Raw genomic sequence first — 53,917 nt, 5'->3', positions numbered from 1 at the left:
GCTCCCGGCCGGTGACGTAGCTGATCGAGCAGTCCTCGGCACCGGGGACGGCGCGCACCGCCGTGGTGGCCATGACCTGCAGGGTGGCCTCGACGTCGCCGTGCTCCTCCCGCATCGCCCGGGCGACCTGGGCCATGGTCTCGGCCAGGTTGCCCGCGGCACCGCGGCCCTCCCCGCCGCCGCCGGACGCCGGGGCCGCGGCCTGGTCGTCGTCGCTCTCCCGGGACCGCCCCGCCCGCCTCGGCTCCCCCCTCATCGGGCCACCGTAGCCGTGCGCGCGGTGCGCTCAGTCCCCGCGCAGCGCCTCGGCCGCGGCCGAGCGCAGGCGGACGGCGAGCGCGGCCTCGGCGCGCTGGTCGGTGCCCGCCACGACCACCCGCGGCCCCCCGGCGGCCAGCGCGCCGGGGAGCTGCCCGGGCCCGGACAGCCGCTGCGCGGGCCAGCCGAGCGCCTCCGCGACGGCGACCAGGTCCCGGCCGTGCGGCGTGCCGAACACCCGCCGGTAGCCGGCCTCGTGGCGCGGCTCCCCCGGTTCCAGCTGGGCGAAGATCCCGCCGCCGTCGTTGTCGGGGACGACGACGGTGAGGTCCGGCCGCGGCTCCCCCTCGCCGACCAGCAGCCCCTGCAGGTCGTGCAGCAGGGTGAGGTCGCCGAGCAGCGCGAACGCCGGACCGCCGTGCACGCGGGCCGCGCCGACCGCCGTGGACACCGTGCCGTCGATGCCGGCGACGCCGCGGTTGGCGAGCACCGTCAGGTCGGGGCGCGGGGCGGCCAGCCGGTCCACGTCGCGCACCGGCGTCGAGGACCCGAGCACCAGCAGCGCCCCGGCGGGCAGGCCGGCGACCAGGTCCCGGGCGATCCGCCCGGCGGTGAGCCCGGGTGCGGCGTCGAGCAGGCCGTCCACCACCGCCCCCACCCGGTCGGCGGCGGTGCACCAGGCCGCCCGCCAGGACGGGTCGGCCGGGGCGCCGGGCGCCGGCAGGGCGCCGACGCGGGTCGTCGACCGGCCGGCGTCGGGCCAGCGCGGGCTGGCGGCGACCGTCTCCACCCGGACGGCGGGGTCGGCCAGCAGCGCCGCGACGGGCCGCGACAGGGTCGGCCGCCCGACCACCAGCACCCGCTCGGGCCGGTGCGCGGCCACCCAGTCCGGCACCCCGAGCAGCAGCGCGCCGCCGCGCGCCGACCCGCCCCACGCCCCGCTGGAGGGCTCGGCGACGACCGGCCAGCCCTGGGCCCGCGCGAGCTCGCCCGCCGCCCGGCCCAGCCCCGGCGGGCCGTCGCCGACGACGACGAGGGTGCGGGCCGGGCCGGTGCCGGCCGCGCGGTCCGGCGCCGCGGCGGCCCCCTCGGTCCACGGCGCCCCGCCGGGCCGCCCGGACCACGGCCCGTCCGGGCGGCCGTCGGCGTCGTCGTCGGGCAGCAGCGGCTCGCGCAGCGGCAGGTTCAGGTGCACCGGGCCCGGGTCGCCGGAGAGCGCGCCGCGGGCGACGAGCAGGGCCTTGGCGACCAGCGAGCGCCAGTACCGGTTCTGCGCCTCCTCGCGGCCGGCCTCGGGCACGCCGACGTCGACCGCCGCCCGCACCGCGCCGCCGTAGAGGCCGGGCTGGGCGATCGTCTGGTTGGCGCCGGTGTCCCGCAGCTCCGGGGGCCGGTCGGCGGTCAGCGCGAGCAGCGGCACCCCGGCGGCGTCGGCCTCCAGCACGGCGGCGTGCAGGTGCGCGGTCGCCGTCCCGGAGGTGGTGAGCACCGGCACCGGGCGCCCGGAGGCCCTGGCCAGGCCGAGGGCGAGGAAGGCCGCCGTCCGCTCGTCGATGCGGACGTGCAGGGTCAGCCGGCCGGCCCGTTCCGCGGCGGCCAGCGCCAGCGCGACCGGGGCGGACCGGGAGCCCGGGGCCACCACGGCGTCGGTGACCCCGCCGCGGAGCAGCTCGTCGACGAGCACCCGCGCCAGCGCCGTGGAGGGGTTCACCCGCGCACCGCGGCCAGCCGGGCCCGCCAGCGCGCCTCGACGTCCGGCCCGGCGGCCACGGCCGCCAGCCGGTCGGGCGTCACGGCCCGCACCGGCAGCGCGCCGTCCACCGGCAGCAGCGGGTCGCCGGTGACGTCCCCGTCGAGCAGGGCGACGGTGGCCAGGCCGCAGGCGAACGGCAGCTCGGGCAGCGCGGCGGCCAGCGCCACCCCGGCGGCGATGCCGACCGAGCTCTCCAGCGCCGACGACACCACGCACGGCAGGCCGTGCGCCTGCGCCACCTCCAGCGCCGCCCGGACGCCGCCGAGCGGCTGCACCTTGAGGACGACGACGTCGCAGGCCTCGCGCAGGTCCACCCGCAGCGGGTCGGCCGCGCGGCGCACCACCTCGTCCGCGGCGATCCGGACGTCGACCCGCCGGCGCAGCGCGGCGAGCTCCGCCAGCGACGCGCACGGCTGCTCGGCGTACTCCAGGCCCACCCGGTCCAGCTCGCGGAGGCGCGCGACCGCGGTGTCGACGTCCCAGGCGGCGTTCGCGTCGACCCGGACAGCACCGTCCGGCCCGAGCGCGTCGCGCACCGCCTCGACCCGGGCGAGGTCGTCGGCGGGCGTCTGGCCGGGCTCGGCCACCTTGACCTTCGCCGTCCGGCAGCCGGAGGCGGCGACGATCGCGTGCGCCCGCGTGGCGTCCACGGCGGGGACGGTCACGTTGACGGGCACGGTGTCGCGCACCGGCGCGGGCCACCCGTGGCAGGCGGCCTCGACGGCGCCGGCCCACCAGCGGCGGCTCTCGGCGACGTCGTAGTCCCAGAACGGGGAGAACTCCCCCCAGCCGGCGGGGCCGCGCACCAGGACGCCGTCGCGCACGTCGATGCCGCGGAAGCGGGTGCGCATCGGCACCGACCAGACCTCGACGGCGTCGATCACGGCAGCAAGCGTAGGAGAAGGACCCCCTGCCCCCCACCGCTCGCCCGCTCGCGGCGGGCCTCTGCAGGTGGCCGAAGTACCGTAGGCGCCCATGCCCCGGCGCCTGACCCCCGTGCCGGCGCCGGCCGACCCCCGCGCGCTGCTGCCGCGGCTGCGCGCCGCGCTCGACGGCACCGCGCCCCTGGCGGTGCTGCCCGCCGGCCCGCCGGCCGCCGTCGACACCGCCCTCGCCGCCCTGCGGCCGGGCGAGCCGCTGGAGGACGGCGCGGACCTGGTCGTCGTCACCTCCGGCTCGACCGGCGGCGGCCGCGGGGTGCTGCTGCCGGCCGGCGCGGTGCGGGCGTCGGGCGAGGCCACGCTGCGCCGCCTGGGCGGCCCCGGCGCCTGGCTGCTGGCCCTGCCCGTGTCGGCGGTCGCCGGGCTGCAGGTGCTCTGCCGGTCGGTCCTCGGCGGCACCGACCCGACCGTCCTGGCGCCGGGCGAGCAGCTGGCGGCCGCGGTCGCCCGGATGCCCGCCGGCCGGCGGTACACCGCGCTGGTGCCCACCCAGCTGCGCCGGCACCTCGACGCCGGGCCCGCCGCGCTGCGGGCGTTCGACGCGGTGCTCGTCGGCGGCGCGGCGACCGACCCCGGCCTGCTGGCCCGCGCCCGGAGCGAGGGCGTCGCGGTCGTGACCACCTACGGGATGACCGAGACCGCCGGCGGCTGCGTCTACGACGGCGTGCCCCTCGACGGGGTCCGCGTGCGGGTCACCGAGGGCGTCGAGCTCGCCGGGCCGACCCTGGCGCTCGGCTACCGGCTGGACCCCGGGGGCACGGCCGCGGCCTTCGCCGAGGGGTGGTTCCGCACCCGCGACGCCGGCTCGCTGGACGGGGCCGGGCGGCTGACCGTGCTCGGGCGGCTGGACGACGTCGTGGTCACCGGCGGGGTGAACGTCGCCCCGCAGGCCGTGGAGGGGGTGCTGCGCGAGCACCCGGACGTCGCCGACGCCGTCGTCTTCGGCCGGCCGGACGACGAGTGGGGCGAGCGGGTGGTGGCCGCCGTCGTCGCGGCACCCGGCGCCGACCCCGACCTCGCCGCGCTGCGCCCGTGGGTGGCCGGCCGGCTGGGCGCGCCGGCCGCCCCGCGGGAGCTGCACCGCATCGCCGCCGTCCCCACCCTGCACACCGGCAAGCCGGACCGCCGCGGCGTGGCCGCGGCCCTGCGCGTGGGGCACTGACCGTGGCCACCCCCGCCCAGTGGATCGCCGGCGCCCGCCCCCGCACGCTCCCGGCGGCCCTCGCACCCGTGCTCGTCGGCTCCGGCGCGGCCGCGGCGCTCGACGGCTTCCGGCCGCTGCCCGCCGCGCTGGCGCTGGTGGTCGCGCTCGCGCTGCAGGTCGCGGTGAACTACGCCAACGACCACTCCGACGGGGTGCGCGGCACCGACGCCGCCCGGGTCGGCCCCATGCGGCTGGTCGGCTCCGGGGCGGCCACCCCGCGGCAGGTGCTCGGCGCGGCCCTGGCCGCCTTCGCCGTCGCCGCGCTGGCCGGGCTGGCGCTGGCCGCGCTGTCCAGCTGGTGGCTGGTCGCGGTCGGCGCGGCCTGCATCGCGGCGGCGTGGACCTACACCGGCGGCCCGCTGCCCTACGGCTACCGGGCGCTGGGCGAGGTCTTCGTGTTCGTCTTCTTCGGCCTGGTCGCCGTCGTCGGGACGGCGTTCGTACAGACCGGCTCGGTCGACGGGCTGGCCGTGGCGGCGTCGGTGCCGGTCGGCCTGCTGTCGGTGGCCCTGCTGGTGGTCAACAACCTGCGCGACATCGAGGGCGACGCCGCCGTGGGCAAGCGGACGCTGGCCGTGCTGCTCGGCGACCGCGGCACCCGGGTCGCGTTCGCCGGCCTGCCCGCGGGGGCCTTCGCGGTGGTCGCCGCCGTCGGCCTGGCCCGGCCGTGGGCGCTGCTGGCGCTGCTCGCCGTCCCGCTGGCCGTGCCGCCGGTGCGCACCGTGCTCTCCGGCGGGCGCGGGCCGGCGCTCGTCGCGGCGCTGCAGGGCACCGGGCTGCTCACCCTGGCCACCGGCGTCCTGCTCGGCACCGGGCTGGCCCTCAGCGGCTGAGCCGCAGCCGCGCGCGCGAGAGGCTGCCGGCGCCGCCGTCAGTCGCCGGCCAGCCGGGCCTCGCGCTGCGCCCTGGCCCGCCGGCGGACGGCGCTGCGCGCGGCCAGGGCCTCGGTCAGCCGCTCGCGCGAGGGGCGCAGCAGCAGGTAGGACACCGGCATCGACAGCAGCAGCCCGAACAGCGCGCCGGACCAGAGGTCCAGGCCCAGCGTCCACAGCAGCACGACCAGCGCCGCGGCGATCGCCAGCCGGCCCACCGTGTAGACCAGCAGCCACGGCGCGACCCGCGGCGGGGTGGCCGGACCCCCCGTCGGCGCTCCCGGCACCGCCGCGTCAGCCCTCTCCGCCATGGCGGCCCTCCCACTTGGTGCTCAGCACGACCGTCGTCCGCGTGCGGGCGACGCCTCTCACCCGGTTCAACGCACTGATGGTGGCCTCCAGTGCCGGGATGTCGGTCACCCGCACCTTCAGCAGGTACCCCTCGCTGCCGGCGACCCGCCAGCAGTCCTCGACCTCGGGCATCGCGGCGAACGCCTCCACCAGGCCGTGGTCGTCGACGGAGTCGCTCTCGATGACGCCGACCAGCGCGGTGACGCCCAGCCCCACCGCCGCCGGGTCGATGACCGCCCGGTACCCGGTGACGACCCCGGCCGCCTCCAGCTTGCCCACCCGCTCGTGCACGGCCGGCGAGGACAGCCCCACCCGCCGGGCGAGCTCGGCGTAGCTCGCCCGCCCGTTGGCGCGCAGCAGGTCGATCAGCTGCCTGTCGACGGCGTCGATGGCCGGTCCCTCCCCACTGCCGCGCCGGATGTGCGCCCGAGTATCGCCCGCGCACGTACTGTGGGTCGCAGTCGGGCTCGATCGGCGAGGGGGTGGGCCGCCATGGCCTTCGTGGTGGTGCTGGTGGTGGCGATCGCCGTGGTGGTGCTCGTGCTGCGCGCGGCCGAGCGCAGCGGCGCGAAGCAGGCCGGTGCGCCCCGGCCCCGGCCGCAGCGGCGGCCCGTGCGCCCGGTGGCGCCGGACGACGACCCGGAGTTCCTGCGCGAGCTCGAGCGCCGCGCCCGGCGCGACGACGGCTCCCCCGCGTAGCCGCGGAGGCCCTCGGCCCGGGTCGCTCTAGGCGGCCGGGGGGCGGCGCAGCCAGCCGCGGCGGCGCTGCGGCCGGCCGCCGTCCGTCCCGGCCTGGTCGGTCGTGCCGCCGGGCCAGCCCAGGCCCTCGTGCGTCGTCGTCGACCCCGGCCAGCCGAGGCCGCTGCCGTCGCCCTCGGAGCGCGGCTCGCCGCGACGGCGGGCGAGGGCGGCGGCGACGACGGGGTCGACGGCCGCCCCCTCGGGAGCGGAGTGCCTACCCACGGGGCGTCCCCCTCCGGCGCGACATGGGGACATGGGAGCACGGACGTGCCGGGCGCGGCACCGACACGCCGCCCGCCGGGTGGGGCGGGCGGCTGGTGTGACGGACGGGGTCCGCGTTCAGTCCAGCCCGCCGTAGCTGTGCAGCCCGGTGGAGACCATGTTCACGTACAGCAGGTTGAACACCATGACGGCCAGGCCGACGACGTTGACCCAGGCCGCCGGGCGTCCCCGCCAGCCGGCCGTCGTCCGCGCGTGCAGGTAGGCGGCGTAGACCACCCAGGCGATGAACGCCCAGGTCTCCTTGGGGTCCCAGCCCCAGTAGCGGCCCCACGCGCTCTCCGCCCAGACGGCGCCGGCGATGACCGCGAAGGTCCAGACGGGGAAGCCGAACACCGCGGTCCGGTGGGCGACCCGGTCGAGGGTGACCGCCCCGGGCAGCCGGGACAGGATCGACCCGTCGGCCCCGGCGCCACGGGCGTCGGAGCGCAGCTTGAGCAGGTACAGCACGCTGGCGATGCCGCTGACGAAGAAGACACCGAAGCCGAGGATGGCCGTGGACACGTGCACGGCCAGCCAGCTGGAGCGCAGCGCCGCGACCAGCGGCCCGGTCTCGGTGTACAGGAACAGCCCGGTGGCGACCAGGGCGAGGACGACCGGCGCGAGCACGAAGGCACCGATGTCGCGCAGGGCCGGGACGCGGACGGCGAGCACCAGGTAGGCCACCACGCCGACGAGGACGACGGCGGTGGCGAACTCGTACATGTTGCCCCAGGGCAGCCGGTCGGCGGCCATGCCGCGGGTGACCAGCACGCCGGCGTGCACGACCGCCCCGAGGACGGTGAACGCCAGGCCGAGGAGGCCCCAGCGGTCGCTGCGCGGCGGCGCGGCGGGGACCTCCTCGGTGGCGCCACCGCCGCCCGCCGGCACCAGCTGCCGCACCGGGCGGCGGCCGAACGCCAGCTGCGCGGAGAACGCGACGACGGCGACCGAGTAGAGCGCGACGGCGATCGAGAACAGGGTGTCCGACAGCTGCGCCAGCGACGGGTCAACGGTCACGCGGGGGGACCTCCGGTTCCGGGGTGGCCCCGCCGGGAGACGGGGCGGAGGGGGTCGGGGAGCGCTCGTCGAGCGCGGCCCGCAGCCGGCCGGTCAGCTCGGCGAAGGAGGTGGCGCTCTCCCCGCCGCCGCGCGTGAGCGACCCGACGGACAGCACGGTACCTCCGCCGGGCGACGGGGCGGCGCGGGCGAAGACACGCTCCCGGCGGACCAGGAGCAGGGCGAGCAGGCCGGTCAGCAGGGAGATCGCCGCGGTGAGCACCCACACCTGCCCGGGGTCGTGCGAGAACTGCAGCGCGGCGAACTGGTCGACGCCGGTGAAGGTGACCGCCGTCCCGTCCGGGAGCGTGAGCGTCTCCCCGACCGACAGGTTGGCCCCGCCCACCTCGGTGAGCCGGCCGCGCTCGATCTGGCTGGCGTCCAGGGAGTACACCGACTGCGGCAGGCCGGAGTCCAGGCCGAGGTAGCCCTCGTAGGCCAGGATGGCCACCTGCGGGTTGAGCGGCCGCGGGTCGATCGAGGTGAGCACGCCGCCCTGCATCAGCCCGGTGGGGGCGAAGAAGCCCTCCAGCGCCAGCTGGTCCTCCGCCCCCGCGCCGAGGTCGGGCAGCTTGAGCGCTCCCTGACTGGCCAGCGTGGCCTGGTCGTCGGGCAGGAAGGGTGCGGAGACGTCGGTGAACGCCGTCCCGTCGGGGAGGGTGACGGTGAACCGCGGCGCGTAGCCGTGGCCGGTCACGTACACCCGGTCACCGTCCAGGCGCAGCGGGTCGTTGACGCCGATCGTCGTCGGCACGCCCTCGTCGTCCGGCCCGCCGTAGGTGATGTCGGCGGTGAACGAGGCCGCGGTGAGGTCCTCCTCGTAGGTGGCCTGGAAGTCGACGAGGTCGACGCACAGCGGGGTGAGGTCCTCGCTGTCGACCAGCGCACCGGAGGAGTGGGTGTCGTACTGCTGGAAGGCGTTGCAGAAGCCGCGGCCCTCGGTGACCAGGATGCTGCCCTCGTAGCCCCACAGCTTGCCGCCGGCCAGGCCGAGCAGCAGCGCCAGCAGCGACAGGTGGAACAGCAGGTTGCCGGTCTCCTTGAGCCGGCCCTTCTCCGCCGACAGCTCCATGCCGCTGGACCCGGCGGGATCGGCAGAGCCGTCGCGACCGGAGCGGCGGACGACGCGGTAGCGGCGCACCCGCAGCTCCTCCTCGACCACGTCGAGGGCGGCCGGGGCGGGCAGGGGGGTGGCCAGCTCGCCGGAGTCGGGCAGCCGCAGCAGCCGGCGCGGCGCGGGCGGCGGCGCGGCCCGCAGCGCGCGCACGTGCTCGGCCAGCCGGGGGACGACGCAGCCGACCAGCGAGACGAACAGCAGCAGGTAGACCGCGGCGAACCACGGCGAGCCGAAGACGTCGAAGGCCCAGAGCCGGTCGAGCACCGGGGCCAGGGAGGGGTGGTCGGCGTAGTACTGCCGGACGGCGTTCTGGTTGAGCGACCGCTGCGGCAGCAGCGACCCGGGGATCGAGGCCAGCGCGAGCAGGAACAGCAGGACGATCGCCGTCCGCATGGCGGTCAGCCGGCGCCACCAGCGCAGCCACAGGCCCCAGGCGCGGGCGCCGGCGGAGGGCCGGGCGGGGGGCTGTGGCGCGGCGGCCGGCCGCGGCGGGGCCGTGGTCGTCACAGCGCGGTCTCCGCCAGGCCGCTGGCGGCCAGCCAGCCCTGCAGCCAGCGCATCATCTCGGTCCAGGCGCCGGTCACCAGCAGCAGCCCGACGACGACGAGGACGGCGCCGCCGACGCGGGTGACCGCCCGCGCGTGCCGGCGCAGGAAGGACGTGGCGCCCATCGCCCAGCGGGCGCCGAGGGCGACCAGCACGAACGGCACGCCCAGGCCCAGGCAGTAGGCCAGGCCCAGCAGCGCGCCGCGCCCGGCGGTGGCCTCGGTGTAGGCCAGGGAGTACACCGCCGCCAGGGTCGGGCCCAGGCACGGCGTCCAGCCCAGGCCGAAGACGACGCCCAGCAGCGGGGCCCCGGCCAGCCCCGCAGCCGGGCGCACCGACAGCCGCGCGGTGCGCTGCAGGAGCGGCAGCCGGCCGAGGAAGGCCAGGCCGACCACGACGACGACCACGCCCATGACCCGGGTGATGACCTCGCTGTGCTGCAGCAGCAGCCGGCCCAGGCCGCCGAACGCCGTGCCGACGGCGACGAAGACCGCGGTGAAGCCGAGCACGAACAGCACCGCGCCGAGCACCATCCGCCCGCGGGGCGAGCGCTCGTCGACGCGTACCGCGGTCGCCGTCCCGCCACCGGCCGGGACGGGGACGGCGGACCGCGCGCCGGCGCCGGCGCCGACCAACCCGGTGACGTAGGACAGGTAGCCGGGCACCAGCGGCAGCACGCACGGCGAGGCGAAGCTCAGCAGCCCGACCAGCGCGGCGACCGCGGCGGCGACGAGCAGCGGGCCGTCGGTGACCAGGCCGCTGAGGGTCTCCCCCATCAGCCCTCCTCGGCCATCAGCAGGTCCAGCACCGCGCGCAGGTCCTCCTGCTGCACGGCGCCGGTGTAGACCGCGGCGACCCGGCCCTGCGCGTCGAGCACGACGGTGGACGGGATGGCATTGGCCGGGTAGTCCCGGAACGCCAGGGCCACCTCGCCGCGCGGGTCGTACAGCGAGGGGAACTCGATGCCGGAGCTGTCCTCGAACGCGCGGGCCAGCTGGTCGGTGTCCTTGACGTTGACGCCGAGGAACCGCACCCCGCGGTCCCGCACCTCGGCGTAGACCTCCTGGAACTGCGGGGACTCCACCCGGCAGGGCGCGCACCAGGAGCCCCAGAAGTTGAGCACCGCGATCCCGCCGTCGAGCTCGGCGGAGTCGAACGGCGCGCCGTCGAGCGTCTCGCCGCCGAACTCCGGCGCCGCGGCGCGCTCCGCGGGCGGGATGACCTCGCCGGACGGGGTGCCCTGCACGAAGCGGAACTCGCGGCCGTCGGCCACGTCGGCCGCGCCGGCGCCGGAGGTGCAGCCGGTGAGCAGCAGCGCGCCCGCGAGCGCGCCGAGCAGACACCTCCTCATGCGCCGGGCACCTCGTCGGGGGGTGTGGCCCCGGCGGGCTCGGCGTAGCTGATCCCGGCGACCCGGTCGCCGTCGTAGGTGACCGAGGTGACGCTGGCCAGGCCGCACTGGCGGCGGCGCGGGTCGTGCGCGAAGCGGCGTCCCTCCAGGTGCAGCCGCAGCGTCCAGATCGGCAGTTGGTGGCTGACGCACACCGCGGCGGCCCCGCGGGCGGCGTCGCGGGCGGCCTCGACCGCGGCGAGCATCCGGGTGGCGATCTCGACGTAGGGCTCGCCCCAGGACGGGCGCATCGGGTTGCGCAGCTTCCACCAGTGCTGGGGCGAGCGCAGCACGCGGTCGCCCACCCCCACGCGCAGCCCCTCGAAGGCGTTGCCCGCCTCGAGCAGCCGCTCGTCGATCTCCAGCGGCAGGTCCAGCTTGGTCGCGATCGGCGCGGCGGTCTGCCGGGCACGCTCCAGCGGGCTGGACACCAGGTGGGTGACGTGCTTGTCGGCGAGCCAGTCGGCGGCCGCGACGGCCATCGCCTCGCCGGTCTCCGACAGCCGGTAGCCCGGCAGCCGGCCGTAGAGCACCTTCTCGGGGTTGTGCACCTCGCCGTGGCGCAGCAGGTGGACGACCGTGGTGGCGGCCATCAGGTGCTCATCCCGGTGGCGGCGTCGGCCGGCTCCTCAGCGGGTGGTGCGGACGCGGGGTCGACCTCCGCGGCGGCGCGGGCGGCGGCCGGCAGCGCGTCCAGCACCCGCTCGACGGCGGCGTCGTCCAGCACGGCGCTGACGAACCACGCCTCGAACGCCGACGGCGGCAGGTACACCCCGCGGGCGAGCATGGCGTGGAAGAAGGCGGTGTAGCGGGCGGCGTCCTGCGAGCGGGCGTCGGCGTAGTCGCGGACCGGCCGCTCGTCGGGCACGAAGAAGACCGAGAACATCGACCCGGCCTGCTGCACCCGGTGCGGGACCCCGGCGGAGAACAGCGCCGCGCTGGCCGCCCCGCGCAGGGTGACGGCCACCTCGTCGCAGCGGGCGTAGACCTCGTCGGTGCAGTGCCGCAGCGTGGTCAGGCCCGCGGCGACGGCCACCGGGTTCCCCGACAGCGTGCCGGCCTGGTAGACCGGCCCGGCCGGGGCCAGGTGCTCCATGAGGTCGGCGCGGCCGCCGAACGCGGCAGCGGGCAGGCCGCCGCCCATGACCTTGCCGAAGGTCATCAGGTCGGCGTCCACCGGGTCCAGGCCGTACCAGCCGGACCGGCTGACCCGGAACCCGGTCATGACCTCGTCGACGACCAGCAGCGCGCCGTGCTCGGCGGTGATCCGGCGCAGCGCGGAGTTGAAGCCGTCCAGCGGCGGGACGACGCCCATGTTGCCGGCCGCGGCCTCGGTGACCACGCAGGCGATCTCCGCGCCGCGCTCGGCGAACACGGCCTCCACCGCGGCGGCGTCGTTGTAGGGCAGCACGACGGTGTCGGCGGCGGCGCCGGTGGTGACCCCGGGGGTGTCCGGCAGGCCGAGGGTGGCCACGCCGGAGCCGGCCGAGGCCAGCAGCGCGTCGACGTGGCCGTGGTAGCAGCCGGCGAACTTGACGACCAGCCGGCGGCCGGTGACCCCGCGGGCCAGCCGGACGGCGGACAGGACGGCCTCGGTGCCGGAGTTGACCAGCCGCACCTGCTGCACCGGGGCGACCCGGGCCACGATCTCCTCGGCCAGCTCGACCTCGCCCTCGGTCGGCGCGCCGTAGGTGGTGCCCCGGCGGGCCGCGGCGGTGACCGCCTCGACGACGGCCGGGTGGGCGTGGCCGAGGATCAGCGGCCCCCAGGAGGCGACCAGGTCGACGTAGCGGCGGCCGTCGGCGTCGGTGAGCCAGGCGCCCTGCCCCTGTGCCATGAAGCGCGGCGTGCCGCCGACGGCGCCGAAGGCGCGCACGGGGCTGTTCACACCGCCGGGGGTGACCCGCCGGGCGCGGGTGAACAGGCCGGCCGACGCCGGGGCCTCGTAGGCGTACGGGGGGCTGTCCAGCGAGGTCACGACCCCAGTGTCCCCCTCCGGCCGGGTGGCCGGTCGGTGGTGTCCGGCACTCCGGCGAGCAGCGCCCGGGTCAGCGCGGCCGGGTCGCGCGTGGGCACCAGCACGGTGCGCCCGTCGGTCAGCCGCAGCGGCAGGGCGGCCCGGCCCCGCGGCAGCGACGACGCCCCGCCGAGCAGCGGGGCACCGGCGTCGGCCCCGGCCGTGCCGGCGAGGACGGCGCGCAGGTGGCCGGCGTCCACGTGCGCCAGCCGCACGCGCTCCCGGCCGACCGTGAGCGCTGCGTCGTCCAGCCGGAGCGTGCGGGTCCGCCGCAGCATGAGCGTGTGGCCGAGGGCACCGCCGAGGGCGCCCGCCGCGAGGGTGAGCACCAGGGAGGGCACCCACGACCCCGGCAGCACCAGCTCCAGGACGACCAGGGCCACCCACACCCCCGCGGCCAGCCGGACCGGCCGCCAGGAACCCCCGGGCTCGACGTGGTGGGTCACCGCAGCCAGCGGGCGGCCTCCACCGCCCAGTAGGTCAGCACGGTGCCCGCCCCGGCCCGCCGGATGGCGGTGAGCGTCTCCAGGACCGCGCGCCGCCGGTCGATCCAGCCGTGGGCGGCGGCCGCCTCGACCATCGCGTACTCGCCGCTCACCTGGTAGGCGCTGACCGGGACGTCGACGGCGTCGGCCACCCGGGCCACGATGTCCAGGTAGGGCAGCGCCGGCTTGACCATGACCGCGTCCGCGCCCTCGGCGAGGTCCTGGCGCACCTCGCGCAGCGCCTCGTCGGCGTTGGGCGGGTCCATCTGGTAGCTGGAGCGGTCGCCGAACTGCGGCGCCCCCTCGGCCGCCTCGCGGAAGGGACCGTAGAAGCCGGAAGCGTACTTGGCGGCGTAGGCCAGGATCGGCGTCTCGGTGTACGCGGCGCCGTCCAGCGCCCGGCGGATGGCCGCGACCTGGCCGTCCATCATCCCGCTGGGGGCGATCAGGTGCGCCCCGGCCTGGGCCTGGGCGATCGCGACGGCGGCGTAGCGGTCCAGCGTCGGGTCGTTGTCGACGACGCCGGCCGGGGTGACCACCCCGCAGTGGCCGTGGTCGGTGTACTCGCACAGGCACAGGTCGGCCATGAGCACCAGCTCGTCGCCGAGGTCGGCCCGCAGCTGCTGCAGGGCCACGTTGACCACGCCGTCGGCGGCGTCGGCCTGCGAGCCCGCGGCGTCCTTCTCCGCGGGGACGCCGAACAGGATCAGCCCGCCGACGCCGGCCTCGGCCGCCTCGTGCGCGGCCTTGCGCAGCGAGTCGGGAGTGTGCTGGACGACGCCCGGCATGGACCCGATCGGCTGCGGCTCCGCCAGGCCCTCCTTGACGAACACCGGCAGCACCAGGTCCGCGGGGTCCAGCCGGGTCTGCGCGGTGAGCCGCCGCAGCGCGGGCGTCGACCGCAGCCGCCGCCCGCGCGCGAAACCCGGGCTCGCTCCACCGGTCACCGCTGGTCGCCGCCCTCCGCGGCGCGGCGCGCCGCGGCGAAGTCGGCGAGCGCGTCGACCAGCGGGCCGACGGCCGCGGTCTCCGGCTGGACGTCGACCCGCAGGCCGAACTCCTGCGCCGAGGCCGCGGTCTGCGGGCCGATCACCGCGACGACGGTCCGCGCGTGCGGCTTGCCGGCGATGCCGACCAGGTTGCGCACGGTGCTGGAGGAGGTGAAGCACACCGCGTCGAAGCCGCCGCCCTTGATGGCCTCGCGCACCGGCGCGGGCGGCGGGGCGGCCCGGACGGTGCGGTAGGCGGTGACGTCGTCGATCTCCCAGCCGCGCTCCTTGAGCCCGGCGGCGAGGGTCTCGGTGGCGATGTCGGCGCGGGGCAGCAGCACCCGGTCGATCGGGTCGAGCACGTCGTCGTACTCGGGGAAGTCGGCCAGCAGGCCCTCGCTGGACTGCTGCCCGGTGGGCACCAGCTCCGGCACGATGCCGAAGGCGCGCACCGCGTCGGCGGTGGACTCCCCGACGCAGGCGACCTTGACGCCGGCGAACGCGCGGGCGTCCAGGCCGAGCTCGACGAACTTCTCGCGGACGGCGCGCACCGCGTTGACCGAGGTGAACACGATCCAGCCGTAGCGGCCGGTGACCAGGCCCTTGACCGCGCGGTCCATCTGCGCGGGGCTGCGCGGCGGCTCGACGGCGATCGTGGGCACCTCGACCGGGACGGCGCCGTGCGCGCGCAGCCGGTCGCTCATCTCACCGGCCTGGTCCTTGGTGCGCGGCACCAGGACCCGCCAGCCGAACAGCGGCCGGCTCTCCCACCAGGACAGCTTGGCCCGCTTGTCGACGGCCGAGCCGACGGTGGCCACGACCGGGCCGGCCACGGCGTCCAGCCCGGCGGTCTTCTCGGCGACGGCGGCGAGCCGGGCGACGACGCTGCGCTGCCCGGTGCCCGAGCCGCCGGTGGTGACCACGACCGGCGTGCTGCCGGGCAGGCCGCCCTCCACCAGCCGCGCCGCGGCGTCGGGGAGGTCCTCGGCGTTGCCCTGCAGCACCAGCGGCGCGTCCAGGCTCCGCGCGGCGGCGGCCAGCGCGCCCAGGTCGGCCTCGCCGCCGCGCAGGTCGGCCGACAGGGAGGTGCCGCCGAGGGCGACGCCGGCGAACGCCGGGACGGCGGTGGCGACGGCGACGCCGGGGACGACGTCGAAGCCGACGGAGGTGCGGCCCACGGCCAGCACCTCCTTGACCACGGCGTCGTCGGTGAAGGGGTCGCCGGCGACCAGCCGGACGACGGTGCCGCCCGACCGGGCGGCGGCCACCGCGGCCTTGGCGACCTCGGCCGGCTCGCCCGTGGCGGGCGTGGGCTCCAGGTCGGGGCGCTCGGCGCGGAGGGCCTCGGTGATCGCCGGGGGGACGTCGGGGTCGACGAGGACGGTGTGCGCCCCCGCGAACGCCGCGGTCGCGCGGGCGGTCAGCATCCCGGGGTCGCCCGGGCCTGCGCCGACGAAGACGACCGTGCCAGCCGCGCCGTTCTTGCGCGTCATGTCCTGCTCCTGGTTCCTGCCCGACCGGGCTCTGGTGACGTGGCCCCGTGGGGCTCGTGTGGGGGGGTGGGGAGGGCCGGGGCCTGCTGCCCGGCCAGGGGGATGGGGGTCACCGGGAGGCGGCCATCAGCTCGGCGGCCCCGCGGTCGAGGAGCTCCGCGGCGAGCTCGCGGCCGAGCCGCTCGGCCTCCTGCGGGGGTCCGGTGGTGGAGCCGCGGACGCCGTCGCTGCCGTCCAGGGCGGTGACCGAGGCGCGGAGGAACAGCTCGGGGCCGTCCTCCCCCTCGGCCAGCTCGGCGTAGGCGGCGACCGGCGCGCTGCAGCCGGCCTCGAGCGCGGCGAGCGTGGTGCGCTCGGCGAGCACGCAGGCCCGGGTCGGCGCGTGGTCGAGGGCGGCGAGCACCTGACGGGTGCGCTCGTCGTCCCCGCGGCACTCCACGGCCAGCGCGCCCTGCGCCGGCGCGGGCAGCACCTGCAGCGGGTCCAGGGTCTCGGTGACCGCGCCCAGCCGGCCCAGCCGGGCCAGCCCCGCCCGGGCCAGCACGACGGCGTCCAGGTCCCCGGGGACCACCCGGTTCATCCGGGTGTCCACGTTGCCGCGGATCGGCACGACCTCCAGCCCGAGGCCGAGGGCGCGCAGCTGGGCGACCCGCCGGGGGGCGCCGGTGCCGACCGTGGACCCGGCCGGCAGCTCCCCGAGGGTGAGGCCGTCGCGGGCGACCAGCGCGTCGCGCGGGTCCTCCCGCGGGGGGACGGCGGCGATGGTGAGCCCCGGCTCGGGCAGCGTGGGCAGGTCCTTGTAGCTGTGGACGGCGACGTCGACGGTGCCCTCGAGCAGCGCCTGGCGGATCGCGGTGACGAAGACGCCGGTGCCGCCGAGCTGGGCGATCGCGGCCGAGGAGCGGTCGCCCGCGGTGCTGATGTGCACCAGCGAGACGGGCACGCCGCTGGCCGCGGTGATGGCGTCGGCCACCGCCTGCGACTGGGTGGTGGCCAGCTGGCTGGCGCGGGTGCCGAGGCGCAGCGTGCCGGTGGTGGTGCCGCTCGTGGACAGGGCGGTCATGCCGCGCCTCCCGGGCGCAGCTCGTCGGGGTCGACGGTGACCGCCTCGGCCAGGGTGGTCCGCTCGGGGACCACGTCGGCGTCGATGCCCAGCCCGAACAGGGCGCGCAGCGCGTCGGCGTAGTCCACCCCGCCGGGGGCGCTGGCCAGCTCCTTGACCCGGACGGTCGGCTCGTGCAGCAGCTTGTCCACCACGCGGTGCACGGTGCGGGCGACCTCCGCGCGGGTGCGCGCGTCCAGGTCGGGCACCCGGGTGGACAGCCGCAGCAGCTCGGCGTCGACGACCTCGGCGGCCTGGCTGCGCAGGGCCGACACCGTCGGCGCGACCGCGGCGGCCTGCCGCTCGGCGCGCAGCAGCGCGGTCTCGGCCTCGACCAGGGCGTGCGCCGCGGCGACGTCGTCCGCGGCGACCGGGCTGGCCGACGCGCGGCCGTCCGGCAGCAGCACGCCGCTCCGCTCGCCCTGCAGGAGGGCCAGGTCGACGACGTGCACGCCGGGCACCGCGGCCACCCCCGGGTCGACGTCGCGGGGCAGCGCCAGGTCGACGACCACGAGCGGGCGCCCCGGGCGGCCGTCCATGCCCCCGGCGACGACCTCGGTGCCGACGACGGTGCCGCGGGCGCCGGTGCAGGTGACCAGCACGTCGGCGGCGGGGATCTCCGCGGGCAGGTCGGCGAGCCCGGCGGCGCGGCCCTCGACGGAGGCGGCCAGCCGGCGGGCGTGCTCGGGGGTGCGGCTGACGACGGTGACGCAGGCGCCGCGGCGGGCCAGCGTGGTGGCGGCCAGCGCGCCCATGGACCCCGCGCCGATGACGAGCGCCCGCCGGCCGTGCAGGGCGCCGATCCGCTCCTCGGCGCGGTCGAGGGAGACCGACACCAGCGAGGCGCCGGCGCGGTCGATGCCCGTCTCGGAGTGGACCCGCTTGCCCACGCGCAGCGCCCGCTGCGCGACCGGGTGCATCGCCCGGCCGACGGTGCCCTGCTCGCGGGCCAGCGCGTAGGCGTTGCGCAGCTGGCCGAGGACCTGCGTCTCGCCGACCACCATGGAGTCCAGCCCGGCGGCGACGGTGAACAGGTGCGCCACGGCCTGGTCCTCGTAGTGGACGGTGACGTACGGGGACAGCTCCTCCACCGTGGCGCCGGCCTGGCGGGCCAGCACGCGGCTGACGTCGGAGACGCCGCCGTGGAAGCGGTCGACCTCGGCGAACACCTCGACCCGGTTGCAGGTCGCCAGCACGATCGCCTCGCTGACGTGGTCGCTGCCGACCAGCTCGTGCAGCGCCTTGACGGTGTCGTCGGTGCCCATCGCGAACTGCTCGAGCAGCGCGACGGGCGCGGTCTGGTGGCTCACGCCGACGGCCAGCAGGCTCATGCGGTCACCTCCGCCGCCGCGGCGCCGCGCTGCTGGCCGAGGAAGGCCAGCACCTGCAGCTCGACGGAGAGGTCGACCTGGCGGACGTCGACCCCCGCGGGCGCGCTCAGCGCGACCGGCGCGAAGTTGAGGATGCTGCGCACCCCGGCCGTGGTCAGCCGGTCGCACACCGACTGCGCGACGTCGGCCGGGGTCGCGATGACCCCCAGCGTGGCCGCGGTCGCGGCCACGACCTCGTCCAGGTCCTCCATCGGGCGCACCGGCTGGCCGCCGATCTCCTGGCCGACCCGGCCCGGGGCGGCGTCGAACAGGCCGACGAAGCGGAACCCGCGGCTGCCGAAGCCGGCGTAGTCGGCCAGGGCGGTGCCCAGGTTGCCGATGCCCACCAGCACGCAGGGGCGGGACCGCTCGACGCCGAGGACCCGGGCGATGCGGTCGCGCAGCGTGACGACCTCGTAGCCCACCCCGCGGACCCCGCAGGGGCCCAGGTGGGTGAGGTCCTTGCGCAGCCCGGCCGGGTTGACCCCCGCCGCCGAGGCGAGCTCGCCGGAGGAGACGTTGCTGCGCCCCGCGTCGGCCAGGGCGGCGAGCACCCGCAGGTACACGGCCAGGCGGGCGACGGTGGCCTCCGGGATCCGGGGCCGGGGTGAGGACACGGGCCTACCACTCCACAACGGTCGCGCCCGGGGGTCCGGCAGGGTGCCGGGTGCGGTCGCGCGACATCGGGGACCCGGGCGGAGTGTCGCCCGGCGAACGCCACGGTAACCGCTTGTGAACGCAGGAACAAAGTCGCCGGGGGGCCCACGGGCCGCTCCCCAGCGCGGATCCGCCCCGCTGTGGTGGAGACCATACCCGCGGACGGCCCGGACCCCCCGTCCGGGCCCCGTCACCGCGCCCGCAGGCCGGCCAGCAGCAGGGCCGGCAGCGTCTCCTCGGGAGGGCGCCCCTCGGCGGAGGTGCCCTCGGCGAGGAGGTCCGCGCCGTCGGCGCGCACCGCCTCCAGGACGGCGGCGTGGAGGCCGTCCCGGTCGCCGAAGTGGTGGGTGGGGCGTCGTGGTGCTGACCCCGGCGGCCCGGGCCAGGTCGACCAGCGTCGCCGGCGTCCCGTCGTCGCGCAGCAGGTGCCCGCTCAGCGAGGCGGGCCGAGCGGCTCTCCCCCGGCGTGCTGGCCCCGCTGCGCGGCGGGCGCCGGCTGCGCTCGGTGCTCGTCGCCCCACGCGCCGCCGACCTGGCGGTGCTGTCCGGCTGGCTGGCCGACGGCGCGCTGCGGCCGGTCCTGCAGCGCTCCCTGCCGCTGGAGGGGGTGCGCGCCGCGCACCGGCAGCTCGAGGCCGGGCTGGTGCCGGGGCGGGAGGTGTCCACCCCGTGACGGTCGCGACCGGGTCCTCGCGCCGGTTCGCCGCGACCGCCGGCACCACCCGGCCCGAGGAGGTCTGGCGGCTGTGGACGACGCCGGCCACCTGGGGACGGTGGGACCGCGGCCTGCGCTCGGCGCACCCGGACGGGCTCTCCGGGTGGGCGCCCGCGGCGGGTTGCGGGAGGCCCCCGTCCTCTCTCAGCCGATCCCGAGGTCCCGGCGCAGGCGCGGCACGTCGACGGTGAAGTAGGAGTGCTCCCGGCCGTCGAGGAGCACGACCGGCACGCGGTCGCCGTACTCGGCCTGCAGCTCGGGGTCGGCGTCCACGTCGACGGCCGTCACCGGCAGGCCGGCCTCGGCGGCCAGCCGGTCGAGCGTCTCGGCGGCCACCGCGCACAGGTGGCAGCCCGTGCGGGTCAGCAGCTGCAGCCGGGGCACCTCAGCCATCGTCGTCCGCCGTCACGACGTCGTCGCCGGCCAGGCCCAGCTCGCGCAGCCGGGCCCGGCTCACCTTGCCGGTGAGCGAGTGCGGCAGCTCGGCGAGCACCTGCACCGACGTGGGCACCTTGTACCGGGCCAGGGAGGTCGCGGCGTGCGCCCGCAGCTCCTCGAAGCCCAGCCGGGCACCGGGGCGCAGCGCGACCACGGCCCGGACGGCGGCCCCGGTTCGGGGGTCGGGCACGCCGATGACCGCGCTCTCCGCGACGGCGGGGTGGGTGGCCAGCACCCGCTCCACCTCCGCGGGGTAGACGTTGAAGCCACTGACCAGGATGAGGTCGCTGCGGCGGTCGACCAGGTGCAGGTCGCCGTCCTCGTCGGCGTAGGCCAGGTCGCCGGTGGCCAGCCAGCCCCCGGCGTCGGGCCCGTCGGCGCCGCCGGGCCAGTACCCGGGGAACAGGTTGGGGCCGCGGACCCAGATCTCGCCGGGGCCGTCCTCGGCCAGCCCGCCGGGCACCGGCACGTCGTCGTCCACCGGCTGGCGCAGGGCGGTGTCGCGCAGCTCCAGCTCCACCCCGGGGACGGCGCCGCCGATGCAGCCCGGCTTGGCCCGCCCGGTGGCCAGGGTGCTGGCCACGACCGGGCAGGCCTCGGTCAGCCCGTAGCCCTCCCAGACGGTCACCGCGGCCCGGTCGCGCATCGCCGTCCAGACGGCCGCCGGCAGCGGCGCGGCACCGGACGACGCGACCCGGACGGCGGCGAAGGCCCGGCGCAGGCCGGCGTCGGACCCGGCGGCGTCGGCGGCGGCCAGCCAGGCCTGGTACATCGGCGGGGCACCCGGGACGGCGGTGACCCCCTCGCGGGCCATGACGTCGAGGCAGCCGACCGGGTCGAAGGACTCCACCAGCACCGCGCACGCGCCGGTGGCTGCGACCAGGCCGAAGCCGGCGTTCAGCCCGTAGACGTGGAACAGCGGCAGCGCCAGCAGCACGCGGTCGTCCGGCCGCACCGGCGGGGGCGCCATCCGCAGGCACTGCTCCTGGTTGGCCCGCAGCGCGGCCACGGGGAGCATCGCGCCGCGCGGCCGGCCGGTCGTGCCGCTGGTGTAGGCGAGGAAGGCCGGCCGGTCGGGGTCCGTGGGCTCCCCCGGCGGGGCGGCGTCGTCCGCGGGCGGCCCGGCGAGCACCGGCACCCCCGCCACCGCCGGCCGCTCCCCCGCCGCCACGAGCAGCGCGGCGCCGGAGTCGGCGAGCACGTGCGCGAGCTCGGGGTCGGTGTAGGCGGTGTTGACCGGGACGACGACCAGCCCGGCGCGCAGGGCGCCCAGCGTGGCCCGCAGCCAGGGGACGCCGTTGGGCAGCTGGACGGCCACCCGCTGCCCGGGCGCCAGCCCGCGGGCGGCGTACCCGGCGGCCGCACGGTCGACCTCGGCGTCCAGCGCGGCCCAGGTGAGCCGCTCGTCACCGGCCACGACGGCCGGTGCGTCCGGGCGCTCCCGGGCCGCCGCGCCGACCAGCGCGGACAGCGAGGGGACGGCGTCGGTCACGCGCTCCTCCTCGGCACCCAGCGCCTGCGGCCACCCGGCGGCCGGGCCCCCGCGATGGTGTCACCCGGTGCCCGCCGCCGCAGCACCGCACCCCGGGGCCCCGGCCGCCCGGCCGCCGCTAGGGTCCAGTCGGTGACGCACCGGCCGGCGGTGGCGGAGCAGCAGTGGAGGTCGTCGTGGCGGGACTGCCCTTCCGCGGCCGCCGCGCACGCCGGGCGGGCGTGCCGGACGAGGAGACGCGGGCGCACGCCGCCGGCGCCGCCGCCGCCGCCGCCGCCGAGGTCGAGCCGGCGCCGGCCGTCGTCCCCGACCTGACGGCCGCGGCCTTCTTCGACGTCGACAACACGATGATGGTGGGCGCGTCGATCTTCTGGTTCGCCCGCGGGCTGGCCGCCCGCAAGTACCTCACCACCCGGGACATGTCGCGCTTCGTGTGGCAGCAGGCGAAGTTCCGGATCGCCGGCAACGAGAGCGCCGACGACATGCTGACCATCCGGGAGAGCGCCCTGGCCTTCGTGGCCGGGCGCCCGGTGTCGGAGATCGTGCAGGCCGGCGAGGAGATCTACGACGAGCTGATGGCCGACCGGATCTGGGCCGGCACGCGGGTGCTCGCCCAGCAGCACCTGGACGCCGGGCAGCGGGTCTGGCTGGTGACGGCCACGCCGGTGGAGCTGGCCGGCATCATCGCCCACCGGCTGGGGCTCACCGGCGCGCTGGGCACCGTCTCGGAGGTGGTGGACGGCCACTACACCGGCCGGCTGGTCGGGGAGATGATGCACGGGGAGGCCAAGGCCGAGGCGGTGCGGGCGCTGGCCGAGCGGGAGGGCCTGGACCTGTCCCGGTGCACCGCGTACAGCGACAGCTCCAACGACCTGCCGATGCTCACCCTGACCGGCCGGGCGATCGCGGTGAACCCCGACACCGAGCTGCGCGCCGTCGCCCGCTCCCGCGGCTGGGAGATCCAGGACTTCCGCACCGGGCGCAAGGCGGCGAGGACCGTCGTCCCCACCGTGGCGGCCGCCGCGCTCAGCGGGGGCCTGGTCGGCGGCGCGATCGCGCTGCGCAGGCGCGACAAGCTGCCCTGGTGAGGTGCTGGAACGACCCGGCTGCAGGGGCTGGGGCAGGCGCGCCCTTCCTCAGCCCCAGACGGAGGTGCGCTGCAGCAGCAGCTGGTACAGGGACTGCTGGATGGTCTCGCGCACCTGGTCGGTCAGGTTGAAGACCAGCATCGGGTCCTCGGCGGCGGCCGGGCCGAGGGACGCCGTCTCGATGGGCTCCCCGAACGCGATCAGCCACTTCGACGGCAGCGGCACCATCCCCAGCGGGCCCAGCGCCGGGAAGGTCGGCGTCACCGGGAAGTAGGGCAGGCCGAGGAGCCGGGCGAGGGGCTTGACGTTGCCCAGCATCGGGTACGCCTCCTCGGCCCCGACGATCGCGCACGGGATGATCGGCGCCCCGGTGCGCAGAGCCGCTGTGACGAAACCCCCGCGGCCGAACCGCTGCAGTGTGTACCGCTCCCGGAACGGCTTGCCGATGCCCTTGAAGCCCTCCGGGAACACCCCGACCAGCTCGCCGCCGGTCAGCAGGCGCTCGGCGTCCTCGTTGCAGGCCAGCGTCGAGCCGAGCTTGCGCGACAGCGAGCCGATCACCGGCAGCTCGAAGACCAGGTCGGCGCCCAGCAGCCGCAGCCGGCGCCGGGCCGGGTGGTCGTCGTGCAGCGCGACGGTGGCCATCATCGCGTCGAGCGGCACCGTGCCCGAGTGGTTGGCGACGACGAGCCCGCCGCCGGTGGCGGGCACGTGCTCCACACCGAGGGTCTCCACACGGAACCACCGGGAGAACAGCGGCCGCAGGGCGGGCAGCAGCACGTGGTCGGTGAGGTCGGGGTCGAAGCCGAACTCGTCGGTGGCGTAGTCGCCGGTCAGCCGGCGGCGCAGGAACTCCAGGCCGCCGGCGACCTGCTCGTCCCAGGACGGCGTCGACGGCGGCGGGACCCGCGGCTCGTCGTCCTCCGGCCGCAGCGGGATGACCCGGGCCTCAGGCATCGCGCACCGCCCGCAGCCCGGGCGACGGCGGCGCCGGCCGCAGCCGCTCCCCCACCGAGTCCGCCGTGCGACCGACCCGGTGCACGAGGTCCTGGGCCCGCGAGGTGACCGCCGCGACGGCCTGCGGCGGCACCACCGGCACGATCGTGCTCGCGTAGTCGGCCAGCGCCTGCTCGGTGGTGAACCGGGGGGTGTAGCCGAACTGCTCGCGGAGCACCGTGGTGTCCACGACCCGGCCGAAGTTGAGGAAGCGCATCTGTTCCGGTGAGTAGTCGACGTAGCCGAAGCGGCGGGTCAGCCGGCCCAGCGACCCGAGGGCGGGCGAGGGCAGCGGCACCTGCAGGCGGCCCAGCCGGCGGATGAGCTGGGACAGCAGCAGGGTGCCCTCCCCGCCGACGTTGACGGTGCCGTGGAACGAGCCGGTGGTGGCGCGGGTCAGCACGGCCAGGGCGTCGTCCTCGTGCAGCAGCTGCACGCGGGCGTCGTAGCCGAGCGCCGTGGGCACCAGGGGCATGCGCAGGAAGTGGGTGAGCACCGAGTCGATGCGCGGCCCGATGAAGTTGGTGAACCGCAGGGCGGCCACGCCGACGTCGGGACGGCGCCGGGAGAAGGAGCGGACGTAGCCCTCGATGTCCAGGCTGTCCCGGGCGAAGCCGCCGGAGGGGACGCGGCGGGCCTGCATGGCCTCGGTGAAGACGGCGGGGTCCCGCGGGGAGGCGCCGTAGACGGCGCTGCTGGACTTGAGCACGACCCGGCGGACCGACGACGCGCGCTGGCAGGCGGCCAGCAGCTGCATCGTGCCGATGACGTTGAGCTCCTTCATCGGCCCCCGCCCCCCCGAGCCGGCGGGCGTGGAGCTGATGTTCATGTGCACGACCGTGTCGACCGACGCGGTGCTGATGACCTTGCCGATCAGCGGGTTGCGGATGTCGGCCCGCACGAACTCGGTCCGGCCGAGCCGGCGGAGCACCTCCGGCGACGGGGGGACGGTGTCCACCCCGATGACGCGCTCGATGGCGCGGTCGCGAGCGAGCTCGGCCGCCAGCGCACCGCCGAGCCACCGGCTCACACCGGTGACCAGGACGACGGACGGCGGCACGAGCGTCAGCTCACTTCTTGTTGCGCCGCTGGACGCGGGTCTTCTTCAGCAGCTTGCGGTGCTTCTTCTTCGCCATCCGCTTGCGGCGCTTCTTGATGACCGAACCCATGTCCGTGCTCCCGACGTCGTTGCGGCACGGCAGCCACCGTCGACCGGGAGGTCCGACCGGGCGCCGCGCGAGGTGATCAGTGCGACGACCGTGCCGTGCCGGCTCGGCGTCGCTCGACGTCCGAGAGTACCCGGCGCCCCTGCGGCGACGCTGCCGCGGGGACCGGCCGGCGTGGGGACCCACCGCGGGGCGGTGGGACGATGCTCCGGCCCTCCTGCAGGGTCCCGCCGCGAGCGGGCGAGCGGTGGGGGGGGCAGGAGGGTCCTCTTTCAGGCGATGTCGGTGTAGGCGTCGCGCAGGTAGTCCTGGACGGCGCGCTCGGGGACGCGGAAGGACCGGCCGACGCGGACGGCGGCGAGCTCACCGGCGTGCACCAGGCGGTACACGGTCATCTTGGAGACACGCATCATGCTGGCGACCTCGGCGACGGTCAGGAAGGTGACGGCGGCGCGGGGGGTCGGCACGGGCGGGCGGCCGACGGGCATGGCGGCCGGGTGCTGCGGGGGGATCGGGCGGGCCATGGTGGCGGCCTGGACGGGCCGGCCGACCGGCCGCGGGCCGGGGACACCGGGACGGGCGTACGCGGCGGCGGGGATCGTGCGCTGGGGCATGGTCATCTCTTCATCTCCGGCCTGGCACGTGTCGCTCGTCGGCTTCCCCACCGACTACGGGGCACGCACGTGCTGACACAGAGAGTAGGGGGGCATGCGTGACGGAAGCGATGGAAGAAACGAACAGGGGGAACGCTCAGTCCTGGGCAGATCTGTACCTCAAGCTCCTTGTCGACATGCCTCCGGGCGCGTCGCAGACGACACGTCCGCATCCGGTCACGCTGTGTCGACACCTCGACCGTTCGGCGGGGTAGGATCAGCGGTCCCGCGCGGCCTGCCCCAGCTCGACCGAGCGATCGTGCGCGGCCTCGATGGCCGCGATCAGCGCCGCGCGGACGCCGTGCCGCTCCAGCTCCCGGACCGCCGCGATGGTCGTCCCGCCCGGGCTGGTCACCGCCTCCCGCAGCTGCACCGGGTGCTCGCCGGAGTCGCGCAGCATGACGGCCGAGCCCAGGGCGGTCTGCACGATGAGGTCCGCGGCCAGGTCGCGCGGCAGGCCCAGCAGGATCCCCGCGTCGACCATCGCCTCCACCAGGTAGAAGAAGTAGGCCGGCCCGCTGCCCGACAGCGCGGTGACGGCGTCCTGCTGGGCCTCCGGGACGCGCCGCACCCGGCCCACGGCGGCCAGCAGCGCCTCCGCCTCGTCCAGGTGCCGCTCGTCGGCGTGCGCGCCGGCCGACAGCACGCTCATGCCCTCGTCGACCAGCGCCGGGGTGTTCGGCATGACCCGGACCACCGGGACGCCGTCGGGCAGCGCCGCCTCGATGGTCGACGTCGGGACGCCGGCCGCCACCGACACCACCAGGTGCCCGGCGTCCACCGAGCCCGCGAGCGCGCCGAGCAGCGCGCCGATGTCCTGGGGCTTGACCGCGAGCAGCAGGACCCGCGCGCGGGCGGCGGCCTCGGCCAGCGACAGCGCCGGCACGCCGTAGCGGCCGCCCAGCTCGGCCGCCCGCTCCGGGTGGCGCTCGCAGACGACGATGCCCCCGGACCCGCTGCGGCGGACCAGGCCGGAGAGCAGCGCCTCGCCGATCTTCCCGCCACCGACGATCGCCAGCCCGGAGCGGTCGGCCCCCCCGACGGTCACGACCGGACTCCCGGCCGGTGCTGCTGCTGGCTGCGGACCTGCCCCGGCATGCCGTCCTCCCTGCTGTCGGTCGCTCGCCCGAACCTAGTGCCCGCGGCGTGTGCCCTCCCCGGGGCCGGGGTAGCCGCCGCCGCATGGCGGGAGAGCTGAACGGGATGAAGGTGGCCGTCCTCGCGACCGACGGGGTGGAGCAGGTCGAGCTCGACCGGCCGTGGCAGGCACTGGAGGAGGCCGGCGCGGAACCGGTGCTGGTCTCCCTGGGGGCCGGGGAGATCACGGCCTACCAGCACATCGACAAGGGCGACACCAGGCAGGTCGACGCGGTGGTCGGCTCGGCCGACCCCGACGACTACGGCGCCCTGCTGCTGCCCGGCGGGGTCATCAACGGGGACTTCGTGCGGGCCGACGCCGACGCGGTCGCCTTCGTCAGGGCCTTCTTCGAGGCGGGCAAGCCGGTGGCGGCGATCTGCCACGCGCCGTGGGTGCTCGCGGAGGCCGACGTCGTCCGCGGGCGCACGATGACGTCCTGGCCCTCGCTGCGGACCGACCTGCGCAACGCGGGCGCCACCTGGGTCGACGAGGAGGTCGTCGTCGACGGCAACCTGGTGACCAGCCGCAACCCCGACGACCTGGACGCCTTCGACGCCGCGATCGTCGAGCAGTTCGCCCTGCAGCCGGCCGGCGACCGGGAGGGGTGAGGGAGACCCGGGCGGACGCCGCTAGCCCGTGGAGAGCAGGCCGGCGGCCGGCGCGATGGTGAGCAGCGTCCCGGCGAAGACCAGGATCGCGACGAGCCGCACGCCGGCCGGCTCCTGGTCCATCCGCTGCCGCCACGCGCCGACGCCGGCGACCAGCCCGGCCACCGCGACCGGGACGAGGACCACGGCCAGGTAGGGCAGCTGCTGCCAGAGCACGGTGGACAGGAAGTAGGTGCCGACCCCGGCGGCCAGCGCGACCACCAGCTCGCCGAGGAAGCGCAGCCAGGCCATCGCACCCTCGCGGGGGCCGAGGGCGTCCTCGAGCATCGGCGGCTCGCCGCCGCGGACGGCGGGGATGGGCCCGGTCTGCGGCCCCGGGGCGACCTCCGCGGCGGTGCGGCGGGGGGCCCGCTCGCGCACCGTGCCCGTCTGCGTCGAGCTGTCCGGCGCGGCGCCCGGGACGCCGGGCTTGCGGGAGGGCCGCAGGCCGGGGATGGCCGCGGTGGAGGGCTCCGGCTCCCGGCGCCGGCGGTCGGTGGTGGGCGGGACGCCGTCCTGGGCCCGGCTGCCGGGCTGGTCGCCGGCCCGCCGGCCGAAGTCCGGCCGGCCGCCGACCCGGCCGGTGTCACCGGTGCCGCGCTGGCGCACGCCGGTGTCCTCGAGCTCGTCCCCCCGGCGGCGGCGGCCGCGGGTCGGCGACTCCACCCCGGCCTCGCGCAGGATGTCGGCCAGTGGCCGGCCGCCGGTCTCCGGGTCGCGGCGTCCCTCGCCGCGCCCACCGGGAGGAGTACTCATCTCTCGTCCTCCAACGAGTCCAGTCGCCGGAGGATGACGCCCTCCCGCAGCGCCCACGGGCAGATCCGGACGGACGGTACGGCCAGAGCGCGCATGGCGGCCCGCGCCACGACGGCGCCACCGGGGATCTGGTGGGCGCGGTCGGGCGACACGCCCTGCAGCTCGGCCAGCGCCGAGGACTCGATGCGCGCCACGAAGCCCAGCAGCTGGGCCAGCCCGTCGACGGTCAGCTGGCGCGGGGCCCGCAGCCCGGCCGAGTAGGGGGCCGCGCCGGTCAGCCGGGCCAGGGTGCGGAACGTCTTCGACGTCGCCGCCACCAGGTCCGGCGGGCCGCCGGCGAGCAGCTTCTTCGCCGCCGGCCGGAGCAGGTCGGTGGCGTGCGCGTCCAGCTCGGCCAGCGCGGTGAGGTCCGGGCGGCCACCGGTGCGCGCCGCGGGCAGGAAGCGGCGGGTCATCCGGCCGGCGCCCAGCGGCAGGGACAGCGCGACGTCGGGGTCCTCGTCCATGCCGCTGGCCAGCTCCAGCGACCCGCCGCCGATGTCGAGCACCAGCAGCCGGCCGGCGCTCCAGCCGAACCACCGGCGGACGGCGAGGAAGGTCAGCCGCGCCTCCTCCTCCCCGCTGGTCACGTTCAGCTCCACGCCGGTCCGGCGCTGCACCCGCTCCAGCACCTCCGTGCCGTTGCGCGCCTCGCGGATCGCGGAGGTGACCAGCGCCAGCACCTCGTCGCAGCCCTGCCTCTCGGCCTGGTCGCAGGCCTTGCCCACCGCCTTGAGCAGCGCCTTCTCGCCCTCCTTGGAGAGCAGGTCGTCGTCGCCGACGTGCTCGGCCAGGCGCAGCAGCCAGCGGTCGTCGTGCTGCGGCGTGGGGTGCCCGCCGCGATGGGCGTCGACCACCAGCAGGTGCACGGTGTTCGACCCGACGTCCAGCACCCCGAGCCTCATGCGCCCAGTCTGCCCGGCCCCCTGCAGGGCCCCACCGCGAGCGTGCGCGGGGAGGGGGCAGGGGGTCCTCCCACTAGGCTCACCGGGTGCACGACGTCCCGCCCGAGGTGCCGCTGGGCTTCGCCCGCGAGTGGGTGGAGTTCCCCGACCCGGCCGACCCGCGACACGTCGTCCGCGCCGACCTGACCTGGCTGTCGTCGGCCTGGACCTGCGTGTTCGGCCGCGGGTGCGCCGGCGTCGTCGCGGGCCGCCCGGACGACGGCTGCTGCAACCACGGCGCGTTCTTCACCGACGAGGACGACCTGGCCCGGGTCACCGCCGCCGTCGCCGACCTCACCGACGCGGACTGGCAGCTGGCGCCGGTCGGCCGCGGGTCCTGGACGGAGGAGGACGCCGCCGACGACGAGGGCGGCGTCCGCTCGCTGCGCACCCGGCTGGTCGACGGCGCCTGCGTCTTCCTCAACCGCGCCGGCTTCCCCGGCGGCGCCGGCTGCGCGCTGCACCGGATGGCGCTGCGCGAGGAGCTGCACCCGCTGCTGACCAAGCCGGACGTGTGCTGGCAGCTGCCGCTGCGCCGCGAGCAGGAGGAGGTCGAGCGCCCCGACGGCACGCGGGTCCTGGTGTCGACCATCGGCGAGTTCGACCGGCGGGGCTGGGGCCCCGGCGGGCACGACCTGCACTGGTGGTGCACCGGGTCGCCGGCCGCGCACGTCTCCGCCGAGCCGCTGGTGGAGACCTGCGCCGCCGAGCTCACCGCCCTCCTCGGGCCGGCCGCGTACGCCGAGCTGCGGCGGCTGACCGGCCTGCGGCTGGACCTGGGGCTGGTCGCCCCGCACCCGGCCAGCCCGCCGCCCGTGCCGGTGACGCTGCACCGCCGGCGGCCCTGAGACCTCCCCGTCCGGAGGTGAGGGACCCCGGGCGGCCGTCTCCCGCCACTACCCTGCACCGGACGGACCACGAGCGGACGGCGGGGACTGTGAGCGAGGAGCGCGCTGCGGGCCCTCCCCCGGCCGGGGGGGCGGCGCCCGACAACGCCCTCCTGGCGCTGGTCCGCATCCCGGTGTTCCGCCGGCTGTGGGCGGCGATCACCGTCTCCAGCCTGGGTGACTGGCTGGGGCTGCTGGCCACGACGGCGATGGCCCAGCAGCTCACCCGCGAGGAGTCCCTGGCGGTGCAGGGCGCGGCGATCTCCGGCGTCATCCTCACCCGGCTGCTGCCCGACCTGCTGCTCGGCCCGCTGGCCGGGGCGCTGGCCGACCGGCTGGACCGGCGGACGACGGTGATCGTCGGCGAGCTGCTGGCGCTCGTCCTGTACCTGTCCATCGCGGTCGCCTACGAGCTGACCTGGCTCTACGTCGCCCAGTTCCTCGTCGAGGCCGTGCTGCTGTTCACCAACCCGGCCAAGCAGGCGATCTGGGTGTCGATCGTGCCGCGCGAGCGACTGGCCGTCGCCAACCAGGTGTCGCTGTTCTCCGTGTACGGCGCCGTCCCGGTCGCCGCGCTGCTGTTCGCGCTGCTGTCGACGGTGAGCCGGCTGATCGGGGAGGACGACGGCAACGAGGCGCGCACCGCGATCGTCGTGGCCCTCGTCGTCAACGCGGCCAGCTTCGGGGTCAGCGCCGTCACCGTGCTGCTCTCCCGCCGGCTCATCCCGGGCACCCCGGTCGACCGGGACGGCGGGCAGCGCAACGTCTTCTCGCTGGTCGTGGAGGGCGTGGCCTTCCTGCGCGGGCAGCCGTTCATGCGCGCCCTCTACGTCGGCGTCATCGGCGCGTTCGGCGCCGGCGGGCTCACCGTCGGCGTCGCCCAGCTCTACGTGGCGACCCTGCAGGCCGGCACCGCGGGGTACTCCGTGGTCTTCGGCGTGGTCTTCACCGGCCTGGCCATCGGCATGCTGGCCGGGCCGCGGATCCTGCCCACGGTGCCGCGGCGCAGCGTGTTCACGCACGCCATCGGCCTCGCCGGGATCGCCCTGCTGGTCATGTCGGTGCTGCGGGACTTCGTGCTGGCCACCGCCGCGGCCTTCTGCGTGGGCCTGTTCGCCGGCGTCAGCTGGATCATCGGCTACACCCTGATCGGCTACGAGGTGGAGGACCGGCTGCGCGGCCGGGTCTTCGCGTTCGTCATCTCCTCGGTGCGCGTCGTCCTGCTGCTGACCGTGGCCGCCGGCCCCGGGCTGGCCGGCCTGCTCGGCACGCACGACGTCCGCCTCGGCGACCTGGTGCTGACCCTCACCGGGCCCGGGCTGACCCTGCTCGTCGGCGGGCTGATCGCGCTGGCGGTCAGCGCCTACGCCACCCGCCAGGTGGTGCCCGCCCGCTCGCGCACCCGGGTCCGGGACCTGTTGCGGCTGCTGTGGGGCCGCTCGGACCTGTTCTCCGCCTCCTCCAGCGGCGTCGGGCTCTTCGTCGTCGTCGAGGGGGCCGACCGCGAGCTCACCCGCCGCTACACGGCCGACCTCGCGCAGGTGCTGCACGAGGAGGGCCGGCGCCCGGTCGAGGTGACCGCCGAACCCAGCGACACCCGGCTGGGCCGGCAGGTGCGCGGCCTGCTGTTCCCGGCCCCGCCCGATGCGGCCGCCGCACCCCGCTCGGAGCCGTCGATCGACGACACCGGGCGGCCGATCGGCGCGCACACCGCCGCCCTGCTGGCCGCCGCCGACCGCGCGCAGCACGTGGCCACCGTGATCCGCCCGGCGCTCGAGGACCACCGGGTCGTGGTCAACACCCACTACGTGGACACCTCGATCGCCTTCCACGGCGCGGGTCAGGGCCTCGACGGCGACCGCATCTTCCGCACGTCGCTGTGGGCCACCCGCGGCCTGCTGCCCGACCTCACCGTGCTCGTCGACTCCCCCGTCACCGCCGCGCCGCCGGGCGCCGACGCCGACGCGGTGCGCCGCGCGTTCCTCGCCCTGGCCGAGGCCGCGCCCGACCGCTACGTCGTCGTCCCCGGGGAGTTGCTGGACCCGGCCGGCGGCGAGGGGCTGGTGTCCCCCGTCGTCCGGCGGCGGCTGGCCGCCCTGGTGGCGACCCGCTACCCGCCGCCGGCCGAGGGGGACGGTGAGGTCGACCCGACACCGGGCGCGGCCGCCACCGCTGCCGCGGAACGGGCGGAGCGCTCCGTAGGCTGACCCGGTGACGGAGCCTGCGCGGTGGACGGCCGAGGACACCGAGGACGTCGTCTGCTGCCTGTGCCGGGTGCCCGGCACGCTGGTGCACGACCTCGTTCCGTTCGGGGTGGTCCGCTGCCCGCAGTGCGCGCTGGTGTTCATCAGCCCGCGGCTGCGCCCGGAGGCGCTGCAACGGCTCTACGACGACGCCGGCTACTTCGAGGGCGGCGTCTACGACGCCGGCGTCCGCGCGGAGAGCCGCTCCCCCGCCATGCTGCTGCAGCGGACCTGGACGGCGGGCCGGCTCGCCCTCATCGACCGCGAGCGCGACCTCCCCGCGGGCGGGCGGCTGCTCGAGGTCGGCGCCGGCTACGGCCTGTTCCTCGCCGCCGCGCGCGAGGCCGGCTGGGCGGCGTCGGGCGTGGAACTCTCCCGCACGGGGGCGAAGCACGCGCAGGACACCCTGGGTCTCGACGTGTTCTGCGGCCAGCTGGAGGACGCGCCGCTGGAGCCGGGCTTCGACGTGGTGTGCGCCTGGGACACCGCCGAGCACGTGCCCGACCCCGTGTCCTTCTGGCGCACGGTGCGCTCGCTGGTCGCCGACGACGGCGTGGTCGTGTTCTCCACGCCCTACGTCGACTCGCTGCCGGCCCGGCTGCTGGGTACCCGCTGGTGGACGCTCAAGCCGGCCGAGCACATCTGGCACTTCACCCCGCGCACCCACGCGCTGCTGCTGGCGCGGGCCGGGCTGGCGCTGACCCGGGTGGTCCGCAACCCGCTTGCCCCGGCCAACGCCGGGCGGCTGGACTCGCTGGTCGGCGTCGCCCGCCCCATCCCCGGCGCATCCTGAACCATCCGCTCCCGGCGACCCACCGCCGAGCGGCCCACCCAGGGACCGGACCGCCGGGACCTTGTGCCGTCGTCCTCCCGCGGGGACAGGCGGACACTGCCGCTCGAGCGCCAGTCACGATCACCTGGGGGAGGGCACGGTGCACGCGGTCATCCGGCACTACAAGGGCAACTCAGAGCTCTTCGACGAACTGGAGCGGCGGACCGATGAGGTGGAGCAGGTCATCCGGGGTGTGCCCGGGTTCGTCAGCTACAGCCTCGTGAGGACGGCGGACGGCGGCTTCAGCGTCGGCGTCTTCCAGGACGAGGCCGGGACGGACGAGTCCACCCGCGTGGCGGCGAACTGGGTCAAGGAGACCCTGCCCCAGCTGACGGTGAGCCCGCCCGAGGTCATCGGGGGCGGGGTGGTCCTCCACCTGGGCAGCTAGCGCGATCCACGTGGCGGCGCGCTCCCGGTGGAGGCCCGGGGGAACGCCGACCGTCCGGTGGCGCCGCCTCCTGTCCCTGGGCGGCTCACCCAGGGACAGAGGGGCTCCGACCGAGACGTACCCGATGCGCGAGGGCGTTCCCGCCGGAACGCTTCCGGCGCCGAGTGTCAGGCCCGGCGACACCTGCCCATGCCCCGCGTCACGACGGACGTCTGATGTCCTCAAGCGGCCGGCGGACTCAGGGACATGCGGGCCTACCGGCTCTTGAGGACACCCTGCGGGGGCGGATGCGACGGCTCACCACTCGATGGCGGCGGGGTCGTCCCATCCGGTCGTGGGACCGCTGCCGGAGACCGTCTCTTGCCAGCCGTGGTCGTCGCGCCGGTAGTACGCCCAGTAGCCGTAGTCGCCGTTCACGGAGAGAGCGACCTCCGCCCGGTCGCTAGCGACAGTCACCGACCGGACTCGTGCAGCGGCCTGCTCAGGCCATTCCGCAAGAGCGAGCCCTGCAAGGGTCCGCCGATCATCCGCCTCGTTCGCACCGGACACCTGCGCAGTGTGGCAGCCCCGCTCCCCCGGAGCGGCCCACTCGGGGACACCTCGTGCAGCGGGGTCATCGCGTCACGAGGACGGCGGACCGGAGTGCGCTGACGCCCCGTCTCCGCTCACAAAGCTGGGCCTCAGCGCACTCCGTCAGGGGTAGCGAGGCGTCCCTGGAGCCGCTCCAGGGACATCGGCATCGGCGCACACGAGCACGGACGGGACCCATCAGGCCGCGCGGTCGCCGTCCCCCTGCCGGGCCGCGCGGCGGAAGGTCTGCCGGTAGGCCCGCGGCGAGACGCCGCGACGGCGGGCGAACTGCTCGCGGAACCCGGCCGCCGTGCCGAAGCCGACCAGCCGGGCGACCTCCTCGACCGGGGCGTCGCTGCCCTCCAGCAGCGCCTCGGCCGCGGCCAGCCGCTGGGTGAGCAGCCAGGCGTGCGGCGTCGTCCCGGTGGCCGCCTTGAACCGCCGGGCGAAGGTGCGCGGGCTCATCAGCGCCCGCCGCGCGAGCAGGTCCACGGTGAGGTCGTCGGCGAGGTGGGCCTGCGCCCACTCCAGCACCGCTCCGAGCAGGTCGTCCTGCACCTGGGCCACCGGGGCGTCGATGAACTGCGCCTGCCCGCCGTCGCGGTGCGGCGGCACCACCATCTCCCGGGCGAGCGCGTTGGCCGCCGCCGCGCCCCACTCGCGGCGCACCAGGTGCAGCAGGGTGTCGACGCCGGCCGCCGTCCCGGCGCCGGTGATGAGCCGGCCGTTGTCGACGTAGAGGACCGCGGGGTCGACCCGGACGGCGGGGTGGCGGGCGGCCAGCTCGCCGGTGTACCGCCAGTGCGTGGTGGCCCGGAGCCCGTCGAGCAGGCCGGTGGCGGCGAGCACGAACGCGCCCGAGCACTGGCTGACGACCACCGCCCCGCGGGCGTGCGCGGCGCGCAGCGCGTCGAGCACCGCCGGCGAGGGCGCCCGGTCCAGCCGCTCCCAGGCGGTGACCGTGACGATGTCCGAGGCGACCAGCCGGTCGAGGCCGTGCTCGACGCTCATCGCCAGCCCGGTGTCGGTGCGGACCAGACCGGGGTGCTCGGTGACCGGCGCGAAGTCGAAGGCGGGTAGACCGAGGTGCCGGCGGTCGTAGGCGAAGACCTCCGCGGCCACGCCGAGGCCGAAGCTGCCGACGAGGCCGTCGGCGACCAGGGTGCTGACGACGACGGGGCGGTCGGGCACGGCCATGCGCACCATGATGGCAGACGAGTTTCGATGGCGGTCAGTCCTGCCACTCGTCCGGGCCGCACACCCGGCGCAGGCTCGTCCCGTGCTGCTGATCACCTGCCCCGAGACGGGGACCGACGAGCTGGTCCCCGACCGCCGCATCCGCTCGGTGGTGAACCACCCGACGCACATCGCGCTGCACGTCGCGTGCCCCTGCGGCGCCGTGCACGTGTACCGCACCGGCCGCCGCTGGGAGGCCGCCCGCCGGGCGGCCGCGACCCGACCTGCGCCGCGGCTCGCACCGGCCTAGCATCGAACACATGAGCGAGCCCACCGCGAACGAGGACCGCAGCGCCGAGAAGGACCCGTCGGACTGGGTGACCGGCGACGAACCCGCCACCGGCGCGCAGAAGAGCTACCTGCACACGCTCGCGCGCGAGGCCGGCAAGGACGTGCCGGACGACATCAGCAAGGCCGACGCGTCGATCAAGATCGACGAGCTGCAGGACGAGACGGGCCGGGGCCAGTAGCCCCGGCCCGGCGGCTCAGGCCTCGAGCTTGTAGCCGAGCCCGCGGACGGTGACCAGGTACTTGGGGTTGGCCGGGTCGGGCTCGATCTTGGCACGCAGCCGCTTGACGTGGACGTCGAGGGTCTTCGTGTCGCCCACGTAGTCCGACCCCCACACCCGGTCGATGAGCTGGACCCGGGTGAGCACCCGCCCGGCGTTGCGCAGCAGCAGCTCGAGCAGGTCGAACTCCTTGAGCGGCAGCGCGATCGGCTCGCCGTCCACCGAGACGACGTGCCGCTCGACGTCCATGCGTACCAGGCCGGCCGCCAGGGCCGACTCCGCCGGCGCCTCGACGTCGCCGCGGCGGCGCAGCACCGCGCGGATGCGCGCGACCAGCTCGCGGGCGGAGTAGGGCTTGGTCACGTAGTCGTCGGCGCCGAGCTCCAGGCCGACCACCTTGTCCACCTCGGCGTCCTTCGCGGTCAGCATGATGATCGGCACGCCGCTGCGCGAGCGCAGCGCCCGGCAGACCTCGGTGCCGGGCAGGCCGGGGAGCATGAGGTCGAGCAGCACGATGTCGGCGCCGCCGCGGTCGAACTCGGCCAGTGCCTCCGGCCCGGTGGCGGCCACGACCGGCTCGAAGCCCTCCTTCCGCAGCATGTAGGACAGCGCGTCGGAGAAGGACTCCTCGTCCTCCACGACCAGCACTCGGGTCATGACCGTCCCTTCGGGGCGTGAGCGGCGGCCGGGCCGCCGGCGAGGTCGTGCTCGGCCGGCGCGTCGCCGGCGGGTGTGGGGGTCGTGGTGCGGTCGGTCAGCGGGACCCGCAGGGTGAAGGTGGAGCCGAGGCCCTCCTCGCTCCACACGCTCACCGAGCCGCCGTGGTTGGTGGCGACGTGCTTGACGATCGCCAGCCCCAGGCCGGTGCCCCCGGTGCGGCTGGCCCGCGACTGGTCGACCCGGTAGAAGCGCTCGAAGACCCGCGAGCGGTCCTCACGCGGGATGCCGATGCCGCTGTCGGTGACGGTGATCTCCGCGAAGCCGGCGCGGGCGCGGGCGCCGACGGCGATGCGGGTGTGCTCGGGGCTGTAGGCGACCGCGTTGGCCAGCAGGTTGGTGACCGCCGTGGCCAGCTGGGACTCCACGCCCTTGACGACCAGCCCGCGCTCACCGCCGGAGACGATGGCGATCTGCTTGGCCGTGGCCGCGAGCTTGGTGCGGTCGACCGCCTCGGCGATGACCGTGTCCACCTCGACCGGCACCAGCTCCGGCAGCGGCTCACCGCCCTGCAGCCGCGACAGGTCGATGAGCTCGCGGACCAGCCGGGCCAGCCGGTCGGCCTCGTGGGTCATCCGGGAGGCGAACCGACGCACCGTGGTCGGGTCGTCGGCGGCGTCCTCGATGGCCTCGGCGAGCAGCGACAGCGCCCCCACCGGCGTCTTGAGCTCGTGCCCGACGTTGGCGACGAAGTCGCGGCGGACCGCCTCCACGCGGCGGGCCTCGGTGACGTCCTGCAGCACCAGGGCCACCGGGCCGGGCGAGCCCGGTCCCCGTTCCAGGCGGACGCCGAGCACCCCCAGCTGCCGGGGTCCGCCGCCGACGAGCGAGCTGGACAGGCTCACCTCGGCGCGGCGGCGCCCGCCGTCGCGCACCGTGCGGGCCAGCTCCAGCAGCTCGGGGACCAGCAGCCGGGTGTCCCGGACGATGCCCAGGGACCGCGCCGCCGGGTTGGCCAGCAGGACGACGTCACCCGCGTCGAGCAGGACGACGGCCGGGTCGATGAGGTCGAGCAGCCGCCGGGCCAGGACCGCCTCGGGAGCCGCACCGTCGGCCGGCGCGGTGTCCTCCGGGCCGGGACGCCGCGACCGGCGCAGCAGCGCGGCGACCAGGACGCCACCGACCAGGCCGACGACCAGGCCGGCCAGCAGGGCGACCGACGAGCTCACGGCCCGATGCTAGATCGCGACGACACGCCCGGATCCCCCGGCGGGGTGAGGGCGGCTCGCCGGGACGGGACTGTTCACACTCCCGTGCCCGCCCGTTCACCGCCTCGGCCGAGGCGGGTGTGCCCGGGGTCCTACCCTCGTGGTCCGGGGCGTCGGGACCTGCAGCCGTGGGTGCCCCCGACTGACGGGGCCAGACCCACCGGGCCGAATTGGAGGACGACCGTGCGACAGCACTACCACGAGGAACTCGACGACATCAACAACTGCCTGGTCGAGATGGCGAACTCGGTCGGCTCGGCGATGAGCAAGGCGACCACCTCGCTGCTGGACGCGGACATCGAGCTGGCGAACCTGGTGATCGAGGGCGACGAGGGCATCGACGCCCGCCGGGAGAACATCGAGCAGCGCTGCTTCACCCTGCTGGCCCGCCAGGCCCCGGTCGCCACGGACCTGCGCACCATCACCGCGGCGATGCGGATGATCAGCGACCTGGAGCGGATGGGCGACCTCGCCGTCCACGTCGCCAAGCTGGCCCGGATGCGCTTCCCGGAGCACACCGTCCCGCAGGAGCTGCGGCCGATCTTCCTCGAGGCGGGGCACGTCGCCGAGAGCCTGGTGGCCCAGACCGCGACCGTCATCGCCAAGCTCGACGTCGAGGCCGCCGCCGTGCTGGAGGCCGACGACGACCTCATGGACCAGCTGCACCGGCAGCTGTTCAGCGAGCTGCTGAGCAAGGACTGGCCGCACGGCATGGAGGCGGCCATCGACATCACCCTGCTCGGCCGCTACTACGAGCGGTTCGCCGACCACGCGGTCAGCGTCGCCCGCCGGGTGGTCTTCCTGGTCACCGGCGAGCGGGAGATGCACGCCGTCCACGAGTGACCCGTCGGCCCACCGGCAGACACCGCGGCCAGGTGCCCCGCACGGACCACGGGGGAGCCTCCGGCCCCCCGCTCCTCAGCGCTTGCCCTGGTTCTTGACGGCCTCGATGGCCGCGGCCGCCGCCTCGGGGTCGAGGTACTCCCCACCGGGGTTCGTCGGGCGCAGGTCCTCGTCGAGGTCGTAGCGCAGCGGGACGCCGGTGGGGATGTTGAGCCCGACGACCTCGTCCTCCCCCATGCCGTCCAGGTGCTTGACCAGTGCCCGCAGGCTGTTGCCGTGGGCGGCGACCAGCACGGTCCGGCCGGCCCGGAGGTCCGGGACGACGGCGTCGTACCAGTACGGCAGCATCCGGACGACGACGTCGGCCAGGCACTCGGTGCGCGGGCGCACCTCCGGGGGCAGCACCGCGTAGCGGGCGTCGCCGTCCTGGGAGTGCTCGCTGCCAGGGTCGATGGGCGGCGGCGGCGTGCTGTAGGACCGGCGCCAGGTGGTGAACTGCTGCTCGCCGTACTCGGCCAGGGTCTGCGCCTTGTCCTTGCCCTGCAGCGCGCCGTAGTGCCGCTCGTTGAGCCGCCAGGACCGCGACACCGGGATCCACTGCCGGTCGGCGGCGGCCAGCGCCAGCTCCGCGGTGGCGATCGCCCGCTTGAGCACCGAGGTGTGCACCACGTCCGGCAGCAGGCCGTGCTCGGCGAGCAGCTCGCCACCGCGGGCGGCCTCCCGGCGGCCCTTGTCCGACAGCGGCACGTCGACCCAGCCGGTGAACAGGTTGGCCTTGTTCCACTCGCTCTCGCCGTGGCGGAGCAGCACGAGGGTGTGCGTCACGCCGCCATCCTGCCCGATCGGCCTCCGGGTCGGCTCAGCCGGAAAGCAGCGGCCACAGCAGCCAGGCCTCGAAGGCCACGGGCGGCAGCAGGCCGGCGAACAGCCACGGGCTGGGCACCGGGCGGCCGACGCCCCAGCGCAGCGCCGCGACGGCGGCCACGCTGCACCCGGCGCCGGCGACGAGCCAGAACAGGCTGCCGCGGAGGTCGACGACGAGCAGCTGGGCGACGGTCAGCTGCACCGCGCACAGCAGCAGCGGGTAGACCAGCGCCGTCGCGGCGACCAGGCCGACGAGCGCCCGGACCTGCCGCTGCTGCTGCCCCGGACCCTCGTGCACCGCCGCCACGCTAACCGTTCCCGCGGCCGGTGACGCCCACCGGACGGGTGGCTCACGCCGGCGGCGCGTCCTCCGGCCGGCGCCGCCCCGGCAGCCAGGTGAACACCACCACCGCGGCCAGCACGGCGGCAGACGCGGTCCCGACGGCGGTCAGGTGCATGGCCCAGACGAACGCGTCCATGGCCCGGTCGGCCAGCGCGGCCGCGGCCGCCGCGGACCCGTCGTCCCCACCGGCGGCCAGCTGCTCGACCGCCCCGAGGGTCGCGATGATCGAGGAGTCGGCCTCGCCGCGCGCCGCCGGCGGCAGCACGTCCACCGCGTCGCCGAGCCGTGCGGCGTAGGCCGAGGACAGCAGCGAGCCGAGGATGGCGACACCCAGCGCGCCGCCCACCTGCCGGACCGAGTTGTTGACCGCCGCGCCGGCGCCGGCCTTGTGCCGGGGCACCACCGACATGATCGACTCCGTCGTCGGCGCCATCACCGCGCCCATGCCGAGCCCCTGCACCGTCAAGATGGCGACCATCAGCCACAGCGGGGGCACCCGGTCCAGCAGCTGGAAGCCGGCGAACGACGAGGCGATGGCCAGGAAGCCGCCGCCGACGACGGCCTTGGGGCCGAACCGCTCGGCCAGCCGGGAGCTCTGCGGCGCCATCAGCGACATGCCCAGGGCCACCGGGATGAGCGCCGCGCCGCTGGCCAGCGGTCCGTAGCCGAGGACGCCCTGCAGGTAGTAGACGAGGTAGAACGTGGCGCCCATGAGGGCGAAGAAGTTGAGCCCGAGGGCGGCCGCGGCCGCGGAGAACGCCGGGTTGGCGAACAGCGTGACGTCCAGCGCCGGGTGGGCGGAGCGGCGCTGCAGCCAGACGAACAGCGCCAGCAGCCCGGCCCCGCCCAGCAACGGCACGAGGACGCCCGGCGAGGACCAGCCGGCCCCGGAGCCGCCGTGGATGATGCCGTAGACCAGCCCGGCCAGCGCCACGATGGACAGCAGCACGCCGGGGACGTCCAGCCGGCCGGGCGAGGGGTCGCGGGACTCGGGGACGACGAGCAGCGTCGCGACGATGCCGAGGACGGCGACCGGCACGGTGATGAGGAAGATGGCGCCCCACCAGAAGTGCTCCAGCACCGCGCCGCTGGCCAGCGGACCGCCGGCGATGGCGATCCCGGCCGTGCCGGCCCACACGCCGATCGCCCGGCCCCGCTCCCGCGCCGGGAACACGTTGGTGATGACGGCGAGCGTGGTCGGCTGCACCGCGGCGCCGCCGATGCCCATGACCGCCCGCCAGGCGATCAGCTCCCCCGGCGTGCTGCTGAACGCCCCCAGCAGCGAGCCGGCGGTGAACACCGACAGCCCGATGAGCAGCACCCGGCGCCGGCCGATGCGGTCGCCGATGACACCCCAGGAGAACAGCAGCCCGGCGAAGACGAGGATGTAGGCGTCGATCGCCCACTGCAGCTGGGCCTGGCTGGCGCCCAGCTCGCGCTGCAGCGTGGGGATGGCCACGTTGAGGGTCGTGTTGCCCATGATCACCACGAGCAGGCAGACCGTCATGGTGGCCAGCACCCACCACCGGCGGGGGTGACCGGGCCGCTCCTCGGCGGCCTCGGGGAGCGTCCGTTCGGTCGCGGTCACGCCCCGCCGTCCGGGTCGGCGGCGCGGCGGGCCCGGCGGTCGGCCTCGACGAAGCCGGCGAAGGCCTCCAGGTTGCGCAGGGACTCCCCGCGCTTCTCCCGCCACTCCCACTCCCGCCGGATCGACGTGCCGAAGCCGATCTCCAGCATCGTGTTGAAGTGGTCGTCGGCGTAGCTGAGCACGGCGCCGAGCAGCCGGTCGAGCTCCTCGGGGGTGACCGCGGCGTGCGGCAGGCGGCCGGTCAGGTAGACGTCACCGACGCGGTCGATGGAGTAGGCGACGCCGTAGGTGCGGGCGTTGTGCTGCAGGAGGTAGGTCCACAGCTGCTCGCGGTTCTCGTCGGGCTGCCGGCAGACGAAGGCCTCCACCCGCAGGGCGTGCTCGCCGACGATCAGCCCGCAGACGGTCTTGAGCTTCTTGGTGCCGGGCAGGTCGACCAGCCACTTCCCGGGCGCGGGGTGCTCGTGCACCAGCTCGCTGTCCCGCAGCGTCTGCTCGATGACCGCGTCGAGCTCCTCGACGGTGCGCTCGCGGCTCACCGGGCCACCTGCGCACCCAGGGCCCGCACCGGCACCAACCCCCACGCCGGGCGCAGCAGCGCGCCGCGGACGGGCTCCTGCGCGGCCAGCACCATCTCCTCCGCCGCGGCGGTGTAGGCGGCGACCAGGCTGTCGACGGTGCGCTCCCAGGAGAAGGCCCCGGCGTGCCGGCGGGCACCGGCCGACAGCAGCTCGCGGCGGGCCAGCACCGACCGGACGGCGGTGGCGTAGTCGGCCGGGTCACGCCCGGGCACCAGCACGCCGGAGACGCCGTCCCGGACGGCGGTGCGCAGCCCGCCGACGGCCGCGGCGACCACCGGCGTCCCGCAGGCCTGCGCCTCCAGGGCCACCAGGCCGAAGGACTCGTTGTGGCTGGGGACGACGGCGACGTCGGCGGCGCGGTAGTGCTCGGCGAGCAGCCCGGCGTCCGCCGGCGGCAGGAGGCGGACCAGGTCGCTGATGCCCAGGTCGGCGGCCAGCTGCTCGAGCCCGCGGGGCGCCTCCAGGCCCGTGCCGCTGGGCGCGCCGACGACGTGCACCTGCAGCCGGTCGCGCAGGGCGGGGTCGTCCGCGAGCATCCGCGCGGCCGCCTCGAGCAGCAGGTCCGGGGCCTTGAGCGGCTGGATGCGGCCGACGAACAGCAGCACGACGGCGTCCGCGGGGATGCCCAGCCGGCGGCGGGCGGCCCCCCGGTCGCCGGGGGTGAACCGGTCGAGGTCGACGCCGGGCGGGACGACGAGGGTGCGCCGCGGGTCGGCGCCGTAGTGCTCGACGAGCTGGCGGGCCTCGTCGGCGGTGTTGGCGACCAGCCGGTCGGCCTCGGCGACGACCTGCTCCTCGCCGATCACCCGGGCCCGCGGCTCGGGGCGGTCCCCGGCGGCCAGCGCGGCGTTCTTGACCTTGGCCAGGGTGTGCGCGGTGTGGATGAGCGGCACGCTCCACCGGTCGCGGGCCAGCCAGCCGACCTGGCCGGACAGCCAGTAGTGCGAGTGGACGACGCCGTAGTGCCCCGGCTCGTGCTGGGCCTCCTCGCGCAGCACGGCGGCGGTGAAGGCGCACAGCTGGGCGGGCAGCTCCTCCTTGCCCAGGCCCTCGAACGGGCCGGCGCTGACGTGCCGCACCGTCACCCCGGGGCTCATCTCGACCACGGGCGGCAGGTCGCTGGAGGTGGCGCGGGTGAACACGTCGACGGCGATGCCGCGCTCGGCCAGCCGCCGGGACACCTCGACGACGTAGACGTTCATCCCCCCGGCGTCACCGGCGCCGGGCTGGTCCAGCGGGCTGGTGTGCACCGACAGGGTGGCCACCCGCCGCGGCACGGCCGAGCGGGCACGGCGGCGGACGGCCACGCGCGACCTCCCGCCGTACTCCTGGGCGCCGGGAGGCACCCGCTCGACTCCGCATCCTGCAACAGCGCCAGGATGGGTCTCATGCCCGGCCCCGCTCCCCATCCTGCATCCGCCCCCCGGGCCCTGCCCGGCGCGGGGCGCACCGCCGTCGTCACCGGCGCCTCCAGCGGCATCGGGGCGGCCACCGCGACGCGCCTGGCCGCCGAGGGCTTCGACGTCGTCCTCGGCGCGCGGCGCATGGACCGGCTGACCGAGCTGGCCGCCACCATCGGTGCCCGCGCGCTGCCGCTGGACGTCACCGACCCGGAGTCGGTGGCCGCGTTCACCGGCGCCCTGGACCGGGTGGACGTGCTGGTCAACAACGCCGGCGGCGCCTTCGACGCCGAGCCGGTGGCCGAGGCCGACCTGGACTCCTGGGCGCGCACCTACGAGGTGAACGTGCTCGGCACCGTGCGGGTGACCAAGGCGCTGCTGCCGAGGATCGTCGCCTCGGGCGCCGGCGACCTGCTGTTCGTCGGCTCCACGGCGGGCCTGATCAGCTACGAGGGCGGGGCCTCCTACACCGCCTCCAAGCACGGCGTGCACACGCTGGCCGAGACGCTGCGGCTGGAGCTGTACGACCAGCCGGTGCGGGTCATGGAGATAGCCCCCGGGATGGTGAGGACCGAGGAGTTCACCCTCAACCGGGTGCGCGACAGGGACCGGGCCGAGGCGGTCTACCGCGGGGTGCGCGCGCCGCTGGTGGCCGAGGACGTCGCCGACTGCATCGCCTGGGCGCTGACCCGCCCGCACCACGTCAACGTCGACCTGCTCGTCGTCCGCCCTCGGGCCCAGGCCGCCCAGCACAAGGTGCACCGCGAGGAGTAGCGGCCCCGACGCTCGCTGGCGACCCCTGGGACCCGCTCCCCGGGTACCCATTGCCGGCGCTCCTCGTGGATCGCCGGTGCTGCAGAGCCGGCGATGCGCGGAACACCACGGCGATGCGGCGTGCACGCCACCACCTCGTCGTCGTATCCCGGTTCGGCGACGAGCTCGTGCGGACCGTGCAGGACGTCGATCCAGCCACCGTCATCCACAGGGATGACCGGTCAGACGGGCTGGTCGCCACCGGCCATCAGGAGCGGACGATGCCTGGCCGCGGTGTCGCCCGGTGGGGCGACGACGTGATCGTGGTGGGTTCCCGTTCCAGGGTCACGCCGAAGCGCTCCTCCACCGCGGCGATGATCTTCCCGGAGTAGGCGAGCAGCTCCTCGGCGGTGGCGCCCGGCTCGGTGGTCAGGGCCAGGCTGTGCCGGGGCGACGTGCCGACCCGCCCCTCGCGGCGGCCCTTGCCGAACCCGGCGTGCTGCACCAGCCAGGCGGCGCTGAGCTTCACCTGCCCGTCGCCGGCCGGCCAGCTCGGGCAGCCCTCGACGGCCTGCGCGGCCGGGACGACCGGGTTGGTGAAGAAGGAGCCGGCGCTGCGGCTGGTCGGGTCGGCGAGGTCCCACACCATGCCCTTGCCGCGGCGCAGCTCCAGCACCGCGGCGCGCACGTCGGCCAGCGGCGCCCGCTCCCCCAGCTCGACGCCGAGGGTGCGGGCCAGCTCGGCGTAGCCGACCGGCCGGGACAGCGGGCCGGGCTCCAGGTCGAAGCTCACGGTGAGGACGACGTAGCGGCCCGGCTCGCGCTTGAGCCGGCTGTCCCGGTAGCCGAACTCGCACTCCGCGGCGGTGAGGAGCCGCTCGGCGGCCTCCGTCCGGTCCCAGACGCGGACGGCGGCGACCACCTGGCCGACCTCCTGGCCGTAGGCGCCGACGTTCTGCACCGGCGTCGCGCCGGTCGACCCGGGGATGCCCGACATGGCCTCCACCCCGGCCAGCTCCTGCTCGACGGTGTGCGCCACCAGGTCGTCCCACGGCTCGCCGGCCTGGACGACCAGCCGGCCGCCGTCCCGCACGACCCCGCGGCTGCGGACGACGACCACGTCCCCGGGCCAGCCGTCGTCCGGGCAGATCAGGTTGGACCCGCCGCCCAGGAGCAGCAGCGGCCGCGCGGCGGCGTCGGCCTCCCGCACCGCGGCGAGGAGCTCCTCGGCGTCGTCCACCTCGACCAGCCGGTCGATCGGACCGCCCACGCCGAGGGTCGTCAGCTCGGCGAGCCGGGCGTTGCGTCGGACCTGCACGGCCCCACGCTAACCGGGACTAGGCTGGGGCCCGGTGAGCGAGGCAGGCGGCGGGGACCACAAGCGCCGGGCCACCCTCCCGAGGAAGGCCCACCCGCGGCTGGCCGCCGGCCGGGCCCGCGCCCTGGGCCTGCCCACCCGCGGCACCACGAACGCCAACCGGCTGCGCCGGGTCGACCGCTGGTTGCTGGCCACCCAGGTGCCCCGGCTGCGCGACGCCGCCCGGCCGCTGGTCGTCGACCTGGGCTACGGCTCCTCGGCGGTCACCACGCTGGAGCTGGCCGACCGGCTCGGCGCGGAGGTGCACGGCCTGGAGGTCGTCGGCCTGGAGATCGACCCCGAGCGGGTGGCGGCCGTGGCCGCCGACCGCGACCCGCCGCGGGTGGACTTCCGGCTCGGCGGTTTCGAGCTGGCCGGCCTGCGCCCGGTGCTGGTGCGCGCGTTCAACGTGCTGCGCCAGTACGACGAGCAGTCCGCGGCCCGGGCCTGGGAGACGATGCGCGCCGCGCTCGGGCCCGGCGGGCTGCTGGTGGAGGGCACCTGCGACGAGTGGGGACGGCGCTCGGCCTGGGTGGCGCTGGACGCCGACGGCCCGCTGACCCTGACCCTGTCGGCGCGGGTGCCGGACCTCGACCGGCCCTCCGACCTCGCCGAGCGGCTGCCCAAGGCGCTGATCCACCGCAACGTCCCCGGCCAGCCGGTGCACGAGTTCCTGCGCGCGCTCGACGCCGGCTGGGCCGGCGCCGCCGGGTTGTCGACCTTCGGCCCCCGGCAGCGCTGGGTCGCCGCGGTGGAGTCCCTCGCCGCGCAGGGCTGGCCGTTCGTCGGGTCCAGCCGGCGGTGGCGGCACGGGGAGGTCACCGTGCGCTGGTCGGCCGTCGCCCCGGTCTGATGTCCGTGCCCGCGGCGGGATCGGCGATCTCGTGCGCTCCCGGCCCCGGGACCGTGCGCGATCGGCGATCTCGCCGGCCCGGCACGATGGCGCGGGTGCGGTCGACCCCGGGGGCCCGATGAACCGGCGCCGGGCGGCGGCGCCGGTCGTGCCGCCCGGCCCCACCGCGGTCGCCGGCGGCACCGCCGAGCTGCTCGGGGACGCCGACCGCGACGGCTCCTGGGTGCTCCTGGTCGACGGGACACCGCAGTCCCACGTGGACCTCACCGACCCGACCCACCTGGAGTTCGAGTACGTGCGCCGGATGGGCCACGTGCTCGACCTCGCGGCCGAGGAGGGCCGGCCGCTGGACGTCGTCCACCTCGGCGGCGGGGCCCTGACCCTCCCCCGCTACGTGGCGGCGACCCGGCGGGGGTCGCGGCAGCGGGTGGTCGAGGTCGACGAGCGGCTGACCGAGCTGGTGCGCAGCCACCTGCCGCTGCCGCGCGACGCGCGCGTCCGGGTGCGCGCCGCGGACGCCCGCGCCGGGCTGGCCGCGCTGCCGGCCGCCTCCGCCGACGTGGTGGTCGGCGACGTCTTCGCCGGCGCCCGCACGCCCGCGCACCTGACCAGCATCGAGTACGCCCGCGAGGTGCACCGGGTGCTGCGGCCGGGCGGCACCTACGCCGTCAACGTCGCCGACGGCCCGCCGCTGCGCTTCGCCCGTGGGCAGGTCGCCACGCTGCGCGCCGTCTTCGCCGTGGTGTGCCTGCTGGCCGAGCCGGGGACGATGCGCGGCCGCCGGTTCGGCAACCTGGTGGCGGTAGCCTCGGACGCCGCGCTGCCGGTCGCCGCGCTGGTCCGCCGCTGCGCCGGCGATCCCATGCCCGGGCGGGTGGTCGAGGGCGCCGAGCTGGACCGCTTCGCCGGCCGGGCGCGCCCGGTGCGCGACGCCGACGCGGTCGCCTCACCCGAGCCGCCGGAGGGCGTCTTCAGCCGCTGAGGACCCGGACAGGGGACGGCCGGCGGTCGTAGTGTCGGAGCCATGACGTCACCTGCCCGGATGCCCCTGCGCCGCGACTCGCGCCACAAGGTGGTGGCCGGCGTGTGCGCCGGGCTGGCCCGGCGCTACGGCCTGTCACGGACCGGCCTGCGCCTGGCCTTCGTCGTCTCCTGCATCCTGCCCGGCCCGCAGTTCGTCGCCTACCTGCTGCTGTGGGTCGTGATCCCCAGCGACGCCCGGGGCTGAGCGCCCCGTCGGCTCACCAGCTGTTGCCGCCCCGGCTCAGCCCGCGGACGGCGGGCCGGACGTCGACGAGGTAGACGATCGCGGCGATGACCGCCGGCAGGCCGAGGAGGCTCAGCGGCGTCCGGGTCAGGAAGATGACCAGCACCGCGAGGGCGAGGATCGCCGCCCAGCCGGGCTTGGTCAGCTTGCCGGCCGCGACGTACCCGGCGGCCGGCCGGATGAGGGCGTCGACCAGCGCCCAGGTGGTGAGGGCCAGGGTCGCGTAGAAGAGCACCGCGTACACGAGACCCTGGAACACCATGCCCGGGAGGGTACCCGCCGGGCGGCCCGCAGCCGTGTCCCGCCGACCCTCACCCCGGGCGTGCTGGTGCACCGGGGTGGCACGCGGCAGGGCCCCGGAGCGCTGCACGCAGCTCCGGGGCCCTGGGACCTTGGGGGTGGGGGTGCTTACTCGGTTCGCTTGGCGGTGCGGGGACGGGTCACCCGCGCCGTGGTGCCGGACGACGTCCGGGCCGCGGTGGTCTTCTTCGCGGCCGCACGCTTGCGCGCCGGGGTCTCCGGCTGCTCCGGGGCGACCTCGCCGATCGACGAGCGCGCCTCCTCGGCGGCCTCGTGGGTGGCCTGCTCGGCCCGGTCGATGGCCTTCTCCGCGCGGGCGGCGGTCTTCTGGGCGAGCGAGGTGACCTCGCTGGAGGTCTCCGCGACGGTCTCCGCGGTCTCCTCGAGCACGTCCTCCAGGGCGTCCTCGACCGCGTCGACGGCGCGCTCGGCGCGGCCCACGACGGCGCGGACGCCGGGCTGGCGGCGCAGCTCCTCGACGACCTCGGCACCGCGGACGGCGAGGGTCTCGATGGTGGCCACCGTCTGGGTGCGGGCGGTGCTCACCAGGCCGGCCACCGTGCTGACCACCGTCTCGGGACGGACGGCGGTCGCGACCTGCTGGGCGGAGGTGCGGGCGGTGCGGACCGCGTCGCGGGCGCGGTCGGCGGCCTCCTCGGCGCGGGTGCGGGCCTCCTTGGCGGCCAGGTCGAGCTGCACCTGGGCCTCGCCGGGCAGGGCCTCGGCGCGCGAGCGCAGCGTGCCGGCCACGGCGAGGGCGCGCTCGACGGCCAGGTCACCGGCGCCGACGGCGGCCAGGAGCACGGTCTTGTTCTGGACGGCGACGGTCGAGCCGTAGCCCTTCAGCGCGTCCTTGGACGGGGTCTTCATGCTGGTCCCTCCGTGGGGGTCGACGGGGTCTGGTCGGTGGGGCGGCGAGCGGCGTGCTCGCGGACGTAGGTCTCGTACAGCTCGAGGAGCACCGCGCGGTGCCGCTCGGACAGCAGGGGGTCGGCGCGGATGGCGGCCACGGTGTCCGGGTGGCCGTCGCGGCGGTCGAGGATCCCGGCCTGCTCGTAGAGCGTCTCGGCCGAGATCTCCAGGCCCTTGGCGATCGCGGACAGGATCTCCGCCGACGGCTTGCGCAGCCCCCGCTCGACCTGCGAGAGGTAGGGGTTGCTGACGCCGGCCAGCCGGGCGAGCTCGCGCAGGGAGACCCGGGCGGCGCTGCGCTGCTCGCGGATGAAGTCGCCGACCTGCGTCCCGGTCGCCGACACCTTGGAGCGCTCGGCGGCCACCGTCTCGGCGACCGTGCCCGCGAGCTGGTCGACCTTCTCGCGGACGGTCGTCACCTGCCCGCGGACGAACTCCCCGGGCGTGTGCACGCTACCGACGCTAGGCGCGGGTGCTAGCTGTTGCAAGCGCCTCGGGGTGTGCAGCGCCTCACACCCGGCGGGGGCTCACCCGGCGAGGACCGCGGCCGGGCGCACCTCGCCGACCACGCCGTCCCCGCCGCTGACCGGGGTGGTCGACCAGGGCGCCAGCGCCCCGGCCGGCACCCCGAGGAGCTGCAGCCCGGCGCACAGCGCGGGCGTGCGCCCGCGGTCGCCGCCGTCGTCCAGCTTGAGCGCGACGGCGCCGCGGCCGGGCAGCGCGGCGACGTGCACGCCGTCGGCGCCGCCCTTGACCAGCAGCCCGGCGACGGCGCCCATCAGCTCGGTGTCGTCGCGGCCGGTGCCCGCCACGTACCAGGGGTGCGCGCGCACGGCGTCGGCCACCGCCCGGGCCGGCGTGCCGGCCGCGGCCTCCACGAGGGAGGCGACCCCGCGGGCCAGCCCGGTCAGCGGCAGACCGTGCTGCGGGGCGCCGCACCCGTCGACGACGACCGCGGCCACCGGCGCGCCGGCCGCCTCGCCGAGCCGGGCCTCGACGGCCTGCTGCAGCGGGTGCGCGGGGTCCAGGTAGCCCCGCGTCGGCCAGCCGGCGGCGACGCAGGCCGACAGCATCGCGGCGTGCTTGCCCGAGCAGTTCATGGCCAGCCGCTCGGGAGTGCGGCCGGCGGCCAGCCAGGCGGCGCGGGTGGGCTCGTCGGAGGGCAGCGCCGGCGGGCAGCCGAGGTCGTCGGGCGAGAGCCCCGCCGCGGCGAGCATGCCGGCGACCAGCTCGCGGTGCCCGTCCTCGCCGCTGTGCGAGCCGGCGCCGATGGCCAGCTCCTCGCCGGAGCGCGGCCGCCAGCCGGCGGCCAGCAGCGCGGTGGCCTGCACCGGCTTGTTCGCCGACCGCGGGAGCACCGGCCGCTCGACGTCGCCCACGGCGTGCAGCACCGAGCCGTCGGGGCCGACGACGGCCAGCGACCCGCGGTGCACCGACTCCAGGAACCCCGAGCGCCTCACCTCGACGAGCACCGGCGTCTCCGGCCACGGCACGGTGCGGTCCTCGCTCAGTGTCGGCCCTCGTCGGCGAGCAGGGCGGCGACGTCGGCCTCGCCGTTGCGGTAGCGGCGGCCCAGCTCGGCCGCCAGGCCGTCCATCACCTGCTGCACGCCCCGGCGGCGCTCGGACAGCGACCCCTCGGCGGCGGCCAGCGCCCGGGCGGCCTGCTCCAGGTCGGCGTCGGACAGCTCGGGCACGTCGGAGAGGTCCACGCCGCGGGTCAGCGATGTCACCCAGGTCTCGTACTCCTCGGGCGCGGCCGGCTGCACCGTCTGGTGGCGGCCCAGGCCGTGGGCGGGGCCGCGGCCCTTCTCGGCGAGGATCTCCGGCAGCAGGTCGACCAGCGAGCGGCCGTCGTGCTCGGCCCGGCGCTGCAGCTCGCGGCGGACGATGTCCAGCCGGCCCTGCAGCAGCCGCCGCGTGTAGGAGAGGTTGACCTCCTCCTGCTCGGCCTGGCGGCGCAGCCGCCGGACGTCGGCCATCGGCCGGGCCACCGCGGCCTCGAGGAAGCCGGGGTCGAGCAGCGCGTCGACGGCGGCGCCGCCGGCGCGGGTCGGTTCGGGCGTTCCGGGGGTGCGGGCGCTCACCGGGGCATGGTCCCAGACCGCACGGCCTGGACCCGTTCCCGCGCCGCGGCGACGGTGTCGTCCAGCGCGGCGGGGGCGTCGTCGGGGTCGATCGCGGCGCGGGCACCGGCCACGGTCAGCTCGGCGTCCATCGGGACGGACTGCTTGACCAGCGCGAGGGCCACGACGCCGAGCTCGTGGTGGCGGACGACGGTGCCCACCCGGCCCACCGTGCGGGTGCCGGCCAGCACCGGCGTCCCGGCCTCGGGCAGCTGCTCGGCCAGCCCGTCGAGGTGCAGCAGCACCAGCCGCCGGGGCGGGCGGCCGAGGTTGTGCACGCGGGCGACGGTCTCCTGGCCCCGGTAGCAGCCCTTGGCCAGGTGCACGGCGCCGGTCAGCCAGGGCGTCTCGTTGGGGATGGTGCGGTGGTCGGTGTCGACGCCCAGGCGGGGGCGGCGGGCCTCGACCCGCAGCGCCTCGTAGGCGTCCGCCCCGGCGGGGGACGCACCGGCGGCGACCAGCGCGTCGGTGCGGTCGGCCAGCTCGGCGCGGGGCACGAGCAGGTCGACGGCGGGGGCGCCGTCGCCGATCGGCGGCATCCGGCGCACCCAGCCGCCGCCGTCCAGCGGCAGCACGGCGTACGGCGCCGCGGGCACCGGCAGGCCGGCGGCGGCCAGCACGGCGTCCGCCCGGGGGCCGGCCAGGGTGAGCAGCGCCCAGGAGCCGGTGACCAGCGCCGGCTCGACGCGGAGCATGAACCGCATCCGCTCCAGGTAGCCGTGCAGGACGGCGCCGGTGCCGGGCTCCACGTCGACCCACGTGGTGCCGGCCAGCTCGGCGAGGACCAGGTGGTGCTCGACGTGCCCGTTCGGCGACAGCCCGAGGGCCTCCGTCCCGGTGCCGTCGCCGAGCCGCTCCAGGTGCTGGGTGAGCAGGCTGTGCAGCCAGGTCAGCCGGTCGGCACCCGGGACGGCGAGCACGTCGCGGTCGCCGCGGTCGACCAGCGCGGCACCCTCGGCGAGCTCGCGCTGCTCGCGCAGCGGGCTGCCGTAGTGCGCCGGGACGGAGCCGCCCTCGACGGCGACGGCGCCGGGGCGCGACAGCAGGGGGCTCGGGGTGGACATCAGGGCTCCGTTCCGACTCGGTCGCGGCAGGCGCGGCACGTGCCCGACAGCGCGACGTGCCCCACGTCCAGGGAGAAACCCAGCTCGGCCGCCAGACGTTCCGCGGCGGAGTCGAGCAGTGCCGGGTCGACCGAGGAGATCGCCCCGCAGCCGGCGCAGACGACGTGCAGGTGGGGGTGCTCGGCGGCGTGGTAGACCGGCGCGCCCTTGCCCAGGTGGGTGTGCCAGACCAGGCCGAGCCGCTCCAGCAGCTCCAGGGTCCGGTAGACCGTCGAGGTGTCCGGAGCGGCGCCGTCGGGACCGGCCTCCTCGCGCAGCCGGGTGGCGATGGCCTCGGGGGTGGCGTGCTCGAGGCCGGCGACGGCGGCCAGCACCCGCTGCCGCTGGCTGGTCAGCCGCAGCCCCTGGGCGCGCAGCCGCTCGGCCAGCGGTGCGGCGTCGTGCGGCGGGTGCGGGGTGGGCACCCGCCGAGCCTATGCCCGGGCCAGCGCGGCGAGTCCGTCGAGCAGGTCGGCGTACCCGGCCACCGGGACGCCGTCCACGCTGGGCCCCGGGCGCCCGGTGACGCCGTCGATCGCGCCGGCCGCGGTGGCGGCGGCGAGCGCCCGCGCGTCGACCGCCGGGTCCAGCAGCGCGGCGAGCGCGTCCCGCCGCGCCGGGACCAGCCGGGCGAGCGCGGCGACCAGCCCGGCGCAGCCCCAGTTGGAGGTGCCGGCGACCACGAGGGCGTCCACCGGCACCCGGCAGGCGATCCGGTCGCCGTGCGCGACCGACGCGGCGACCACGCCGGCCGGCACGTTGCCCATGCCGATCTCGTTGCCCCCGTCGCCGACCGCCCCGGTCACCAGGCCGGGCAGGGTGAAGGCCGCGTGCAGCGGCGCGGTGCTGCCGGTGACGTCGAACCCGCGCATGGTGAGCACCCGCCCGGCGGCGTTCGGGCCGAGCCGCTCGACGGCCACCAGGTGCGTCAGCCCCAGCGCCGCGACGCGGGCGGCCACCTCCTCCTCGCCGGCGGACACCGGCAGCACCTCGGGCGGCCGGCCGCCGAGCGCCGCCAGGCAGGCGGCGGTGACCTGCGCGCACGGCTCGTCGGTGAGCACCACCGGCTGCGCGCCGACCCGGGCGAGCGCGGCGGCCAGCACGGCGGTGCCGACCGGGCCGTCGGTCTCGGCCGCCGGGGCCGGCGCCCAGGCGATGTGCACGCCGGTCACCAGGCCGACCCGGGTGCCGGCCCGCCCGGCAGCGGCCAGCTCCTCGGCCAGCCGGGCGAACTGCCCCGGGACGGCGGCCGCCAGCCCGGTCACGTCGCGGGCGCCGCGGCGCAGCAGCGCCCGCTCGAGGGCCCCGAGCGGGCCGCTCACCGCACCGGCGGGCGCGCCTCCGCGAGCACCCGCTGCAGCGCCGCGAGGTACCGGTCGGGCACCGAGTGCTCCCCGCGCGGGGCCAGGAAGCCCTCGACGGTGGCGCCGGTGACTCGGGCGTTGGAGGCGGCCTCGGCCCCCAGCGCGCGGACGACGGCGTGCCCGCCCCACGCGGCGCTGCCCGCCAGGTGGGCCATCGCCGCGGCGCTCTCGGCCCGCTCCCCCACGCAGTCGAACGGCTTCTCGGTGGCCCACAGCCGGCGGAAGCCGTCGGCGAGGGCGGGGTCGGCCAGCGGGTCGCCGCCGAACATGCCGACCGCCTCGTCCGGGGTCAGGAAGACCGCGAAGCAGAGGAAGGTGAACAGGCACTTGTCGCAGCGCAGGCACCACCGCTGGGTGGCCTCCCCGCCCATGTGCGCCTGGGTGTAGGACCGGTTGCAGCTGAGGATCTCGCCGCGCAGGCCGGGCAGCGCCGCCACCGCGGCCACCGTGGCCAGCTCCGACAGCTGCCGGGTCAGGCTGAAGTAACCCACGCCCACCTCGGCCGCGGCCGCGGCGAACACCCGCTCGAACTCGTGGGACTTCGAGTACTGGTGGTTCACCCGCGCCCCGTTGATCGTCAGCGTCTCCTCGTCGGCCGACCGCTCGTTGGCGAAGACCACCGGGTCGAAGCCGCCGAGGACGGCGACCAGCGTGGAGATCGCGGAGTTGATCGCGGTGATCGGCACGTGCCCGTTCAGCCCGCCGGCGCGGGTGCGCTCGCCGAGCAGCGGGTCCAGCCGGCGGCGGACGCCGATCAGCGGCACCCCGGCGGCGCGGGCGACGTCGCGCTGCGCGTCGGTCGGGTTGACCGCCAGCGCGGTGGCCGGCGTGACCACGACCAGCGCCAGGGCGGAGTCCTTGCCACCACCCACCGGGAGCAGCGCGCCGCCGTCCCCGACCCCGCCGGCCGCGGGGAGCTCGTCGCGCAGCTCGACGTCGAAGGCCACCTCGTGCGGCACCGGCAACCGGTTCACCGCGGCGAACTCGCCGAGCCCGTGC

The 53,917-nt window shown here is 76.8% G+C and carries 62 protein-coding genes and 1 pseudogene (2 of these 63 cut by a window edge); 17 read left to right on the top strand and 46 right to left on the bottom strand.

The annotated features are described in order from the left end of the window. The 3 genes in view from CHB98_RS00585 to CHB98_RS00575 are tightly spaced (at most 30 nt apart) and all read right to left on the bottom strand, a layout consistent with a single transcriptional unit that may run on beyond the window. On the bottom strand, positions 1-256 hold the start of the coding sequence (locus CHB98_RS00585) for a GAF and ANTAR domain-containing protein (RefSeq protein ID WP_089303684.1). It extends 530 nt beyond the left edge of the window; the window shows 256 of its 786 coding nt (coding positions 1-256); its start codon is at positions 254-256; its stop codon lies off the left edge, out of view. A gap of 30 nt (positions 257-286) precedes the next feature. Further along, on the bottom strand, positions 287-1,969 hold the full coding sequence (gene menD / locus CHB98_RS00580; protein WP_089303683.1) for a 2-succinyl-5-enolpyruvyl-6-hydroxy-3-cyclohexene-1-carboxylic-acid synthase: 1,683 nt from the start codon (positions 1,967-1,969) through the stop codon (positions 287-289). Then, positions 1,966-2,988: an o-succinylbenzoate synthase gene (locus CHB98_RS00575; protein ID WP_281251811.1), complete on the bottom strand. Its 1,023-nt coding sequence runs from the start codon at positions 2,986-2,988 to the stop codon at positions 1,966-1,968. Before CHB98_RS00575 ends, menD begins: the two co-directional genes overlap by 4 nt. Here CHB98_RS00575 and menE point away from each other — a divergent pair. Continuing rightward, on the top strand, positions 2,987-4,114 hold the full coding sequence (gene menE, locus CHB98_RS00570) for an o-succinylbenzoate--CoA ligase (protein ID WP_089303681.1): 1,128 nt from the start codon (positions 2,987-2,989) through the stop codon (positions 4,112-4,114). The two genes, CHB98_RS00575 and menE, sit on opposite strands and share 2 nt — an antisense overlap. Positions 4,115-4,116: 2 nt before the next feature. Then, positions 4,117-4,989 (top strand): 1,4-dihydroxy-2-naphthoate polyprenyltransferase, encoded by an 873-nt coding sequence (locus CHB98_RS00565; RefSeq protein WP_089303680.1) that lies wholly within the window; start codon positions 4,117-4,119, stop codon positions 4,987-4,989. 38 nt (positions 4,990-5,027) lie between these two features. Here the strand turns inward: CHB98_RS00565 and CHB98_RS00560 are convergent, their stop codons facing one another. The 3 genes and pseudogenes from CHB98_RS00560 to CHB98_RS22125 form a co-directional block, all read right to left on the bottom strand. Then, positions 5,028-5,339, bottom strand: a complete 312-nt coding sequence (locus CHB98_RS00560) for a DUF4229 domain-containing protein (protein ID WP_089303679.1) — start codon at positions 5,337-5,339, stop codon at positions 5,028-5,030. Next, complete coding sequence (locus tag CHB98_RS00555) at positions 5,323-5,670, bottom strand: Lrp/AsnC family transcriptional regulator (protein ID WP_245820835.1); 348 nt, start codon at positions 5,668-5,670, stop codon at positions 5,323-5,325. The genes CHB98_RS00560 and CHB98_RS00555 overlap by 17 nt, the downstream gene beginning before the upstream one ends. Before the next feature lie 15 nt (positions 5,671-5,685). Continuing rightward, a pseudogene (locus CHB98_RS22125) lies at positions 5,686-5,736 on the bottom strand (AsnC family transcriptional regulator); the annotation flags it as partial. 135 nt (positions 5,737-5,871) lie between these two features. Here CHB98_RS22125 and CHB98_RS00550 point away from each other — a divergent pair. Then, complete coding sequence (locus CHB98_RS00550) at positions 5,872-6,078, top strand: hypothetical protein (RefSeq protein WP_089303677.1); 207 nt, start codon at positions 5,872-5,874, stop codon at positions 6,076-6,078. A 27-nt stretch (positions 6,079-6,105) separates the two neighbouring features. Here the strand turns inward: CHB98_RS00550 and CHB98_RS00545 are convergent, their stop codons facing one another. The 13 genes from CHB98_RS00545 to CHB98_RS00485 all read right to left on the bottom strand — a co-directional run bounded on the left by CHB98_RS00545 (position 6,106) and on the right by CHB98_RS00485 (position 18,563). Next, complete coding sequence (locus CHB98_RS00545) at positions 6,106-6,342, bottom strand: hypothetical protein (RefSeq protein ID WP_089303676.1); 237 nt, start codon at positions 6,340-6,342, stop codon at positions 6,106-6,108. Positions 6,343-6,459: 117 nt separating this feature from the next. After that, on the bottom strand, positions 6,460-7,398 hold the full coding sequence (gene ccsB, locus CHB98_RS00540) for a c-type cytochrome biogenesis protein CcsB (protein WP_089303675.1): 939 nt from the start codon (positions 7,396-7,398) through the stop codon (positions 6,460-6,462). After that, positions 7,388-9,061 (bottom strand): cytochrome c biogenesis protein ResB, encoded by a 1,674-nt coding sequence (gene resB, locus CHB98_RS00535; RefSeq protein ID WP_089303674.1) that lies wholly within the window; start codon positions 9,059-9,061, stop codon positions 7,388-7,390. Before resB ends, ccsB begins: the two co-directional genes overlap by 11 nt. Further along, on the bottom strand, positions 9,058-9,876 hold the full coding sequence (locus tag CHB98_RS00530; RefSeq protein WP_089303673.1) for a cytochrome c biogenesis CcdA family protein: 819 nt from the start codon (positions 9,874-9,876) through the stop codon (positions 9,058-9,060). The genes resB and CHB98_RS00530 overlap by 4 nt, the downstream gene beginning before the upstream one ends. Beyond that, complete coding sequence (locus CHB98_RS00525; protein ID WP_089303672.1) at positions 9,876-10,451, bottom strand: TlpA family protein disulfide reductase; 576 nt, start codon at positions 10,449-10,451, stop codon at positions 9,876-9,878. Before CHB98_RS00525 ends, CHB98_RS00530 begins: the two co-directional genes overlap by 1 nt. Continuing rightward, positions 10,448-11,083 (bottom strand): histidine phosphatase family protein, encoded by a 636-nt coding sequence (locus CHB98_RS00520; RefSeq protein WP_089303671.1) that lies wholly within the window; start codon positions 11,081-11,083, stop codon positions 10,448-10,450. The genes CHB98_RS00525 and CHB98_RS00520 overlap by 4 nt, the downstream gene beginning before the upstream one ends. Next, positions 11,083-12,468: a glutamate-1-semialdehyde 2,1-aminomutase gene (hemL, locus tag CHB98_RS00515; protein ID WP_089303670.1), complete on the bottom strand. Its 1,386-nt coding sequence runs from the start codon at positions 12,466-12,468 to the stop codon at positions 11,083-11,085. The genes CHB98_RS00520 and hemL overlap by 1 nt, the downstream gene beginning before the upstream one ends. After that, positions 12,465-12,953: a hypothetical protein gene (locus CHB98_RS00510; RefSeq protein WP_089303669.1), complete on the bottom strand. Its 489-nt coding sequence runs from the start codon at positions 12,951-12,953 to the stop codon at positions 12,465-12,467. Before CHB98_RS00510 ends, hemL begins: the two co-directional genes overlap by 4 nt. Continuing rightward, positions 12,950-13,939, bottom strand: a complete 990-nt coding sequence (gene hemB, locus CHB98_RS00505) for a porphobilinogen synthase (RefSeq protein WP_089303668.1) — start codon at positions 13,937-13,939, stop codon at positions 12,950-12,952. The genes CHB98_RS00510 and hemB overlap by 4 nt, the downstream gene beginning before the upstream one ends. Continuing rightward, positions 13,936-15,474 (bottom strand): uroporphyrinogen-III synthase, encoded by a 1,539-nt coding sequence (locus CHB98_RS00500; protein WP_089303667.1) that lies wholly within the window; start codon positions 15,472-15,474, stop codon positions 13,936-13,938. The genes hemB and CHB98_RS00500 overlap by 4 nt, the downstream gene beginning before the upstream one ends. Before the next feature lie 109 nt (positions 15,475-15,583). After that, positions 15,584-16,537: a hydroxymethylbilane synthase gene (hemC, locus tag CHB98_RS00495; protein ID WP_089303666.1), complete on the bottom strand. Its 954-nt coding sequence runs from the start codon at positions 16,535-16,537 to the stop codon at positions 15,584-15,586. Further along, a complete protein-coding gene (locus CHB98_RS00490) occupies positions 16,534-17,907 on the bottom strand; it encodes a glutamyl-tRNA reductase (protein WP_089303665.1) in 1,374 nt (457 codons plus the stop codon). The genes hemC and CHB98_RS00490 overlap by 4 nt, the downstream gene beginning before the upstream one ends. Then, complete coding sequence (locus CHB98_RS00485) at positions 17,904-18,563, bottom strand: redox-sensing transcriptional repressor Rex (RefSeq protein WP_089303664.1); 660 nt, start codon at positions 18,561-18,563, stop codon at positions 17,904-17,906. Before CHB98_RS00485 ends, CHB98_RS00490 begins: the two co-directional genes overlap by 4 nt. 506 nt (positions 18,564-19,069) lie before the next feature. On the opposite strand from CHB98_RS00485, the gene CHB98_RS00480 reads away from it, so the two are divergent. Continuing rightward, the gene (locus tag CHB98_RS00480; protein ID WP_089303663.1) at positions 19,070-19,276 is read left to right on the top strand and encodes a zinc-binding dehydrogenase; all 207 of its coding nucleotides are present in this window, start codon (positions 19,070-19,072) and stop codon (positions 19,274-19,276) included. A gap of 186 nt (positions 19,277-19,462) precedes the next feature. Here the strand turns inward: CHB98_RS00480 and CHB98_RS00475 are convergent, their stop codons facing one another. Continuing rightward, positions 19,463-19,711, bottom strand: coding sequence for a glutaredoxin family protein (locus CHB98_RS00475; RefSeq protein WP_089303662.1), 249 nt, complete (start codon positions 19,709-19,711; stop codon positions 19,463-19,465). Further along, complete coding sequence (locus CHB98_RS00470) at positions 19,704-21,248, bottom strand: AMP-binding protein (RefSeq protein ID WP_089303661.1); 1,545 nt, start codon at positions 21,246-21,248, stop codon at positions 19,704-19,706. The genes CHB98_RS00475 and CHB98_RS00470 overlap by 8 nt, the downstream gene beginning before the upstream one ends. 176 nt (positions 21,249-21,424) lie before the next feature. Between CHB98_RS00470 and CHB98_RS00465 the strand changes: the two genes are divergently transcribed. Next, entirely contained in the window at positions 21,425-22,336 is a 912-nt protein-coding gene (locus CHB98_RS00465) for an HAD family hydrolase (RefSeq protein WP_245820834.1), read from the top strand. Positions 22,337-22,384: 48 nt separating this feature from the next. Here CHB98_RS00465 and CHB98_RS00460 read toward each other — a convergent pair whose 3' ends face one another. The 5 genes from CHB98_RS00460 to proC form a co-directional block, all read right to left on the bottom strand. Beyond that, complete coding sequence (locus CHB98_RS00460) at positions 22,385-23,293, bottom strand: lysophospholipid acyltransferase family protein (RefSeq protein ID WP_089303659.1); 909 nt, start codon at positions 23,291-23,293, stop codon at positions 22,385-22,387. After that, a complete protein-coding gene (locus CHB98_RS00455; RefSeq protein WP_089303658.1) occupies positions 23,286-24,392 on the bottom strand; it encodes an NAD-dependent epimerase/dehydratase family protein in 1,107 nt (368 codons plus the stop codon). Before CHB98_RS00455 ends, CHB98_RS00460 begins: the two co-directional genes overlap by 8 nt. 10 nt (positions 24,393-24,402) lie before the next feature. Then, the gene (locus tag CHB98_RS00450) at positions 24,403-24,501 is read right to left on the bottom strand and encodes a 30S ribosomal protein bS22 (protein WP_012854759.1); all 99 of its coding nucleotides are present in this window, start codon (positions 24,499-24,501) and stop codon (positions 24,403-24,405) included. 269 nt (positions 24,502-24,770) lie between these two features. Continuing rightward, the gene (locus CHB98_RS22120) at positions 24,771-25,112 is read right to left on the bottom strand and encodes a helix-turn-helix domain-containing protein (RefSeq protein WP_245820833.1); all 342 of its coding nucleotides are present in this window, start codon (positions 25,110-25,112) and stop codon (positions 24,771-24,773) included. A gap of 256 nt (positions 25,113-25,368) precedes the next feature. Further along, positions 25,369-26,199, bottom strand: coding sequence for a pyrroline-5-carboxylate reductase (gene proC, locus CHB98_RS00440; RefSeq protein ID WP_089303657.1), 831 nt, complete (start codon positions 26,197-26,199; stop codon positions 25,369-25,371). A gap of 134 nt (positions 26,200-26,333) precedes the next feature. Between proC and CHB98_RS00435 the strand changes: the two genes are divergently transcribed. Next, the gene (locus CHB98_RS00435; RefSeq protein ID WP_089303656.1) at positions 26,334-26,897 is read left to right on the top strand and encodes a type 1 glutamine amidotransferase domain-containing protein; all 564 of its coding nucleotides are present in this window, start codon (positions 26,334-26,336) and stop codon (positions 26,895-26,897) included. A 21-nt stretch (positions 26,898-26,918) separates the two neighbouring features. Here CHB98_RS00435 and CHB98_RS00430 read toward each other — a convergent pair whose 3' ends face one another. After that, positions 26,919-27,692: a hypothetical protein gene (locus CHB98_RS00430; protein ID WP_089303655.1), complete on the bottom strand. Its 774-nt coding sequence runs from the start codon at positions 27,690-27,692 to the stop codon at positions 26,919-26,921. Then, positions 27,689-28,636 (bottom strand): Ppx/GppA family phosphatase, encoded by a 948-nt coding sequence (locus tag CHB98_RS00425; protein ID WP_089303654.1) that lies wholly within the window; start codon positions 28,634-28,636, stop codon positions 27,689-27,691. The genes CHB98_RS00430 and CHB98_RS00425 overlap by 4 nt, the downstream gene beginning before the upstream one ends. A gap of 86 nt (positions 28,637-28,722) precedes the next feature. On the opposite strand from CHB98_RS00425, the gene CHB98_RS00420 reads away from it, so the two are divergent. The 4 genes from CHB98_RS00420 (at position 28,723) to CHB98_RS00405 (ending at position 33,025) form a co-directional block, all read left to right on the top strand. Then, positions 28,723-29,523 carry a DUF3109 family protein gene (locus tag CHB98_RS00420; protein ID WP_089303653.1) on the top strand — a complete coding sequence of 267 codons (801 nt, stop codon included), beginning with the start codon at positions 28,723-28,725 and terminating at the stop codon, positions 29,521-29,523. Between the two features lie 89 nt (positions 29,524-29,612). After that, the gene (locus CHB98_RS00415; RefSeq protein ID WP_179224062.1) at positions 29,613-31,769 is read left to right on the top strand and encodes a bifunctional MFS transporter/dTMP kinase; all 2,157 of its coding nucleotides are present in this window, start codon (positions 29,613-29,615) and stop codon (positions 31,767-31,769) included. Between the two features lie 4 nt (positions 31,770-31,773). Continuing rightward, the gene (locus CHB98_RS00410; protein WP_089303651.1) at positions 31,774-32,598 is read left to right on the top strand and encodes a class I SAM-dependent methyltransferase; all 825 of its coding nucleotides are present in this window, start codon (positions 31,774-31,776) and stop codon (positions 32,596-32,598) included. A gap of 139 nt (positions 32,599-32,737) precedes the next feature. Further along, complete coding sequence (locus tag CHB98_RS00405) at positions 32,738-33,025, top strand: hypothetical protein (RefSeq protein WP_089303650.1); 288 nt, start codon at positions 32,738-32,740, stop codon at positions 33,023-33,025. A gap of 768 nt (positions 33,026-33,793) precedes the next feature. Here the strand turns inward: CHB98_RS00405 and CHB98_RS00400 are convergent. Then, positions 33,794-34,792 (bottom strand): helix-turn-helix domain-containing protein, encoded by a 999-nt coding sequence (locus tag CHB98_RS00400; protein WP_089304171.1) that lies wholly within the window; start codon positions 34,790-34,792, stop codon positions 33,794-33,796. Between the two features lie 82 nt (positions 34,793-34,874). Here CHB98_RS00400 and CHB98_RS00395 point away from each other — a divergent pair, with 82 nt between their 5' ends. Then, complete coding sequence (locus tag CHB98_RS00395) at positions 34,875-35,081, top strand: hypothetical protein (protein WP_089303649.1); 207 nt, start codon at positions 34,875-34,877, stop codon at positions 35,079-35,081. A 10-nt stretch (positions 35,082-35,091) separates the two neighbouring features. Continuing rightward, positions 35,092-35,301, top strand: coding sequence for a DUF3072 domain-containing protein (locus CHB98_RS00390; protein WP_089303648.1), 210 nt, complete (start codon positions 35,092-35,094; stop codon positions 35,299-35,301). A 15-nt stretch (positions 35,302-35,316) separates the two neighbouring features. On the opposite strand, the gene CHB98_RS00385 is transcribed toward CHB98_RS00390, so the two are convergent. Together CHB98_RS00385 and CHB98_RS00380 are read right to left on the bottom strand one after the other, a co-directional pair. Then, positions 35,317-35,997, bottom strand: coding sequence for a response regulator transcription factor (locus tag CHB98_RS00385; RefSeq protein WP_089303647.1), 681 nt, complete (start codon positions 35,995-35,997; stop codon positions 35,317-35,319). Next, positions 35,994-37,226 (bottom strand): sensor histidine kinase, encoded by a 1,233-nt coding sequence (locus CHB98_RS00380; protein WP_089303646.1) that lies wholly within the window; start codon positions 37,224-37,226, stop codon positions 35,994-35,996. Before CHB98_RS00380 ends, CHB98_RS00385 begins: the two co-directional genes overlap by 4 nt. Before the next feature lie 222 nt (positions 37,227-37,448). Here CHB98_RS00380 and phoU point away from each other — a divergent pair, with 222 nt between their 5' ends. Then, positions 37,449-38,108 (top strand): phosphate signaling complex protein PhoU, encoded by a 660-nt coding sequence (gene phoU, locus CHB98_RS00375; protein ID WP_089303645.1) that lies wholly within the window; start codon positions 37,449-37,451, stop codon positions 38,106-38,108. A 75-nt stretch (positions 38,109-38,183) separates the two neighbouring features. Here the strand turns inward: phoU and CHB98_RS00370 are convergent, their stop codons facing one another. From CHB98_RS00370 to mshA, 5 genes are read right to left on the bottom strand one after another with little or no spacing between them, the layout of a single operon-like run. Then, positions 38,184-38,933, bottom strand: coding sequence for a phosphoglyceromutase (locus tag CHB98_RS00370; protein WP_089303644.1), 750 nt, complete (start codon positions 38,931-38,933; stop codon positions 38,184-38,186). A gap of 34 nt (positions 38,934-38,967) precedes the next feature. After that, positions 38,968-39,270 (bottom strand): hypothetical protein, encoded by a 303-nt coding sequence (locus CHB98_RS00365; protein WP_143424909.1) that lies wholly within the window; start codon positions 39,268-39,270, stop codon positions 38,968-38,970. A 52-nt stretch (positions 39,271-39,322) separates the two neighbouring features. Then, entirely contained in the window at positions 39,323-40,903 is a 1,581-nt protein-coding gene (locus CHB98_RS00360) for an MFS transporter (protein ID WP_089303642.1), read from the bottom strand. Then, a complete protein-coding gene (locus CHB98_RS00355; RefSeq protein WP_179224060.1) occupies positions 40,900-41,442 on the bottom strand; it encodes a type III secretion system chaperone family protein in 543 nt (180 codons plus the stop codon). Before CHB98_RS00355 ends, CHB98_RS00360 begins: the two co-directional genes overlap by 4 nt. Beyond that, positions 41,439-42,791 (bottom strand): D-inositol-3-phosphate glycosyltransferase, encoded by a 1,353-nt coding sequence (gene mshA, locus CHB98_RS00350; RefSeq protein ID WP_089303641.1) that lies wholly within the window; start codon positions 42,789-42,791, stop codon positions 41,439-41,441. Before mshA ends, CHB98_RS00355 begins: the two co-directional genes overlap by 4 nt. Before the next feature lie 81 nt (positions 42,792-42,872). On the opposite strand from mshA, the gene CHB98_RS00345 reads away from it, so the two are divergent. Beyond that, on the top strand, positions 42,873-43,658 hold the full coding sequence (locus CHB98_RS00345; protein WP_089303640.1) for an SDR family oxidoreductase: 786 nt from the start codon (positions 42,873-42,875) through the stop codon (positions 43,656-43,658). 247 nt (positions 43,659-43,905) lie between these two features. Here the strand turns inward: CHB98_RS00345 and CHB98_RS00340 are convergent, their stop codons facing one another. Next, positions 43,906-44,955 (bottom strand): UDP-N-acetylmuramate dehydrogenase, encoded by a 1,050-nt coding sequence (locus CHB98_RS00340; RefSeq protein ID WP_089303639.1) that lies wholly within the window; start codon positions 44,953-44,955, stop codon positions 43,906-43,908. 34 nt (positions 44,956-44,989) lie between these two features. On the opposite strand from CHB98_RS00340, the gene CHB98_RS00335 reads away from it, so the two are divergent. The 3 genes from CHB98_RS00335 to CHB98_RS00325 all read left to right on the top strand — a co-directional run bounded on the left by CHB98_RS00335 (position 44,990) and on the right by CHB98_RS00325 (position 47,075). Continuing rightward, a complete protein-coding gene (locus CHB98_RS00335; protein ID WP_089303638.1) occupies positions 44,990-45,847 on the top strand; it encodes a class I SAM-dependent methyltransferase in 858 nt (285 codons plus the stop codon). 118 nt (positions 45,848-45,965) lie between these two features. Next, positions 45,966-46,829, top strand: a complete 864-nt coding sequence (locus CHB98_RS00330; protein WP_089303637.1) for a spermidine synthase — start codon at positions 45,966-45,968, stop codon at positions 46,827-46,829. A gap of 42 nt (positions 46,830-46,871) precedes the next feature. Further along, complete coding sequence (locus tag CHB98_RS00325; protein WP_089303636.1) at positions 46,872-47,075, top strand: PspC domain-containing protein; 204 nt, start codon at positions 46,872-46,874, stop codon at positions 47,073-47,075. 13 nt (positions 47,076-47,088) lie between these two features. Here CHB98_RS00325 and CHB98_RS00320 read toward each other — a convergent pair whose 3' ends face one another. From CHB98_RS00320 to CHB98_RS21285, 9 genes are all read right to left on the bottom strand, one after another. Next, positions 47,089-47,376 carry a DUF2516 family protein gene (locus CHB98_RS00320; RefSeq protein ID WP_089304169.1) on the bottom strand — a complete coding sequence of 96 codons (288 nt, stop codon included), beginning with the start codon at positions 47,374-47,376 and terminating at the stop codon, positions 47,089-47,091. Between the two features lie 146 nt (positions 47,377-47,522). Beyond that, complete coding sequence (locus CHB98_RS21290) at positions 47,523-48,284, bottom strand: hypothetical protein (RefSeq protein ID WP_089303635.1); 762 nt, start codon at positions 48,282-48,284, stop codon at positions 47,523-47,525. Next, positions 48,281-48,778: a helix-turn-helix domain-containing protein gene (locus CHB98_RS00310; RefSeq protein WP_089303634.1), complete on the bottom strand. Its 498-nt coding sequence runs from the start codon at positions 48,776-48,778 to the stop codon at positions 48,281-48,283. The genes CHB98_RS21290 and CHB98_RS00310 overlap by 4 nt, the downstream gene beginning before the upstream one ends. A gap of 75 nt (positions 48,779-48,853) precedes the next feature. Continuing rightward, a complete protein-coding gene (locus CHB98_RS00305; protein ID WP_245820832.1) occupies positions 48,854-49,819 on the bottom strand; it encodes an asparaginase in 966 nt (321 codons plus the stop codon). 14 nt (positions 49,820-49,833) lie between these two features. Next, positions 49,834-50,412, bottom strand: a complete 579-nt coding sequence (locus CHB98_RS00300) for an RsiG family protein (protein WP_089303633.1) — start codon at positions 50,410-50,412, stop codon at positions 49,834-49,836. Continuing rightward, positions 50,409-51,515, bottom strand: coding sequence for a CAF17-like 4Fe-4S cluster assembly/insertion protein YgfZ (gene ygfZ / locus CHB98_RS00295; protein WP_089303632.1), 1,107 nt, complete (start codon positions 51,513-51,515; stop codon positions 50,409-50,411). The genes CHB98_RS00300 and ygfZ overlap by 4 nt, the downstream gene beginning before the upstream one ends. Then, positions 51,515-51,979: a Fur family transcriptional regulator gene (locus tag CHB98_RS00290; protein ID WP_089303631.1), complete on the bottom strand. Its 465-nt coding sequence runs from the start codon at positions 51,977-51,979 to the stop codon at positions 51,515-51,517. Before CHB98_RS00290 ends, ygfZ begins: the two co-directional genes overlap by 1 nt. Positions 51,980-51,988: 9 nt before the next feature. Continuing rightward, the gene (locus tag CHB98_RS00285; RefSeq protein WP_179224058.1) at positions 51,989-52,876 is read right to left on the bottom strand and encodes a glutamate cyclase domain-containing protein; all 888 of its coding nucleotides are present in this window, start codon (positions 52,874-52,876) and stop codon (positions 51,989-51,991) included. After that, a protein-coding gene (locus tag CHB98_RS21285) for a MurL-like N-terminal domain-containing (RefSeq protein WP_179224056.1) crosses the window boundary here: on the bottom strand, positions 52,873-53,917 show its 3' portion. Its footprint extends 275 nt past the window's final position; the window shows 1,045 of its 1,320 coding nt (coding positions 276-1,320); its start codon lies off the right edge, out of view; the stop codon is at positions 52,873-52,875. The genes CHB98_RS00285 and CHB98_RS21285 overlap by 4 nt, the downstream gene beginning before the upstream one ends.

The organism is Geodermatophilus pulveris (genome assembly GCF_900188375.1).
Taxonomy (GTDB): domain Bacteria; phylum Actinomycetota; class Actinomycetes; order Mycobacteriales; family Geodermatophilaceae; genus Geodermatophilus; species Geodermatophilus pulveris.
The sequence above is the reverse complement of the archived record's forward strand: the minus strand, read 5'-3'. Positions and strand labels throughout refer to the sequence as shown.

Excerpts from the sequence above, each read along its gene's own strand:
- CHB98_RS00500 (WP_089303667.1), bottom strand. The coding sequence starts at position 15,474 with ATGACGCGCAAGAACGGCGCGGCTGGCACGGTCGTCTTCGTCGGCGCA.
- CHB98_RS00460 (WP_089303659.1), bottom strand. The coding sequence starts at position 23,293 with ATGCCTGAGGCCCGGGTCATCCCGCTGCGGCCGGAGGACGACGAGCCG.
- ygfZ (WP_089303632.1), bottom strand. The coding sequence starts at position 51,515 with ATGTCCACCCCGAGCCCCCTGCTGTCGCGCCCCGGCGCCGTCGCCGTC.
- CHB98_RS00520 (WP_089303671.1), bottom strand. The coding sequence starts at position 11,083 with ATGGCCGCCACCACGGTCGTCCACCTGCTGCGCCACGGCGAGGTGCAC.
- CHB98_RS00430 (WP_089303655.1), bottom strand. The coding sequence starts at position 27,692 with ATGAGTACTCCTCCCGGTGGGCGCGGCGAGGGACGCCGCGACCCGGAG.
- CHB98_RS00345 (WP_089303640.1), top strand. The coding sequence starts at position 42,873 with ATGCCCGGCCCCGCTCCCCATCCTGCATCCGCCCCCCGGGCCCTGCCC.
- menE (WP_089303681.1), top strand. The coding sequence starts at position 2,987 with ATGCCCCGGCGCCTGACCCCCGTGCCGGCGCCGGCCGACCCCCGCGCG.
- CHB98_RS00425 (WP_089303654.1), bottom strand. The coding sequence starts at position 28,636 with ATGAGGCTCGGGGTGCTGGACGTCGGGTCGAACACCGTGCACCTGCTG.
- CHB98_RS00475 (WP_089303662.1), bottom strand. The coding sequence starts at position 19,711 with ATGGCTGAGGTGCCCCGGCTGCAGCTGCTGACCCGCACGGGCTGCCAC.
- CHB98_RS00530 (WP_089303673.1), bottom strand. The coding sequence starts at position 9,876 with ATGGGGGAGACCCTCAGCGGCCTGGTCACCGACGGCCCGCTGCTCGTC.
- CHB98_RS22120 (WP_245820833.1), bottom strand. The coding sequence starts at position 25,112 with ATGCCCCAGCGCACGATCCCCGCCGCCGCGTACGCCCGTCCCGGTGTC.
- CHB98_RS00490 (WP_089303665.1), bottom strand. The coding sequence starts at position 17,907 with ATGAGCCTGCTGGCCGTCGGCGTGAGCCACCAGACCGCGCCCGTCGCG.
- CHB98_RS00575 (WP_281251811.1), bottom strand. The coding sequence starts at position 2,988 with ATGGGCGCCTACGGTACTTCGGCCACCTGCAGAGGCCCGCCGCGAGCG.
- hemC (WP_089303666.1), bottom strand. The coding sequence starts at position 16,537 with ATGACCGCCCTGTCCACGAGCGGCACCACCACCGGCACGCTGCGCCTC.
- CHB98_RS21290 (WP_089303635.1), bottom strand. The coding sequence starts at position 48,284 with ATGAAGACCCCGTCCAAGGACGCGCTGAAGGGCTACGGCTCGACCGTC.
- CHB98_RS00385 (WP_089303647.1), bottom strand. The coding sequence starts at position 35,997 with ATGACCCGAGTGCTGGTCGTGGAGGACGAGGAGTCCTTCTCCGACGCG.
- CHB98_RS00325 (WP_089303636.1), top strand. The coding sequence starts at position 46,872 with ATGACGTCACCTGCCCGGATGCCCCTGCGCCGCGACTCGCGCCACAAG.
- CHB98_RS00450 (WP_012854759.1), bottom strand. The coding sequence starts at position 24,501 with ATGGGTTCGGTCATCAAGAAGCGCCGCAAGCGGATGGCGAAGAAGAAG.
- CHB98_RS00560 (WP_089303679.1), bottom strand. The coding sequence starts at position 5,339 with ATGGCGGAGAGGGCTGACGCGGCGGTGCCGGGAGCGCCGACGGGGGGT.
- CHB98_RS00525 (WP_089303672.1), bottom strand. The coding sequence starts at position 10,451 with ATGAGGAGGTGTCTGCTCGGCGCGCTCGCGGGCGCGCTGCTGCTCACC.
- CHB98_RS00550 (WP_089303677.1), top strand. The coding sequence starts at position 5,872 with ATGGCCTTCGTGGTGGTGCTGGTGGTGGCGATCGCCGTGGTGGTGCTC.
- CHB98_RS00390 (WP_089303648.1), top strand. The coding sequence starts at position 35,092 with ATGAGCGAGCCCACCGCGAACGAGGACCGCAGCGCCGAGAAGGACCCG.
- CHB98_RS00400 (WP_089304171.1), bottom strand. The coding sequence starts at position 34,792 with ATGGCCGTGCCCGACCGCCCCGTCGTCGTCAGCACCCTGGTCGCCGAC.
- CHB98_RS00435 (WP_089303656.1), top strand. The coding sequence starts at position 26,334 with ATGGCGGGAGAGCTGAACGGGATGAAGGTGGCCGTCCTCGCGACCGAC.
- CHB98_RS00330 (WP_089303637.1), top strand. The coding sequence starts at position 45,966 with ATGAACCGGCGCCGGGCGGCGGCGCCGGTCGTGCCGCCCGGCCCCACC.
- CHB98_RS00320 (WP_089304169.1), bottom strand. The coding sequence starts at position 47,376 with ATGGTGTTCCAGGGTCTCGTGTACGCGGTGCTCTTCTACGCGACCCTG.